Annotated in this window: 52 protein-coding genes, 1 pseudogene and 1 riboswitch (2 of these 54 cut by a window edge); of the genes and pseudogenes, 32 read left to right on the top strand and 21 right to left on the bottom strand. The window is 71.3% G+C overall.

Translation table 11 applies throughout. The annotated features are described in order from the left end of the window. The 3 genes in view from CRP55_RS29435 to CRP55_RS29425 are tightly spaced (at most 54 nt apart) and all read left to right on the top strand, a layout consistent with a single transcriptional unit that may run on beyond the window. Positions 1-939, top strand: partial view of a FecCD family ABC transporter permease gene (locus CRP55_RS29435; protein ID WP_245923457.1) — the 3' portion only. The gene continues 27 nt to the left of window position 1, outside the view; 939 of the gene's 966 nt are visible here — the last part of the coding sequence; the start codon falls outside the window, past its left edge; the stop codon is at positions 937-939. Between the two features lie 8 nt (positions 940-947). Beyond that, positions 948-1,946 carry a FecCD family ABC transporter permease gene (locus tag CRP55_RS29430; protein ID WP_097323512.1) on the top strand — a complete coding sequence of 333 codons (999 nt, stop codon included), beginning with the start codon at positions 948-950 and terminating at the stop codon, positions 1,944-1,946. A 54-nt stretch (positions 1,947-2,000) separates the two neighbouring features. Beyond that, positions 2,001-2,792 carry an ABC transporter ATP-binding protein gene (locus tag CRP55_RS29425; protein WP_097323509.1) on the top strand — a complete coding sequence of 264 codons (792 nt, stop codon included), beginning with the start codon at positions 2,001-2,003 and terminating at the stop codon, positions 2,790-2,792. On the opposite strand, the gene CRP55_RS29420 is transcribed toward CRP55_RS29425, so the two are convergent. Both CRP55_RS29420 and CRP55_RS29415 read right to left on the bottom strand, forming a co-directional pair. Then, complete coding sequence (locus CRP55_RS29420; protein WP_097323507.1) at positions 2,770-3,765, bottom strand: ribonucleotide-diphosphate reductase subunit beta; 996 nt, start codon at positions 3,763-3,765, stop codon at positions 2,770-2,772. The two genes, CRP55_RS29425 and CRP55_RS29420, sit on opposite strands and share 23 nt — an antisense overlap. Next, a complete protein-coding gene (locus tag CRP55_RS29415) occupies positions 3,765-6,059 on the bottom strand; it encodes a ribonucleoside-diphosphate reductase subunit alpha (RefSeq protein WP_097323757.1) in 2,295 nt (764 codons plus the stop codon). Before CRP55_RS29415 ends, CRP55_RS29420 begins: the two co-directional genes overlap by 1 nt. 107 nt (positions 6,060-6,166) lie before the next feature. Further along, positions 6,167-6,381, bottom strand: a riboswitch (cobalamin riboswitch). A gap of 81 nt (positions 6,382-6,462) precedes the next feature. Here CRP55_RS29415 and CRP55_RS29410 point away from each other — a divergent pair. Next, positions 6,463-6,930, top strand: coding sequence for an NUDIX hydrolase (locus CRP55_RS29410; protein ID WP_097323504.1), 468 nt, complete (start codon positions 6,463-6,465; stop codon positions 6,928-6,930). A gap of 456 nt (positions 6,931-7,386) precedes the next feature. Here CRP55_RS29410 and CRP55_RS29405 read toward each other — a convergent pair whose 3' ends face one another. Further along, positions 7,387-7,614, bottom strand: coding sequence for a hypothetical protein (locus tag CRP55_RS29405; protein ID WP_097323501.1), 228 nt, complete (start codon positions 7,612-7,614; stop codon positions 7,387-7,389). A gap of 185 nt (positions 7,615-7,799) precedes the next feature. On the opposite strand from CRP55_RS29405, the gene CRP55_RS29400 reads away from it, so the two are divergent. Genes CRP55_RS29400 through CRP55_RS53305 form a run of 4 tightly spaced genes read left to right on the top strand, consistent with a single transcriptional unit; the run spans position 7,800 to position 11,281 of the window. After that, the gene (locus CRP55_RS29400) at positions 7,800-8,861 is read left to right on the top strand and encodes a FecCD family ABC transporter permease (RefSeq protein WP_245923455.1); all 1,062 of its coding nucleotides are present in this window, start codon (positions 7,800-7,802) and stop codon (positions 8,859-8,861) included. A gap of 1 nt (position 8,862) precedes the next feature. Then, entirely contained in the window at positions 8,863-9,789 is a 927-nt protein-coding gene (locus CRP55_RS29395; protein ID WP_097323494.1) for an ABC transporter substrate-binding protein, read from the top strand. After that, positions 9,786-10,550: an ABC transporter ATP-binding protein gene (locus CRP55_RS29390; protein ID WP_097323491.1), complete on the top strand. Its 765-nt coding sequence runs from the start codon at positions 9,786-9,788 to the stop codon at positions 10,548-10,550. Before CRP55_RS29395 ends, CRP55_RS29390 begins: the two co-directional genes overlap by 4 nt. After that, complete coding sequence (locus CRP55_RS53305) at positions 10,547-11,281, top strand: class I SAM-dependent methyltransferase (protein WP_097323488.1); 735 nt, start codon at positions 10,547-10,549, stop codon at positions 11,279-11,281. The genes CRP55_RS29390 and CRP55_RS53305 overlap by 4 nt, the downstream gene beginning before the upstream one ends. Here the strand turns inward: CRP55_RS53305 and pseI are convergent. Continuing rightward, the gene (gene pseI / locus CRP55_RS29380) at positions 11,232-12,281 is read right to left on the bottom strand and encodes a pseudaminic acid synthase (RefSeq protein WP_097323485.1); all 1,050 of its coding nucleotides are present in this window, start codon (positions 12,279-12,281) and stop codon (positions 11,232-11,234) included. The genes CRP55_RS53305 and pseI overlap by 50 nt on opposite strands. Positions 12,282-12,351: 70 nt before the next feature. Here pseI and CRP55_RS29375 point away from each other — a divergent pair, with 70 nt between their 5' ends. Then, on the top strand, positions 12,352-13,263 hold the full coding sequence (locus CRP55_RS29375; protein WP_097323482.1) for a LysR family transcriptional regulator: 912 nt from the start codon (positions 12,352-12,354) through the stop codon (positions 13,261-13,263). Here CRP55_RS29375 and CRP55_RS29370 read toward each other — a convergent pair. Beyond that, entirely contained in the window at positions 13,258-13,701 is a 444-nt protein-coding gene (locus tag CRP55_RS29370) for an acyl-CoA thioesterase (RefSeq protein WP_097323754.1), read from the bottom strand. The two genes, CRP55_RS29375 and CRP55_RS29370, sit on opposite strands and share 6 nt — an antisense overlap. 103 nt (positions 13,702-13,804) lie before the next feature. Here CRP55_RS29370 and CRP55_RS29365 point away from each other — a divergent pair, with 103 nt between their 5' ends. From CRP55_RS29365 to CRP55_RS29345, 5 genes are all read left to right on the top strand, one after another. Continuing rightward, entirely contained in the window at positions 13,805-14,503 is a 699-nt protein-coding gene (locus CRP55_RS29365) for a (2Fe-2S)-binding protein (RefSeq protein ID WP_245923454.1), read from the top strand. A gap of 11 nt (positions 14,504-14,514) precedes the next feature. After that, positions 14,515-14,817, top strand: coding sequence for a GNAT family N-acetyltransferase (locus CRP55_RS29360; RefSeq protein WP_097323480.1), 303 nt, complete (start codon positions 14,515-14,517; stop codon positions 14,815-14,817). Between the two features lie 53 nt (positions 14,818-14,870). Next, positions 14,871-15,830 carry a S1 family peptidase gene (locus CRP55_RS29355; RefSeq protein ID WP_097323478.1) on the top strand — a complete coding sequence of 320 codons (960 nt, stop codon included), beginning with the start codon at positions 14,871-14,873 and terminating at the stop codon, positions 15,828-15,830. Between the two features lie 81 nt (positions 15,831-15,911). Next, the gene (locus CRP55_RS29350; RefSeq protein ID WP_097323475.1) at positions 15,912-18,608 is read left to right on the top strand and encodes a helix-turn-helix transcriptional regulator; all 2,697 of its coding nucleotides are present in this window, start codon (positions 15,912-15,914) and stop codon (positions 18,606-18,608) included. 15 nt (positions 18,609-18,623) lie between these two features. Then, complete coding sequence (locus CRP55_RS29345; protein ID WP_097323472.1) at positions 18,624-19,415, top strand: SAM-dependent methyltransferase; 792 nt, start codon at positions 18,624-18,626, stop codon at positions 19,413-19,415. Here CRP55_RS29345 and CRP55_RS29340 read toward each other — a convergent pair. Together CRP55_RS29340 and CRP55_RS29335 are read right to left on the bottom strand one after the other, a co-directional pair. Then, positions 19,388-19,594: a hypothetical protein gene (locus tag CRP55_RS29340; RefSeq protein WP_143234971.1), complete on the bottom strand. Its 207-nt coding sequence runs from the start codon at positions 19,592-19,594 to the stop codon at positions 19,388-19,390. The genes CRP55_RS29345 and CRP55_RS29340 overlap by 28 nt on opposite strands. 576 nt (positions 19,595-20,170) lie before the next feature. Then, the gene (locus tag CRP55_RS29335) at positions 20,171-21,718 is read right to left on the bottom strand and encodes a 2-isopropylmalate synthase (protein ID WP_245923453.1); all 1,548 of its coding nucleotides are present in this window, start codon (positions 21,716-21,718) and stop codon (positions 20,171-20,173) included. Positions 21,719-21,767: 49 nt separating this feature from the next. Here CRP55_RS29335 and CRP55_RS29330 point away from each other — a divergent pair, with 49 nt between their 5' ends. After that, entirely contained in the window at positions 21,768-22,451 is a 684-nt protein-coding gene (locus tag CRP55_RS29330; RefSeq protein WP_097323463.1) for a FadR/GntR family transcriptional regulator, read from the top strand. Positions 22,452-22,479: 28 nt separating this feature from the next. After that, a complete protein-coding gene (locus CRP55_RS29325) occupies positions 22,480-23,868 on the top strand; it encodes a M20/M25/M40 family metallo-hydrolase (RefSeq protein ID WP_097323459.1) in 1,389 nt (462 codons plus the stop codon). 209 nt (positions 23,869-24,077) lie between these two features. Here the strand turns inward: CRP55_RS29325 and CRP55_RS29320 are convergent, their stop codons facing one another. From CRP55_RS29320 to CRP55_RS29290, 6 genes are all read right to left on the bottom strand, one after another. Continuing rightward, complete coding sequence (locus CRP55_RS29320; protein WP_498368171.1) at positions 24,078-25,658, bottom strand: YehQ family protein; 1,581 nt, start codon at positions 25,656-25,658, stop codon at positions 24,078-24,080. 1,115 nt (positions 25,659-26,773) lie between these two features. Continuing rightward, positions 26,774-27,883: a VWA domain-containing protein gene (locus CRP55_RS29310; protein ID WP_097323453.1), complete on the bottom strand. Its 1,110-nt coding sequence runs from the start codon at positions 27,881-27,883 to the stop codon at positions 26,774-26,776. Beyond that, positions 27,880-30,174 carry a DUF5682 family protein gene (locus tag CRP55_RS29305; RefSeq protein WP_097323451.1) on the bottom strand — a complete coding sequence of 765 codons (2,295 nt, stop codon included), beginning with the start codon at positions 30,172-30,174 and terminating at the stop codon, positions 27,880-27,882. The genes CRP55_RS29310 and CRP55_RS29305 overlap by 4 nt, the downstream gene beginning before the upstream one ends. A 3-nt stretch (positions 30,175-30,177) precedes the next feature. After that, complete coding sequence (locus CRP55_RS29300; protein ID WP_245923452.1) at positions 30,178-31,293, bottom strand: ATP-binding protein; 1,116 nt, start codon at positions 31,291-31,293, stop codon at positions 30,178-30,180. Continuing rightward, positions 31,290-34,625: a DUF4132 domain-containing protein gene (locus CRP55_RS29295; protein ID WP_097323449.1), complete on the bottom strand. Its 3,336-nt coding sequence runs from the start codon at positions 34,623-34,625 to the stop codon at positions 31,290-31,292. The genes CRP55_RS29300 and CRP55_RS29295 overlap by 4 nt, the downstream gene beginning before the upstream one ends. Before the next feature lie 71 nt (positions 34,626-34,696). After that, a complete protein-coding gene (locus CRP55_RS29290) occupies positions 34,697-35,104 on the bottom strand; it encodes a PLD nuclease N-terminal domain-containing protein (protein ID WP_097323447.1) in 408 nt (135 codons plus the stop codon). A 163-nt stretch (positions 35,105-35,267) separates the two neighbouring features. On the opposite strand from CRP55_RS29290, the gene CRP55_RS29285 reads away from it, so the two are divergent. From CRP55_RS29285 to CRP55_RS29275, 3 genes are all read left to right on the top strand, one after another. Further along, positions 35,268-35,615: a hypothetical protein gene (locus tag CRP55_RS29285; RefSeq protein WP_097323445.1), complete on the top strand. Its 348-nt coding sequence runs from the start codon at positions 35,268-35,270 to the stop codon at positions 35,613-35,615. 74 nt (positions 35,616-35,689) lie between these two features. Next, the gene (locus CRP55_RS29280; RefSeq protein WP_097323443.1) at positions 35,690-36,622 is read left to right on the top strand and encodes a glycosyltransferase family 2 protein; all 933 of its coding nucleotides are present in this window, start codon (positions 35,690-35,692) and stop codon (positions 36,620-36,622) included. A 35-nt stretch (positions 36,623-36,657) separates the two neighbouring features. Continuing rightward, positions 36,658-37,854 carry an esterase-like activity of phytase family protein gene (locus CRP55_RS29275; RefSeq protein WP_097323440.1) on the top strand — a complete coding sequence of 399 codons (1,197 nt, stop codon included), beginning with the start codon at positions 36,658-36,660 and terminating at the stop codon, positions 37,852-37,854. 21 nt (positions 37,855-37,875) lie between these two features. On the opposite strand, the gene CRP55_RS29270 is transcribed toward CRP55_RS29275, so the two are convergent. The 4 genes and pseudogenes from CRP55_RS29270 to CRP55_RS29255 all read right to left on the bottom strand — a co-directional run bounded on the left by CRP55_RS29270 (position 37,876) and on the right by CRP55_RS29255 (position 39,458). Then, positions 37,876-38,295: a VOC family protein gene (locus CRP55_RS29270; RefSeq protein ID WP_097323743.1), complete on the bottom strand. Its 420-nt coding sequence runs from the start codon at positions 38,293-38,295 to the stop codon at positions 37,876-37,878. Positions 38,296-38,300: 5 nt separating this feature from the next. Further along, on the bottom strand, positions 38,301-38,723 hold the full coding sequence (locus tag CRP55_RS29265) for a helix-turn-helix transcriptional regulator (RefSeq protein ID WP_179855378.1): 423 nt from the start codon (positions 38,721-38,723) through the stop codon (positions 38,301-38,303). Positions 38,724-38,799: 76 nt separating this feature from the next. Further along, positions 38,800-39,117: a helix-turn-helix domain-containing protein gene (locus CRP55_RS29260; protein ID WP_097323437.1), complete on the bottom strand. Its 318-nt coding sequence runs from the start codon at positions 39,115-39,117 to the stop codon at positions 38,800-38,802. After that, a pseudogene (locus tag CRP55_RS29255) lies at positions 39,114-39,458 on the bottom strand (type II toxin-antitoxin system RelE/ParE family toxin). Before CRP55_RS29255 ends, CRP55_RS29260 begins: the two are co-directional and overlap by 4 nt. 90 nt (positions 39,459-39,548) lie before the next feature. Here CRP55_RS29255 and CRP55_RS29250 point away from each other — a divergent pair. From CRP55_RS29250 to CRP55_RS29240, 3 genes are read left to right on the top strand one after another with little or no spacing between them, the layout of a single operon-like run. Beyond that, complete coding sequence (locus CRP55_RS29250; RefSeq protein ID WP_097323434.1) at positions 39,549-40,109, top strand: hypothetical protein; 561 nt, start codon at positions 39,549-39,551, stop codon at positions 40,107-40,109. A gap of 1 nt (position 40,110) precedes the next feature. Then, positions 40,111-41,460, top strand: a complete 1,350-nt coding sequence (locus CRP55_RS29245) for an acyl-CoA synthetase (RefSeq protein WP_218854728.1) — start codon at positions 40,111-40,113, stop codon at positions 41,458-41,460. Next, positions 41,453-42,136: an alpha/beta fold hydrolase gene (locus tag CRP55_RS29240; RefSeq protein WP_097323432.1), complete on the top strand. Its 684-nt coding sequence runs from the start codon at positions 41,453-41,455 to the stop codon at positions 42,134-42,136. The genes CRP55_RS29245 and CRP55_RS29240 overlap by 8 nt, the downstream gene beginning before the upstream one ends. Positions 42,137-42,142: 6 nt before the next feature. On the opposite strand, the gene CRP55_RS55030 is transcribed toward CRP55_RS29240, so the two are convergent. The 3 genes from CRP55_RS55030 to CRP55_RS55020 are packed head-to-tail and all read right to left on the bottom strand — an operon-like array spanning position 42,143 to position 43,376. Next, complete coding sequence (locus CRP55_RS55030) at positions 42,143-42,604, bottom strand: autotransporter-associated beta strand repeat-containing protein (RefSeq protein ID WP_245923451.1); 462 nt, start codon at positions 42,602-42,604, stop codon at positions 42,143-42,145. Next, entirely contained in the window at positions 42,517-43,008 is a 492-nt protein-coding gene (locus CRP55_RS55025) for a phosphatase PAP2 family protein (RefSeq protein ID WP_245923450.1), read from the bottom strand. The genes CRP55_RS55030 and CRP55_RS55025 overlap by 88 nt, the downstream gene beginning before the upstream one ends. Next, a complete protein-coding gene (locus tag CRP55_RS55020) occupies positions 43,005-43,376 on the bottom strand; it encodes a hypothetical protein (RefSeq protein WP_245923449.1) in 372 nt (123 codons plus the stop codon). Before CRP55_RS55020 ends, CRP55_RS55025 begins: the two co-directional genes overlap by 4 nt. Positions 43,377-43,469: 93 nt before the next feature. Here CRP55_RS55020 and CRP55_RS29230 point away from each other — a divergent pair, with 93 nt between their 5' ends. The 8 genes from CRP55_RS29230 to CRP55_RS29195 are packed head-to-tail and all read left to right on the top strand — an operon-like array spanning position 43,470 to position 51,676. Continuing rightward, positions 43,470-44,345 (top strand): FAD binding domain-containing protein, encoded by an 876-nt coding sequence (locus CRP55_RS29230; protein WP_097323430.1) that lies wholly within the window; start codon positions 43,470-43,472, stop codon positions 44,343-44,345. 1 nt (position 44,346) lies between these two features. Beyond that, complete coding sequence (locus tag CRP55_RS29225) at positions 44,347-44,844, top strand: (2Fe-2S)-binding protein (RefSeq protein WP_097323428.1); 498 nt, start codon at positions 44,347-44,349, stop codon at positions 44,842-44,844. Then, positions 44,841-47,234, top strand: a complete 2,394-nt coding sequence (locus CRP55_RS29220) for an aerobic carbon-monoxide dehydrogenase large subunit (RefSeq protein WP_097323426.1) — start codon at positions 44,841-44,843, stop codon at positions 47,232-47,234. Before CRP55_RS29225 ends, CRP55_RS29220 begins: the two co-directional genes overlap by 4 nt. Positions 47,235-47,244: 10 nt before the next feature. Beyond that, positions 47,245-48,126, top strand: coding sequence for an XdhC family protein (locus tag CRP55_RS29215; RefSeq protein WP_245923448.1), 882 nt, complete (start codon positions 47,245-47,247; stop codon positions 48,124-48,126). Continuing rightward, positions 48,123-48,728 carry a nucleotidyltransferase family protein gene (locus tag CRP55_RS29210; RefSeq protein WP_245923447.1) on the top strand — a complete coding sequence of 202 codons (606 nt, stop codon included), beginning with the start codon at positions 48,123-48,125 and terminating at the stop codon, positions 48,726-48,728. The genes CRP55_RS29215 and CRP55_RS29210 overlap by 4 nt, the downstream gene beginning before the upstream one ends. Beyond that, a complete protein-coding gene (locus CRP55_RS29205; RefSeq protein ID WP_179855377.1) occupies positions 48,725-49,585 on the top strand; it encodes an AAA family ATPase in 861 nt (286 codons plus the stop codon). The genes CRP55_RS29210 and CRP55_RS29205 overlap by 4 nt, the downstream gene beginning before the upstream one ends. Continuing rightward, positions 49,582-50,487 (top strand): SRPBCC family protein, encoded by a 906-nt coding sequence (locus CRP55_RS55760; RefSeq protein WP_097323421.1) that lies wholly within the window; start codon positions 49,582-49,584, stop codon positions 50,485-50,487. The genes CRP55_RS29205 and CRP55_RS55760 overlap by 4 nt, the downstream gene beginning before the upstream one ends. Continuing rightward, on the top strand, positions 50,474-51,676 hold the full coding sequence (locus CRP55_RS29195; protein ID WP_179855376.1) for a vWA domain-containing protein: 1,203 nt from the start codon (positions 50,474-50,476) through the stop codon (positions 51,674-51,676). The genes CRP55_RS55760 and CRP55_RS29195 overlap by 14 nt, the downstream gene beginning before the upstream one ends. Here the strand turns inward: CRP55_RS29195 and CRP55_RS29190 are convergent. Beyond that, complete coding sequence (locus tag CRP55_RS29190) at positions 51,673-52,629, bottom strand: LysR family transcriptional regulator (protein ID WP_097323419.1); 957 nt, start codon at positions 52,627-52,629, stop codon at positions 51,673-51,675. The two genes, CRP55_RS29195 and CRP55_RS29190, sit on opposite strands and share 4 nt — an antisense overlap. 372 nt (positions 52,630-53,001) lie before the next feature. Here CRP55_RS29190 and CRP55_RS29185 point away from each other — a divergent pair, with 372 nt between their 5' ends. Continuing rightward, a complete protein-coding gene (locus CRP55_RS29185) occupies positions 53,002-54,618 on the top strand; it encodes a hypothetical protein (protein ID WP_143234969.1) in 1,617 nt (538 codons plus the stop codon). Positions 54,619-54,791: 173 nt separating this feature from the next. Next, on the top strand, positions 54,792-56,820 hold the 5' portion of the coding sequence (locus CRP55_RS29180) for a penicillin acylase family protein (RefSeq protein ID WP_097323415.1). 1,133 nt of this gene lie beyond the right edge of the window; the window shows 2,029 of its 3,162 coding nt (coding positions 1-2,029); its start codon is at positions 54,792-54,794; its stop codon lies beyond the right edge, outside the window.

The raw sequence follows: 56,820 nt of genomic DNA, 5'->3' as shown, positions 1-56,820 counted from the left end.
ACGGCCGGTTCCGTGCTGCTGGGAAATCAGGCCATCGGCGTACGGACGGCGCTCGGCACCTGGCTTCACCCGGACGGCTCGGACGTGCAGCGGATCGTCGAGTACCTGCGGGTGCCGCGTACCCTGGCCGGCCTCCTGGCGGGGGCCGCGCTCGGCGTCTCCGGCGTGCTGCTGCAAGGGCTGACCCGCAACGCGCTGGCCGGTCCCGAGGTGCTGGGCGTGAACGCCGGGGCGGCGCTGACCGTGGTCCTCGGCATCACGGTCTTCGGCGTGCACGGCTTCGGCGGCTGGGTCTGGTTCTCCTTCGCCGGCGCCGCGCTGGCCGGCTTCGGGGTCTACGCCCTCGGCTCGTACGGACGGGGTGGCGCCACGCCGGTCAAACTGGCGCTCGCGGGAGCGGCCGCGACCGCGTTCCTGGGCGGCCTGACCACCGCGCTCACGCTGCTCGACATCAACACCTTCAACGCCTACCGCTATTGGTCGGTGGGCGCCCTGACCTCGGCCGACACCTCGGTGATCCGTACCGCGCTGCCGTTCCTGGCCGTGGGCGCGGTGCTGGCCGCCGTGTCGGCCCGGGCGCTCGACGCGCTGGCCCTGGGCGACGACATGGCGCGCGCGCTCGGGCAGGGCCTGATGGTGGGCCGGGCCACCGCCGCCCTGGCCGCCGTCGTGCTCACCGGCACGGCGGTGGCGCTGGCCGGGCCGATCGCTTTCGTCGGGCTGACCGTGCCGCACATGGCGCGGGCGCTGGTCGGTCCCGCCCATCGGTGGCTGCTGCCGTACGCGGCCGTCCTCGCCCCGATCGTCCTGCTCGCGGCCGACGTGCTCGGCCGTGTCGTGGCGAGACCTCAGGAGCTCCAGGCCGGCATCGTCACCGCGATCGCCGGGGCGCCGTTCTTCGTGGCCCTGGTACGCCGCCGCAAGCTGGCCGAGCTGTGAGGGGCCGCATGGACCGGCGGGCGGTCGCGGTCACCGTTGCCGCGCTGCTCGTGGCGCTGACCGCCCTGCTCGTCTCGCTGACCCGGGGCGACTATCCGATGCCGTTGTCCGACGTGCTCACCGTCCTCGCCGGTGGCGACGGCGCTACCCGGCGCAGTGCGTATGTGGTCCTCGACCTTCGCCTGCCCCGGGCGCTCGGCGCGATCGCCGTCGGCACCGCCTTCGGGCTCTCCGGGGCGATCGTGCAGCGGGTCGTCCGCAACCCGCTGGCCAGCCCGGACATCATCGGCATCAACGCCGGGGCGGCCGCGGTCGCCGTCTTTCTCATCGTCGTGCTGGCCGCCGGCCCGCAGACCGTGGCGTTCGGCGCGCTGGCCGGGGCCGCGGCCACCGCGGCCGCGATCTACCTGCTGTCGCGGCGCCGCGGCGTCACCGGATATCGGCTCGTCCTGGTCGGCATCGGCGTCACCGCCATGCTCACCTCGGTGACCGCCTATCTGCTCAACACCGCGAACATCTACACCGCCGAGCAGGCGTCCATCTGGCTGACCGGCAGCCTCGCCGGTCGTTCCTGGTCACAGGTCCTGCCGGTCGTGATCGCGGTGGTGGTGCTGCTTCCGGTGGCGCTGAGGCTGGCCGCGCCGCTCCGGGCCTTGGAGCTGGGCGACGACCTGGCCCTCGCGCTGGGCGTGCGCGTTGAGCGGGCGCGGGCGGCCTTGCTGCTGACGGCGGTCGCCCTGGCCGCGGTGGCGACGGCGGCGGCCGGGCCGATCGCGTTCGTCGCCCTGGCCGCACCGCAGATCGCCCGCCGGCTCGTCCGCGAGCGCGGGCTCGCCCTGGTCTCCTCGGCCGCCGTGGGCGCCGCCCTGCTGTCCCTGGCCGACCTGGCCGCCCGCCGGGTCCTCGCCCCAGCCGAGCTGCCGGTCGGCGTGCTGACGACCGTGCTCGGGGCGCCCTTCCTAGTCTGGCTGCTGGCGCGAGCCAACCGCATCGGGAGGACGGGATGACGGAGTCGGGCTGCCGGCCGGAGCCAACCGCATCGGGAGAGCCGGATGACCAGGATGACTGACTTGCGTGCGGCGGGACTCGGCCTGGGCTACGAGGGCCGTACGGTCGTGACCGGCCTCGACCTGGCCGTGGCGCCCGGCCGGATCACCGCGATCGTGGGGCCGAACGCCTGCGGCAAGTCCACGCTGCTGCGCGGCCTGGCCCGGCTGCTGCGCCCGGCCGCCGGAACGGTGCTGCTCGACGGCGCCGACATCCACCGCCTGTCCACGCGGGAGGTCGCGGCCCGCATCGGCGTGCTGCCGCAGCAGCCCATCGCCCCCGACGGCATCAGCGTCGGCGACCTGGTCGCCCGCGGCCGCCACCCGCACCAGCGCTGGCTGCGGCAGTGGTCCGCGGACGACGAGAAGGCGGTCGCGGCCGCGCTCGCCGCCACCGGCGTCGCCGACCTCGAACACCGCCCGGTCGACGAGCTTTCCGGCGGCCAGCGGCAGCGGGTGTGGATCGCCCTGGTGCTGGCCCAGGAGACCGGCCTGCTGCTGCTCGACGAGCCGACCACCTTCCTCGACCTGGCCCACCAGCTCGAGGTGCTCGACCTTCTGGCCGACCTCAACACCGCCGGCCGCACGGTCGTCGCCGTGCTGCACGACCTCAACATGGCCTGCCGCTACGCCCACGAGATCGTCGCCATGCGCGACGGCGCCCTGCTCGCACAGGGCCCGCCCGCCGAGATCGTCGACGCCGCGCTGGTCGACAAGGTCTTCGGCGTACGGGCCCGCGTCATCACCGACCCGACGACCGGAACCCCACTCGTGCTGCCCGAGCCTAGAAGTCGTCGTCGAAGCTGACGGTTCCGGTCACGCCGACCTGGTAGGCCGAGACGCGGCGCTCGAAGAAGTTCGACAGCTCCTGGACGTCCTGCAACTCCATGAAAGCGAACGGATTCCCGCTGCCGTATCGGGGTGCGATGCCCAATGCGGCCAGGCGCCGGTCGGCGACGTGCTGGAGATATTCGCGCATGTCGCTCAGGGACATGCCGGAGACACCCTGTTCGAGCAGGTCCTCGGCGAACTGCACCTCGCACTCGACGGCCTCTTCGAGCATCGCGGTGACCTGTTTCTCCATCTCGGCGTCGAACAGGCCGGGTTCCTCGGCGCGGACCTGGTCGACCACGTCGAACGCGAAGGCCATGTGCATCGACTCGTCGCGGAAGACCCAGTTCGTGCCGGAGGCGAGGCCTTGCAGGACCCCACGGGAGCGCAGGAAGTAGACGTACGCGAAAGCGCCGTAGAAGAACAGCCCTTCGATGCACGCCGCGAAACAGATGACGTTGAGCAGGAACGCGCGCCGATCCTCCTTCGACTTCAGCTCACGAAGCTCGTAGACCGAGTCGATCCATTTGAAGCAGAACTCGGCCTTGCGGGCGATCGACGGGATGTTCTCCACCGCCGCGAACGCCGCCGTGCGCTCACCGAGATCGGGCACATACGTGTCGAGCAGGTTCAGATAGAACTGGACGTGCACGGCCTCCTCGAACAGCTGCCGCGACAGATAAAGGCGGCCTTCCGGCGAGTTGACGTGCTGGTAGAGGTTGAGCACGAGATTGTTGGCCACGATCGTGTCGCCGGTGGCGAAGAAAGCCACGAGCCGCGACACCAGGTGCTGCTCGGCGGGCGACAATTTCGCGAGGTCGGCGAGGTCGCCGTGCAGGTCGACCTCCTCGACGGTCCACGTGTTCTTGATGGCGTCCTTGAACCGGTCGAAGAAGTGCGGGTACTTCATCGGCCGCAGGGTCAGGTCCATTCCGGGGTCGAGCAGCATTACTGGCAGGCCTCACATGACTCGGGGTTTTCCAGGGAGCAGGCCTCGGCCGGTGACAGCACGGACACCGTGGCCTGCTGAATGCGTGTCGCCGGACGCGAACGCAGGTAGTACGTGGTCTTCAGCCCGGCTTTCCAGGCGTAGAGGTACATCGACGAGAGCTTGCCGATGGTCGGCGCGCTCAGGAACAAATTCAAGGACTGCGACTGATCGATGTACGGGGCCCGCGCGGCGGCCAGCTCGATCAGCGCCTTCTGCGGCAACTCCCACGCCGTACGGAACAGCTCGCGCACCTCGGCCGGCAGCTCGGCGATGCCCTGCACCGACCCTTCGGCCCGCTTGATCTGCTCCCGGATCGGTGCCGTCCACAGACCGCGGGCCTTCAATTCCCGTACAAGATAGGAATTGATCTGAAGGAACTCGCCGGACATGGTCTCGCGCTTGAACAGGTTGGACACCTGCGGCTCGATGCATTCGTAGCAGCCGGCGATCGACGCGATGGTCGCGGTCGGCGCAATCGCGATCATGAGCGAGTTGCGCAGGCCGTGCTCGGCGATCCGGCTTTTCACAGCGGCCCAGCGCTCGCTCTGCGCCGGCGTCGCGCCCCACAATTCGTGGTGCAGATCGCCGTTCGCGGCGCGTGTCTCCGCGTACGACGGATGCGGCCCGAACTGCTCGGCCAGCGCGGCCGACGATTCCAGAGCGGTCAGGAAAACCTCTTCCTGTACGCGGGTGGACAGCTCCTTGGCCTCCGGCGAGTCGAACGGCATTCGCAGCTGAAAGAACGCGTCCTGCAAGCCCATCAGGCCCAGGCCGATCGGCCGCCAGCGCGGATTGGACGCGGCCGCCTGCGGCGACGGGTAGTAATTGATGTCGATGACCCGGTCGAGGAAGACCACGGCCGTCCGCACGGTCTCGCGCAGTTTCGCCCAGTCGACGGCGCCGTCGGTGAGGTGCGCGCCCAGATTGATCGAGCCGAGATTGCAGACGGCGGTCTCGTCGTCGTTGTTGACCTCGAGGATCTCGGTGCACAGATTCGACAGGTGGATGGTGTTGCCGGGCGCGCCGGTCTGGTTCGACAGCGCGTTCGAGCGGTCCTTGAACGTCATCCAGCCATTGCCGGTCTGTGCGAGGGTGCGCATCATCCGGCCGTACAAGTCGCGGGCCTTGACGGTCTTGACCGCCTTTTTCTCGGCCCTTCGGTACGCCTCGTCGAACGCCTCACCGAACAGGTCGGGCAGTTCCGGCGCGTCGGAGGGGTCGATCAGCGACCAGTCCTCGTCGGCCTCGACCCGGCGCATGAATTCGTCCGGGATCCAGTTGGCCAGATTCAAATTGTGTGTACGCCGGGACTCCTCGCCGGTGTTGTCGCGAAGCTCCAGAAACTCCTCGACGTCGGGATGCCACGGCTCCAGATAGACGCAGGCCGCACCCTTGCGCCGGCCACCCTGGTTGACCGCGGCGACTCCGGCGTCGAGCGTTTTGAGGAACGGCACGATGCCGTTCGACTTGCCGTTCGTACCGCGAATAAGCGCGCCCCGGCCGCGGATCCGCGACCAGGCGATGCCGATGCCGCCGGAGAACTTCGACAGTTTCGCGACCTGGTGGTACCGCTCGTAGATGGAGTCGAGCTCGTCGGAGGGGGAGTCGACCAGGAAACACGACGACATCTGGGTGTGCCGGGTACCGGAGTTGAAGAGAGTCGGCGAACTCGGCAGGTACGCCAGCGACGACATCAGCTTGTAGAAACCGATCGCCTCGGCCGGGGTCGCGCTCAACCCGCAGGCCACGCGCAGCAGCCAGTACTGCGGTGTCTCCACGACCAGCCGGCTCCGCGGATGCCGCAGCAGGTAGCGGTCGGCGACAGTGCGCAGGCCGAAGTATTCGAACCGCAGGTCCCCGTCGAGGTCGATCGCGTCGTCGAGCTTGCGGGCGTTGCGGCGGACGAACGTGGCCGTCTCGTCGCCGATCAGGCCCTGCTGATGGGCGTAGCGGATCGACTGGGAGAAGCTGGCCACTTCCTGGAGGCGGACCTCCTTGTCCACATAGGCCGCGAGAAGGCGCGCGGCCAGTTTCGAGTACTGCGGTTCCTCGCCGATGAGCTCGGCCGCCGTCTGAATGGAGAGCTTGTCGAGCTCGGCGGTGGTGGCTCCGTCGTACAACCCGCTGATCGTCTTTGTGGCCACCCGGAGCGGGTCGACCTCGTCGAGGTCGCTGACCCACCGCTCGACCGCCTTGACGATCTTGTTGACGTCGACCGTCTCCAGATCGCCGTTGCGCTTGCGGACCTGCATCGTCTCTCCCTCGCCCTGGTGAAGGCACGCGGGAGACGCCGACGGCCACGGCGGGGCCGACTGATGGCGTCGGCCGTCCCACGCGGCCTTCGACCGCCGCACACCGGTCGGCGTGCGGCGCGCTGGCAGGTCTTCGGACTCGTGGGCTTGATCTTTTTGAAAGATCGCCTACCGGCCGTCGCTTCCCAGGCTCGCGCCCAGTGCTCTGTGACGGCTTTCGTTCCCACTCACCGCTGCGGGGCAGTCCCGGACTCACACCGGGTTCCCTCTTGCCTCGGACACACCATGACGGCGCGGCCGAACCAGCTGCGTGAGACACCATATATGGGTGGGGCCCCGAAGTGGCAACCCCACATGCTGTGATCGGCGTGTCGCGTTTGCCCCGGCCCTCCATAGTGGCGGGATGCGAACCTCCGCCCGAGCGATCATCCTCGACGAGGACGACCACGTCCTGCTGTGCCGGTTCGTGCCTCCGCACCCGGCCGTCCCCGGCGGAGCCCCGGCCGTGTGGGCCGCTCCGGGCGGCGGCATCGAGCCGGGCGAGGACGGGCTGGCCGCGCTGCGCCGCGAGCTACGAGAGGAAACCGGACTGGTCACCGCCGGCGATCCACCGCACGTCTGGCATCAGGTGACCGACACCATTGTCAACGACTACTTCCTGGTCCGCACCACCCGCTTCGAGCCGCGCGGCGAGTTCACCGACGACCAGCTCGCCACCGACGAGCTCCTCGAGTCCTTCCGCTGGTGGCACCTCGCCGAGATCACGAATCACGCCGGCCCCGACTTGTTCTCACCCCGCGACCTGGCCACACCACTGACGGCCTTGCTCAGATGCGGAATCCCCTCCGCCCCACTCGTCCTAGGCCTGTGAAGACCGCCAATTCGTTGCGCCGTCGGCTGTTTCGACGGCACGACGTTCGACCGGCGCCGGCTCGCCCGGTCCGCGCTCATCGGCGGCCCGGCGTGGCTGCCGATGCTCGCCACCCTACGACGGAAGCGTCGCCCTCCGCCGCCACAACCCGCACGACGCCCGCCGGAGCCGGCCCGACGCGCCGCCGTTCGAGTGCCATCCCCAGGCCGCTGCTCACCACACCGGCAATCGCGGCGGCTCGAACGCCGCGGAGCTTGGCCAGATTCCAGTCGTCACCGCCTTGGAGCTTCAGCACCACCTCGTGCGGTGGACCCGCGGCCCCATCGTTACGTCGATGACCGGTTGCATGCGCCGATCTTCAAGCGGGGGAGGGGGCGCGCCCGGATCGGCATCCGCTTCGCGGTGCGAGCGGCCGGACGAGTGCGGATCGCGATCGTGGCTGAAGGCTGTGGTGAGTCAAGGCGTGTGGGCTATGCGGCCCACCGCCTCGTCCATGGCGAAGTGGCCCAGATACTCGTCGGGCCGGTCGGCTCGGCGGCGGTAGGCGTGCCACTCGTCGCCGACGCCCGCGTGGACGTAGCCGATGTCGGTGCCGTCGAGGCTGACGCTGTAGCCGCCCATCGTGCTCACGGTCAAGGTTGCTCCGGCGATTTTGCGGTTGCCCAGAGGGACCCGGCGCTCCACCTGTCCACCTCCACACTCCGGAGTCGCGTGGCTCCAGATGGTGGCCCGGTTACGGGGTGGAAAACAACAGCCGAACGGCCCATTCGGTAACCACGCTGCGGGGGCCCGCCCCTTCACCGCGCGCTGATCATGCTGTTAGGTTGTTGCACATCTTTGGCAACAACCAGTCTATGGGGGTTAGACGCGTGTCCGCCGATGTGCTGGGGCTGACCGCCCGCCGGCGCCGCACGACCCTGTGGGTGCTGGGTTTGGTCGCCGGGCTGATCGCCACGGGGGTGATCGCGGTCGGCACGGGGGCGATCGCGATCGGCCCGGCGACCGTGGCCCGGATCCTCGCCCACCAGATGTTCGGGCTCGGCGACGTCACCTGGACCCCGCCGCAGGAGGCGATCGTCTGGCAGGTGCGCCTGCCGCGGATCCTGCTCGGGATGCTGGTCGGTGCCGGCCTCGCCACCTGTGGAGTGGCGTTGCAGGCGATGGTGCGCAACGTTCTCGCCGACCCCTATCTGCTGGGGATCAACTCGGGCGCCTCCAGCGGCGCCGCGGCGGCCATCCTCTTCGGGGTCGGAGCGGGCTTCGGCCAGTACGCCCTGTCGACCTCAGCCTTCCTCGGCGCGCTCGCCGCCTCGCTGCTCGTCTTCCTGATCGCGCGCAGCGGCGGCCGGGTCACCTCGATGCGCCTGCTGCTGTCCGGCGTCGCCGTCGGCTATGCGCTGTACGCGCTCACCAGCTTCCTCATTTTCGCGTCGGGTTCGGCCGAAGGCTCCCGCTCGGTGATGTTCTGGCTGCTCGGCTCGCTCGGCCTGGCCCGCTGGGACGCGCTGCTGGCGGTGGCCGCGATCGTCATCGGCGGCACCATCGCCTATCTGACCGTCAATGGCCGCCGGCTCGACGCCCTCGCCGTCGGTGACGAGACCGCGCACACGCTCGGTGTCTCGCCCGACCGGTTCCGGATGCGGTTGCTGGTCGTGGTGTCGCTCGGCGTCGGCGTGCTGGTCTCGGCCTCCGGCAGCATCGGCTTCGTCGGGCTGGTCGTGCCGCACCTGGCCCGCCGCGTCGTCGGCGCCACCCACGCCCGGGTCGTGCCGGTGGCCGCCCTGCTCGGCGCGATCCTGCTGGTCTGGGCCGACGTGGTCGCCCGCGTGCTGCTCGCCCCGCAGGAGATCCCCATCGGCATCATCACCGCGCTGCTCGGCGCCCCTTTCCTGCTGATCCTGATCCGCCGCCTGCACGCCACCGGAGTCTGAGATGAAGAAACTGGCCGCCGCCCTCCTCGTCCTCACCCTGGCCGGCTGTGGTTCGGCCGGCGCCGCCGGCTCCGCGGAAGCCGTCGTCGTCACCAATTGCGGGGTCGACGTCACCTTAGCCAAGGCGCCCGAACGGGTCGTGCTGCTCAAGAGTGCCGCCGTGCCCTACCTGCATGATCTGGGCGTGCTCGACCGGGTCACCGCCCGCGCCGGCGCGTATCCGAAGGAGTACTACGACGCGGCGACGCAAGCTGAACTCGACAAGATCCCGCTGCTGACCGACAGGACCGACACCAGCGGCCATCTTCAGATCTCCAAGGAGGTGGTGATCAGCCAGCAGCCCGATCTGGTCCTGGGCGAGGTCGACAACCTGTCCCGCGACACGCTGTCCGCCGTGGACATCCCGCTGCTCGAAGAGCCGGCGATGTGCCCGGACAGTACCGTCGTGCCGACCTTCGACGACGTCTACAAGCAGCTGGAGACGTACGGCAAGGTCTTCGGCCGTGCCGAGCGGGCCGTCACGGCGACCGCGGCGCTCAAGGACCGCGTGGGCAAGATCGAAAAAGTCGGGAAGGGCCGTACCGCGGCGGTTCTCTACCCGACGGCCGGCGGGGGAGTGACCTACGCGTACGGCAGCGCCAGCATGGCACACCCGCAGTTGGAGGCGGCCGGCTTCACGAACGTCTTCGGCGACAGCAAGGAGCGGGTCTTCGAGGTGACCTTGGAAGAGATCCTCGGGCGCGACCCGGACGTGCTCATCCTGCTCTACACGGACGGCGAGCCGCCGACGCTGACTCATCTGCCCGGATCCGGCCAGCTGAAAGCGGTGCGTAGCGGCAGTGTGATGACCCAGCTGTTCAACTTCACCGAGCCGCCGTCGCCGCTGTCCGTGGACGGACTCGAGAAGATCGTGCAGCGCTTCAAATGATCACCGCATCGGAGGTGTCGTGGCGCTACGGCGCCACGCCCGTCATCGACGGCGTCGACGTGATCGCCCGGCCCGGGCGCGTGCTCGGCCTGATCGGTCCCAACGGCAGCGGCAAAACCACACTTCTTCGTTTGCTGTACGGGGCATTGCGCAGCCCCACCGGCACGGTGACGGTCGACGGCACGGCGCTGAAGGGCCTGTCGCCGCGCGAGACCGCCCGCCGCCTCGCCGTCGTGGTCCAGGAGTCCGGCGGCGAGACCGCCCTGACCGTGGCCGAGATGGTGCTGCTGGGCCGCGGCCCGCACCTGTCCACGTTCCAGCGGGCCGGCGCCGCCGACCACGACATCGCGGCGCGGTGCCTGGCCCGGGTCGGCGCCACCCACCTGGCCGCCCGCGCGTTCGGCGGGCTCTCCGGCGGCGAACGGCAGCGGGTGCTGATCGCCCGTGCCCTGGCCCAGCGGGCCACCCACCTGCTGCTGGACGAGCCGACCAACCACCTCGACATCCGCTACCAGCACGAGATCCTGCACCTGGTCCGCGACCTGGGCACCTGCGCGATCGTCGTCCTGCACGACCTGAACCTGGCCGCCCGCTACTGCGACGACCTGGTCCTGCTCGGGCGCGGCGACGTGGTCGCGGCCGGCCCGGCCGGCGAGGTGCTGGATCCGGCGATCCTCGAACCGGTCTACGGCATCGGCATCAGGCGCCTCGATCTCGACGGAAACCTGCACCTGCTCTTCGAACTGGAGGCCCGCACATGACCACGCAGGACCGCATCAACGACTACTGGACCGGCCGCGCCCCCGCGTACGACGCCTATCAGCAGCGCCCGTCCCGGCTGGCCGCCGACAACGCGGCCTGGATGTCGATCTGGGCCGGCGCGCTGCCCTTCACCGAGGGCGACGTGCTCGACGTCGGCACCGGCAGCGGACATGTCGCCCTGACCGTGGCCGCCCTCGGTCACCGCGTCACCGGCATCGACCTCTCCGAGGGCATGCTGGCCGAGGCCCGCCGGCACAGGTCCCCGCATCCGCCGTCGTTCCGGCGGGGCGACGCGGTGGCGCCGGACTTCGCCCCGGGCAGCTTCGACGCGGTCGTCGGCCGCTACGTGATGTGGACCCTGCGTTCCCCGGTCACCGCTGTCCAGAACTGGATGCGCCTGCTGCGCCCCGGCGGGGTGGTCGCCGTCGTGGACAGCACCTGGTTCCCCGAGGGCTTGGACAACGCCTCGGAGAGCTTCACCGGCTTCTACGACGCCGAGGTGCGGGCCGAGCTGCCTCTGGCCGCCGCCACGTCGATCGACCAGACCGCGGCCGTCCTGCGCGAGGCCGGCCTGACCGCGGTGACCGTGACCCCGCTGACCACGATCTACGAGCTGGATCAGCAGTACGGCGTGGCGCCCGGCCACGAGGTGCGAACCCAATACCTGATCACCGGCCGGCTCAGATCAGGTCCCAGCTCAGAGCCGTCCCCTTGGCCACGTCGCGGGTGAAGCTCCGGCCCAGCACCCGGCCGATCTCGGCCGGGGGCAGGCCGCCGGCCGGGCGGATCGAGCGCACGTTCGCCGCGGTGACCTCGTCGCCGGCCTCGACGTCGGCGACGACGTAGAGGGAACGGCGGAACCGCAGGCCCTCCCTCTCCGATTCCGTCGGGCCGATCCGGGTGGTGCCCAGCGCCCGCCAGGCCCGTTCGCTCTCGTCGACCAGCATCCGGGTCTCGGCCGGGGTCATGGAGAACGACGAGTCGACGCCGCCGTCGTCGCGGGCCAGTGTCATGTGCTTCTCGATCAGGGTGGCGCCGAAGGCCACGCTCGCGAGGGGTACGCCGATGCCCAGGGTGTGGTCCGACAGGCCGACCTGCACGCCGAACGTCTCGGCCAGGACCGGAATGCGCCGCAGGTTGGACTCCTCGGGCGCCGCCGGGTAGGAGGCCGTGCACGCCAACAGGATGATCTGCTCCGCGCCGGCTTCGCGGGCCGCCTTCAGCGCGTTGGCGATGTCGCCGACGTCGGCCATGCCGGTCGACAGGATCAGCGGCTTGCCGGTGCGCGCCGCCAGCTGGATCAGGGGCAGGTCGACGAGCTCGGACGAGGCGATTTTGTACGCCGGCGCGCCCAGCGACTCCAGCAGCTCGATCGCGGTGGCGTCGAACGGGGCCGAGAACACGGTCAGACCGCGGGCGGCGGCGCGCTCGAAGATCGGCTCGTGCCAGTCGTACGGCGTATGGGCCTTTTGATAGAGCGCGTAGAGCGTCTGACCGCCCCACAGGTCGTGACCGTCGGAGAGACGGAAATCGGGGCCGTCGTCGTCGATCGTGATGGTGTCGGGGGTGTAGGTCTGGATCTTCAGGGCGTGCGCGCCCGCGTCGGCGGCGGCGTCGACGATCTGGAGCGCGCGGTCGAGGGATCCGTTGTGGTTGCCCGACATCTCCGCGACGATGTACGGCCGGTGGCCCGGGCCGATCAGATGGTTGCCGATCTTGATCGTGGTCATGAGGTCAGTCTTGCGGCGGCGGGTGGTCCCGGTCCAAGACACAGAACCGGTCCGGTGACAGGATCCGGTTATGAATCCAGGTGAGGGCAGGGCCGACGGCATCGATCTGCGGCTGCTGCGGTACTTCCTGACGCTGGCCGAGGAGCTGCACTTCACCCGGGCCGCGCAACGCCTGTTCGTCTCGCAACCGGCCCTGAGCAACCAGATCCAGCGCCTCGAGCGGGCGGTCGGGGTGCCGCTGTTCGCCCGCTCCGCTCGCGGGGTCGCTCTCACCGCCGCCGGTCACGGCTTCTTGCCGTACGCCCAACAAGCCCTCGCGGCCCTGAAGGCCGGCCTCGCCGCCGCGGCCCCGCAACCGCCGGCCCTGCGCGTGGACGTCCTCGACGCCGAGCTGTCGCTGCCCCGCGAGGTGCTGAAACGGCTCCGCGCGGCCCACCACGGCCTCCAGCTCACCGTGACCGCCGAGGGCAGCGTCAGCCAGCGCCGCCGCATCCTGGCCGGCGACCTCGACGCCGGCTTCTGCGGTCTCGGCGCCCCGGCCGGCGAGGCCCTGACCGTCCAGCCCATCGCCACCGAGCCGGTCGACCTCATCGTCGCGACCGGCCACCGGCTGGCCCGGGATGGTGGCGTCGCCTTGTCCGAGGCCGCGAACGAAGTCTTCTATCTGCCGCACGACGCGCTCGCCCCCGAATGGCGGGAGTTCGTGCTGAACGAATGCCGGCGAGCCGGGTTCGAGCCCGCCCTCTACCCGATGACCACCGCCAGCGCGGCCTCGGCGCTCGACCTGGTCGCCGAGGGAGAGTGCGTCACGCTGAGCCTGCGCTCGACGGCGCTGCCCGAAGGCACCGAGCGCCTGCGGCTCGTGCCCGGGCTCACCTATCCCTGGGCGATGGTCCGGCACCGTGACCGCGGCGGCGACGCGGCCCTCGGCTGGCTGATCGAGGCGGCCTCGACCGTGGGCCCGGCCTACGCCGGGTCATGACGAGCCGTCGGTGGCGAGGGCGGAGCGCAGGGTCAGCCGGTGCTTGCGGCGGATCTCGGCCTCGTGGAAGGCGCGGTGGTCGTCGTCGGTCTGCGGCAGCAGCGGAGGCACCTCGCGGGGCTTGCCGTCGTCGTCGACCGCGACCATCACCAGGTGGGAGGTGGCGACGGTCGTGGGTGGCACCGCCCTGTCCCAGCGGTCGGCGGTCACCTTCACCGCCACCTCCATGGAGCTGCGGCCGGCCCACGTGATGCGGGCGGCCACGTGGACGACGTCGCCCACGCGGACGGCCTGAAGGAACAACGTCTCGTCCATGGCGGCGGTGACCGCGGGCCCGTCCGAGTGCCGGGCGGCGACCACGCCGGCGACCGAGTCGATGAGGTTGAGGATGCGGCCGCCGTGGACCGTGCCCATCAAGTTGGTGTGGTGCTGATCCATGATCTGCGACACGGTCAGTTCGGAAGCTGAGGGAGAACGGCCGGGCTGTGACACGAAAAACGAGGCTAGCCAGGGCCACGGGGTGGGTCCGTAGGGTGGGGGCGTGCCAGAGGTCGACGCCACACCCGCGCTGAGCGCGGCCGCCCGGTTCGGGCCCTACTTCGTGTGGGAGCCGTACGACGGTGGGAACTCGTGGCGGCCGTACACCGACCTGGTGAAACCCGAGGTGGTCGCGGAGCGCGTGGAGGTCGCGCGCGGGGTGCTGGTACGGATGTCGGGTCTGCGCCGCGACGACATCGAGGAGCGGGTCGTCGCGTCGATCACGTTCCTGGGGCTGGCCTCGCGGCTGCTGTCACCCGTGCTCGGCGCGGCCGTGGCCGGTGGGGCCGTGCCCGTGCCCGACCCGGCGAAGCTCTGGTGGCGGCCGGTCGAGGGCGGCCCGATCCCGTTCGCGCAGCGTGGACTGACCGCCGTCGAGGGTGCGGGCGCCCTGACGCTGGCGCTGGTCGAGCCGGTGCTCGAGGTGTTCCGCCGCCGGTTCGCGCTCTCGCCGAAGGTGCTGTGGGGCAACGTCGCCTCAGCGCTGGGCGGGGCGGCCGCAATGACGGGCCGGCCCGAGTCGGCTGCCATCGTCGGGGAGACGCTCGGCCTGCCGCAGCTGCGGGGGATGGCCACCTGGGACGGGCGCCGGCTGGTCCGCCGCAACTGCTGCCTGTACTACCGCATCCCGGGCGGCGGCACCTGCGGCGATTGCGTCCTGCGAGGCGGTTCACGCCGCGGTACCAGCTCGGGCGCCCTGTGATTGGATGAGGCATGACGTTCGTGATCACTGACGTGCCCGACAAGCAGCGGTTCGAGGCGCGGGACGAGCAGGGCGAGCTCGCGGGCCTCGTCACCTATCAGATCAGCGGCACCATCATCGCCTACACCCACACCGAGGTGGAGCCGCGGTACGAGGGGCACGGCCTGGGCTCGCAGCTGGCCCGCGCGGTCATGGACGACGCCCGCGACAAGGGCCGTACGGTCGTGCCGATCTGCCCCTTCATCAGCGGCTGGCTGGAGACCCACCACGACTACGACGCGATCCTGGCCCGGCAGGGACGGCGGATCAAGTAGTGATCGACTGACGCCCGTCCGTGATTGGCGGGCCGCGCCTAGGCTCGACGCCGATGAAGACGCTATCGAGGGTCGTCGTCGCGCTCGCCGCGGCAGTGCTCGGAGCCGGCGCCGCCGGCACGCCCGCGCACGCGATCGCCGACGGCGAGACCGTCGCCAACGGGCAGTACCGGTTCGCGGTGAAGCTGACCGATCTCGGCATCCCCACCGCCGACGGCGGCCGCCGGGACAGCTCGTGCTCGGGCGGCCTGATCTCGCCGCACTGGGTGCTCACGGCCGGCCACTGCTTCAAGGATGCGAGCGGCCGGCGGGTCTCCCGGCCGGTCGCCGACCGCACGATCGCCACCGTCGGCCGGGCCGACCTGAAGAGCAAGGTGGGCCTGAGCGCCAACGTCATCCAGGTCCGCCAGCACGGCAGCGCCGACGTGGCGCTGGCCCGGCTCGACCGCCCGATCACCGGCATCGCCCCGCTCAAGCTGAGCCGGGTCAAACCCGCCAACGGCCAGCGGGTACGCCTCGTCGGCTTCGGCCTGACCGACGGCGACGCCGAGCAGACCAGCCCCACCCTGCAGACCGGGCAGTTCCGGGTGACGAACGTCGACAAGATCGAGCTCGGCGTGGCCGGTGTCGCGCCGAGCAAGAGCACCAGCGCCTGCCCGCACGACTCGGGCGGTCCCTATTTCACCGGCGGCCCGACCGGGGTGGCCACCGTGGTCGCCGTGGTCAGCCGCGGCCCGACCTGCCCGCACACCGGCGCCGACACGGCGACGCGGGTCGACGCGGTCGCCCCGTGGATTCTCGGCGTCATCAAGGCCGACCTCCAGCCGACGGCGGCACCGCCCGCTCCTCCGACAAATCGGACAAAGTCGCCGGCCAGTAGTGTCGCCCAGCAGGCGGTTCGACCCGCCGAGGAGACCAACTATCTCTGGCTCGCCGTGATCCCGGTCGCCCTGCTGGCCGTCGCCGGTGCCCTCTGGCTGCGCAAACCGCGCCGCGGCACACATCGCAGATGAGAGATCGCATGGATGTGTGATGTGCCGGACGGCCGCGTCGGCCAGATTCGAACGCATGAGATCTTCGAGTAGCCTCGCTGGGTGGAGCCGGACACCCCTGTACGCGGGCGCGACCGTGAACTGGGAGCGCTCCAGCACGCCCTCGGCCGTGTCGTCGGCGGGCAGGGCTCGGTCACGCTCGTCACGGGCCCCGCGGGCAGCGGCAAGTCACGCCTGCTGCGCGAGGCGGCACTCGCTGCAGGACTGAAAGGCGTCCGCCGGGTCGCGATCGCCGCCGACCCGGACAGCGCCCTGATCCCGGGCGACAGCCTGATGCGCGGTCTGCTCGGCGGCGCCGACCCGATCCTGGGCTCCGAGCGCATGCGGGAGCTGGTCGCCGAGCCCGAGCGCCGTTACTGGGTGCTGGCCGAGGTGCAGGACGCCATCGAGAGCGCGGCCCTGCGGCAGCCCCTGCTGATCACCGTCGACGACCTCCAGTGGTGCGACGACCTCACCCTGCTGGCCATGCGGGCCCTGCCCGAGCGGCTGTCGGCCGACGCCGTCATGTGGCTGTTCGCGGGCCGGCGGGCCGACGGGCCGCCCGGCTATCTGAGCACCCTGGGCCGGCTCACCGACGGCGGGGCCGAGACCCTCGACCTCGACCGGCTCGACGACGACGCGGCGGCCGCGATGACGGCCGACCTGCTCGGCGCCACCCCGTCGCCCGATCTGCTGGCGGCGGTGCACGGGACCGGCAACCGGCCGATGCTGATCAGCGCGCTGGTGCGGGGCGCCCGCGAGGACGGCCCGCCCGTACGGCTGCGGGCGCTGATCCGGCGGCAACTGTCCCGGCTCGGCGAGGACGCCCGGACCGTGCTCGAGGTCGCCTCGGTGCTGTCCCGGCTGCTGTCGCTGCCGCTGATCGCCGAGCTGATGCACCGGCCGCCGGCCGCGCTGCTCGCGCCGGTGCGCGAGGCACACGACTTCCTGCGCGAGGACGACGACGGCCATCTGGTCTTCCAGCACGACCTGATCCGCGAGGCGGTGCGGGCGACGGTGCCCGGGGCTCTGGCCCGCACGTTGCGCCGCCAGGCCGCGCGGGTCGCCGTACGGGAAAACGCTCCTGCCGTTGAAGTCGCCTCTCTGCTGTCCGACAGCGCGGAGCCCGGTGACGCCGAGGCGATCGCGGCGTTGCGACTGGCCGCGGCCGAGCTGGCGCCGGTGGCGCCGTCGAGCGCGGCCGACGTGAGCCGGCGGGCCCTCGAGCTCACGCCGGCCGGTTCGCCTCTGCGAGGCGAGATCATTGCCGAGGGTGTACGGCTTCTGTGGCTGGCCGGACGGGCGCACGAGGCCACGAAGCTCGGCCACAGCCTGCTCTCCGAATCGCTGGACCCGGGCACCGAGGCCGCCATCCGGCTCGGCATCGCCGCCGTGTCCAGCCAGTACTCCTTCGCCGAGGCCGTGCGCCAATGCGAGCGGGCGGTCGCGCTGCCCGGCCTGCCGATCACGTTGCGGGCGTCGCTGCTGGCCCTGGAGGCCGTCAACCTCACCCTGGTGGGCGACATGCCGCGCGCCGAGAGTGTCCTCGAGGAGGGGATGGACGCGGCGATCCGGGCCGGCGACGACGGGGCCCGCGCGATCTGTGTCGCCTCGCAGTCGGTGAACGCCTTCTACGAGCAGCGGTGGGGCGCGGCGTTCGACCTGGCCGACGAGGCGGTGGAGTTCTCGGCCCGGGTCGGCGCCGACGCGGCGCTGTGGGGATCGACGCAGTGGCGCGGCTGGCTCGACACCGTCGCCGGCCGGCCCGACCTCGCCCTCGAGCACGCCGAGCGGGGGATGAAGGCCGCACAGCGCGACGGGCAGGCCTGGCTGCTGCGGCAGTGGAGCATGGACCGGTGCAGCATCCTCTACAAGGCGGGCCGGCTCTCCGACGCCCGGGCCGAGGCCGAGGGCGTCCGGGCCATGAGCGACGAGCTCGGCGCGGGCAACTACGCCGACGTCACCGCCCTGATGACCGTCGGCCGGGTCGCCCTGCACACCGGTGACCTGGCCGCCGCCCGCCGCTACGACGCCGAGGCCGAGCGCATGCGTGCCGACGAGGCGCCGCTCGTGCGCCACTCCGGGCTCTGGCTCGGCGCCCTGGTGGCGGTCGCGCTCGGGCGCGAGCCGGCGCACCTGCGCGCCCTGCTGGCCGAGGCGGCCGAGTGCCTCGGCGACCGCATCCCGCCGCTGGGCACACCGCTCGACCCGGCCGACGAGGTGCTGTTCATCCGGATCGCCCGCGACATCGGCGAGACCTCATGGGCCGACCGCGCGGTGGCCGCGCTGGAGCGGCGTGCCGCGGCGAACCCGTCGTTCCGCTTCCTCGCCGCCACCGCGGCCCACGCCCGGGGCGACATGACCGAGGCGGTGGCGCTCTACCGCTCGTTCCCCCGGCCGCTGCCGCTGGCGGTCGCCCTGGAGGACGTGGGAACGGTCGAGGCGCTGGAGGAGGCCTGCCTCATCTACGACGAGGCCGGCGCCACCCACGACAGCTCGCGGGTGCGGGCCGCGCTGCGCAAACTGGGCGTGCGCCGCCGCCCGCGCGCCGCCGCCCGGCCCGGCTGGTCCGCGCTGACGGCCACCGAACAGGACGTGGCCCGCCGCGTCGCCGACGGCGCCACGAACCGCCAGGTGGCGGCCGCGATGTTCCTTTCCCCGCACACGGTCAGCACGCATCTGCGGCACGCCTTTACCAAACTGGGTATCAACTCCCGGGTGGAACTGGCCCGTCTGGTACACCAGCACAGCGATCTCTGACGATATCCTGACCCGGTGACGGACGCCTTCGACACCGGCCGCCCCCATCCCGCGCGGGTGTACGACTTCCTGCTGGGCGGCAAGGACAACTTCGCCGCCGACCGGGCCGCCGCCGAACAGGGCCTGAAAGCCAACCCGAACGCGGCCACCGCCCCACGGCAGAACAGGGCGTTCCTCCAGCGCACGGTCCACTACCTGGCCGCCGAGGCCGGCATCACCCAGTTCCTCGACATCGGCACCGGCCTGCCGACAAAGCCGAACGTGCACGAGGTGGCCCAGGAGGTCACCCCGTCCGCCCGCATCGTCTACGCCGACAACGACCCGATAGTCCTCAGCCACGCCCGGGCTCTTCTGACGAGCAACCCTTCCGGCCGTACGGCGTATGTCGGCGCCCGCCTGCAGGAGGCGGGCGCCCTCCTCGACACCACCGAGGTGCGCGACACGCTGGACCTCAACGAGCCGGTGGCGCTGCTGCTCTTCGCCATCCTGCACTTCATCGAGGACGACGAGGACCCGTACGCCATCGTCGAGGGTCTGATGTCCCGTCTGCCGAGCGGCAGCTATCTGGTGCTCTCCCACATCACCGCCGACCACGACCCGGAGTCGTGGGCCCGCTTCACCGCCATCATGCGCGAACAGGGCATCCCCAGCCGCCTGCGCTCCCGGTCCGAGGTGACCCGCTTCTTCACCGGCCTCGACCTGATCGACCCCGGGGTGGTCCCGATCCTGAAGTGGCGCCCCACCACCGAGACCGACCTGACCGACGCCCAGGTGGCCCTTTACGGCGGGGTGGCCCGCAAGCCCTGATCCGAGCGTGTCTTCAGCCGGTTGCGCATCCGGCCCAGCATGATGCCGTATACCGGCAGCGCGGCGTAGAAGAGCGGATGCGGCGCCATGTCGAACAAAAAGATGGCGGCGAACAACGCGACCGCACCGGCGAACGCCACACCGGCCAGCACCCACCACAACGCCCACCCTCGCCCCATGACGTGAGTGTAGGTCGCCCGGTCCAACCTGTACTCAGCCACAAGTGGCACCCGGCGGCGTTCCCCTTCGACGGCCCGCAGCTCCGCCAGGGTTCGGGCCGATCACGCGGAGCAGAGCGATCGCCTCCATCGCACCGCTCCACACCCGATCCAGGGCCGATGATTCATCGCCGGTCAGCCACCGGACCACTCGATCATTCGGGCCGGATTTCCCCGAGCCGCACCAGGCCTGCCCCCAAGAGCGCAGGTCTCCGCCCGCAAGGCCGCGAGGGCTGCCGCCGGATCGGCCTCCCCGTCCCCACGGTGCATCGCCGGCAGGGCGGCCGAGCCCACGCCTTTGTCGGCGGACAGCCATTGCGTGTTCCTCCATCGTGGTTGGTTGTGCAGCAGGTGCCCGGCCAGCGTGACGAGATCGATTCGCGCCGCTTGGTCGTTCTCATGATCCCGCTGCCGAACTGCCTGCCACACTGCCTCGGCCTGTTCGGCGACCTGGGCCGGCGGAGAGGCACGCCGGCGGTCGTCGTCCAGGCGTCGGCCCACGCGGGACGATCTTGCCCCTCCGGTCACATGGGTGGTTTACGGGCGTCGATTCCTGTCAGGGGACCTCCGGTTGGCCGCGGCCCGGAGGGCGTGCTCCTCGTCGGGTCCGGCGCCCCACGTTGTGCGCCCGTTGACCGCGCATTGTGCGTACACCCAAGAACTGTCTTTGTGGATGGCCAGCACCTCGCCCGGCTCGGGTGAAGGGGTGGCGCCGGGCGTGACGTAGGTGTCGTGGAAGAGCTGCCACAGCTCGGCGGGGCGCAGCTCGCGGCCCGTGCTGTCGGTGACGGACTGGACCGTGCGGGAGAAGTCGGGGCGCATCGCCGGTGGCAGGTTCAGGCCTTGGTGGGTCTGGAGGATGTGCGCTATGCCGCCCTTCCCGGACTGTGAATTGATCCGGATGACCTCTTCGTAATCGCGGCCCAGGTCGCCCGGGTCGATCGGGAGGTACGGGACCGACCACGGCGCCTCGTTCTCGGGCACGCCCAGCTCGGCCGCCTGCTTGGCGTGCCGGGCCAGACCCTTGGCGATCGCGTCCTGGTGGGTGCCGGAGAACGCCGTGTGGGTGAGGCTTCCCGCGTACGGGTGGCGCGGGTGCAGCGGCAGGCGCGTGCAGTGTTCGACGGTTTCCACGACCGCGTCGATGTCCGAGAAGTCGATCATCGGGTCGATGCCCTGCGCGTACAGGTTGAGGGCCAGCGTGGCCAGGTCGACGTTGCCGGTGCGCTCGCCGTTGCCGAAGACGCAGCCCTCGACGCGCTGGGCGCCGGCCAGCACCGCCAGTTCCGCGCAGGCGATGCCGGTGCCGCGGTCGTTGTGCGGGTGCACGGACAGGATGACCGCGTCGCGGCGGGCGAGGTTCTTGTGCATGTATTCGATCTGATCGGCGTACACATTGGGTGTCGCGACCTCGACCGTCGCCGGCAGATTGAGCACGACGGGGTGGTCCGGGCTCGCGTCCCACAGGGCGGTGAGCGCGTCGCCGATCTCCAGGATGAAGTCGGGCTCGGTCAGGTTGAAGACCTCGGGCGAGAACTGCAGGCGGCGTCCGGGCGCACGCCGGGCCACGTGGGCGGCGGCGTCGAGGATCAAAGACTTGACTTCTTTCCTCGTACGCCCGAGCACGACGTCCCGCCATACCGGGGCGGTGGCGGTGTAGAGGTGGACCATCGCTTGGTCGATGCCGTCGATCGACTCCACCGTGCGGTCGATGAGCTCCTCGCGGGCCGGCGTGAAGACCACGACGGTGACGTCGCCGGGGAGGCCGGTCGCGGCCAGATGGCGTACGAAATCGAAGTCGGTCTGACTGGCCGACGGGTAACCGATCTCGATCTCCTTGTAGCCCATGGCGACGAGCTGGTCGAAGAAACGGCGCTTGCGGTCGGTGTCCATGGGCTCGGCCAGGGCCTGGTTGCCGTCGCGCAGGTCGACCGGCACCCACAGCGGGGCCTCGGTGATCCGGTTGGTGGGCCAGTCCCGCTCGGTCAGGGGCAGGGCGACGCGGTCGTGGACGGGGCGGTAGCGGTGGAAGGGCATGCCGCTGGGTCGTTGAGGATTCATCGTGGTCTCCAGGTCGGACGCCATGCGCCCACGATAGGACTTGTCAGGTTGTATGACAAGTTAGTCTGGTGCGATGGATCCGGTCAGCCCGTCACCCCTCGTCGCTCAGGTCGCCGAGCGGGTGCGCGGCCGGATCAGCTCCGGCGAGTGGGGCGTCGGCACGAAACTCCCCGGCGAGCACACACTCGCGCCGCTGCTCGGCGTCAGCCGTCCCACGCTGCGCGAGGCCATGCGCATCCTGGCCGGCGCCGGCCTGGTCGAGTCCCGGCAGGGCGCCGGCGTCTTCGTGGTGGCCACCGAGCCCCGCGTCAACTGGTCGGTCCAGTTGCGCCGGGCCGCGCTGACCGACGTGTACGAGGTACGCGTGGCCCTGGAGGTGGAGGCCGCCCGCCTGGCCGCCGCCCGCCGCACCGACGGCGACATGACCGCCATCACCGCCGCCATGGACCGCCGCGTCGCGGCCGCCGGGGAGAACGACGCCGCCTTCGTCGACGCCGACATCGCCCTGCACGCGGCGATCGTCGCCGCCGCCCACAACCCGATCCTGGCCAACCTGTTCACCGAGTTCCTCCCCGCGCTCCGGGCGGGCCTGATCAACCTGGTCGAGCTCCTGGACCTGCGGGCCAAGCTCCCCAACCCGGGCCAGGACACCCACGCCGCCCTGGTGGCCGCGGTCGCCGCCCAGGACCCGGAGGCGGCCGAGCGGACCCTGCGCCAGGAGCTGCGAAACACCCTCGCCCTGTTGCGGCGCGACTGAACCCAAGATCCGGGGGTAGTCGGCGGCCATGCCCGACAACCTGGCCTTTCTGGCCGCGCACCGCGCCGAGCTGATCCAGCAACTCGCCGAATGGCTGCGGGTGCCGTCCGTGGCCGGCCTGCCCGAGCATGAGATCGACGTGCTGCGCTCGGCCAACTGGCTCGCCGGCACGCTGCGCCGCACCGGTTTCCCCACGGTCGAGGTGTGGGGCACGGCCGTGTACGCCGAGTGGCGCGCCGCTCCCGGCGCGCCGACGGTGCTCGTCTACAGCCATCACGACGTGCGGGCGGCCAAGGACGAGGAGTGGAAGGAGACGGCGCCGTTCGAGCCGGTGGAGCGCGACGGCCACGTCTACGGGCGGGGCGCCTCCGACGCCAAGGGCCAGGTGCTGGCGCACGTGTGGGGTCTGCGCGCCCACGTGGCGGAGGCGGGCGCGCCCGCGGTGACCATCAAGCTGCTGGTCGAGGGGGAGGAGGAGACCGGTTCGGCCGGCCTGTCCGCCCTGATCGAGGCCAACCGGGACCGCCTCGGCGCCGACCTGGTCGTCTTCTCGGACACGCTGCTCTGGCATCGCGACCACCCGGCGGTGTGCACGAGCATGCGGGGCATGATTCTGGCCCGATTGGAGGTACGGGGCCCGCTGCGCGACATGCACAGCGGCGCGGTGTCCGGGCCCGCGCCCAACCCTCTGATCGAGCTCGGCCGCCTGCTGGGTTCCCTGCACGACGAGAAGGGCCGGATCACCCTGCCCGGCTTCTACGACGACGTGGCCGAGCCGACGGCACGCCGCCGGGCCGAGCTGGCGGCGCTGCCGTACTCCGACGAGGACTGGCTTTCACGTTCCGCCACGCGCACGATCGGCGGCGAGCACGGCTGGACGACCCTCGAACGCCTGTGGCTGCGCCCCCAGGCCGAGGTGATCAGCATGATCGGCGGCGACCCGGTGGGCCCGTCCCGGGGCGCCGTCCCGTCCCAGGCCGAGGCGACGCTGAGCATCCGCATCGTCCCCGACCAGACCCCGTCGGCGGTCGCCGACCAGTTGCACCGCTGGGTAGCGCAGACCCTCAGCGACCGCGTCGACTACCAGCTCACCATCTCCGAGGAGACGGGCCAGAAGCCGTACGCGACCCCGCCCGGCCATCCGGCGGTGGACGCCCTGGCCGCCGCGATGGAGGACGGCTTCGGCACGCCGGCCGGCCGCATGAGCGACGCCGGCGGCGGCCCCGCCGAGCTGTTGGCCCGCCTGATCGAGGCCTCGGTCCTGTATTTCGGCACAGGCTTGCCCGAGGACCGCTGGCACGACAGCGACGAGCGCACCTCAGTCGACGTGCTCCTGGCCGGCGCCGCCACCCTGGCCTCTTTCTGGTCTCGTTTGGCCAAGCTCCCACCCGAATCCCTGAAGGGCCCAGCCCAGTAGAGCGGCCGCCACCTCCGGTCCAGCCGTGCCGGTCCAGCCGTGCCGGTCCAGCCGTGCCGGTCCAGCCGTGCCGGCCGAGCCTGCCTGCCTGCCTGCCCAGCCTGCCGGTCCAGCCTGCCGGTCCAGCCTGCCGGTCCAGCCCGCTGGTCGAGCCCGGCCGGTTGGCCCTCGCCGACCGCGCTTTGTCCGGTGGCCCGGCCGCCGGGCGCCTACGGCAGCAGCTCCGCGCAGAGGCCCAGCCTCAAGTAGGCGTCGGCCCAGGCCTCGACCGCGTCGTCGCCCGGGTCGGGGCCGAGCCGGGCGGCCAGGGCGTTGATCGCCGCGCCGGCCAGGCGCAGACCCACCGCGTCCAGGCGCTTGGCCGCGTCGCGCAGCCGCCCGGTCATCGGCGCCGGCAGGTGCAGCAGGCCGCGGTGCGCCACCTCGGCCAGCAGCCCGAGCGCGTCCATCACGGCCCGCCCCAGCGGATCGGTGAGCTCGCCCGGCCGGTCGCGGGGGTCGGTCGCGCTGCCGGCCGCCGCGAGGTCGGGCACGACGACGCCGTCGTCCGACGCGAAGCCGATCGGGTCGATCACAACAGTGCCTCCGCTGCGCCGGACGCTGCCGGCCACGAACCGGGCCCCGCCCTCCAGCGCCGCCACCACCGCGTCGAGCCGCCCCGGCGCGCACGCCGCGTGGACCGCGCTCACCCGGGCGGTCACCCCGTTCACGTCCGCGATCTCGGCGTCGACGCGTTGCGCCCCCGGCGCGTACGTCACGGACCGCACCTCCGCGATCGGCACCACCCGCACCAGCTCGGCTTCCACCCGCGCCCGGATCGGCCGCGGCGGCAGGGCATCAAGCTCCACCGCCAGCCCGGCCAGGTCCGGCACGAGCAGCGTCCGCGGTAAATGCTGCCACGAGTCCCGAGTGGTCATCGCCTCGGTGCGGCTCAGCCTCCGCGTGCCCAGCCGCACCGCCCGGCTGGCACTGCGCGACGCCGACTCGGTGATCACCGCCCCACCGGCCAGCGCCTGCACGCTCACCCCGGCCACCCGCCGCCGCCCCAGCGCCGGCCCGCTCTCCTCCGTCGCGTACTGCCGCCGCAACACGAGCACCGCCGAACTGTCCGCATGGGCCAGGAACACGTCGACCGTACGTTCGTCCCCCGCCGCCGACACCCGCGCCCCGAGCCCGTCCAGCCGCGCCCGCCGCAGCGCCGTCTCCGGCGCCTCGTCCGTCCCGAGCACCCGCGACGCCAGCGCCGCCCCACCGCGGGTCACACTGCGATGCCGCGCCACCAGTTCGGCCACATGATCAGCCAGCGCTTCCGGCCGATAACGGGCACTGCGTTCCCCGTACGCCGCCAATTGCCCAACAAGATCATCAACCGCGCCCAGAGGCCACCGCATCCGCGCCGCCTCGAGCCCCGCCCGCACCGCCGCGATCTCCCCGTCCATCCCCGCCCCGAGATGGACGGCCCCTTCCCGCAGCACAGTCCCGGCCAGCGCAACCGCCCGCCCAAGCCCTTCGGCACTCGTTCCCGCAGCCGGCGCCCCACCGACCTGCACCTGAACATCGGCCCCACCGAGCCCCTGCTCATCGGCCGCCCGAAATGCCCAGACCGCCAGCGCCAGCACGTCATCCCGGCTCCCGGCAACGGCATCACTGCGAGCAAACCCCAGATCATGCGGCACGAGAAACCGCACAGTCGCCGCAGGTAATTCCACAGTGGGAACCGGATCCGCCACCCGCCCCCGATGCACCCGAGCCACATACCCCACCCGCAACACCCGCCGAGCCGCCGCCATCATCCGCGCCCCCACCCGAGCCGTCAGCTGCTCATCAGTGAAGTCCCCCGGCGACCACCCACCCGCAGCCCCCGCCGCGCCGCCAGCCCTCCCGACGCCGTCCTCACCCGCCGCCGCTCGCGCGGCTGCGCCGCCGTTCTGGCCCGTCGCTCGCGTTGGGGTGTCGCCGTTGTGGTCCGCTGCTCGCGTTGGGGTGTCGCCGTTGTGGTCCGCTGCTCGCGTTGGGGTGTCGCCGTTGTGGCCCGCCGCTCGCGTTGGGGTGCCGCCATTCTGGCCCGCCTTCCGCGTTGGCGTGCCGCCATTCCCACCCGCAGCCTCCATGCGGGATGTGCCTTCGATTCGGGGCGGCCGCTCGGCCGAGGCGCTCGCACCTCCAGCCGTGTCTGCTCCGCTGCGGCTCCCTGAAGCGCCGCCCCCTCCGGTCCCGCCGTGGTTATCGCCGGCACCTTCAGCGCTGTCTGCTTTGCTGTGGCTGCCGCCTGTGCCGTGACCTTCTGCCGTGCCCGCGCCGTCCCCTCCGGTCCCGCCGGTCCCGCTGTGGCTATCGTCCGCGCCGGCACCTTCAGCGCTGCCCGCTTCGCTGTGGCTGCCGCCCGTGCCGTCACCTTCTGCCTTGCCCGCGCCGCCGCGGCTCTCAGCCGTTCCACTTCCGTCGTCGCCGGCGCCTCCACTCGCCCCGGGCCTGGCCGCGGTACCGTCGCCAACCGGCCCGGCGTCGCCAACCGGCCCGGCGTCGCCAACCGGCCCGGCGTCGCCAACCGGCCCGGCCGCGCCCGCTTCGATGTCCGGTGCGGCCGGCGCTGAGGGGGAGCCAGACCGATGGCCGAACGGAGCTTCAGGGCTGTCGGCCATGGCCGACCACTCCTGATAGGCCAGGACGAGGCCGACGACGTGGCGGCAGACGCCTGTGGCGCCGCAACTGCACGTGCCCGCGTCCAAGCCGCCCGGCGGCAGGTCGGTGGCCGTGCCGTCCGGCAGGACCGCGTGGACCGTGCCGTCGGCGTCCTCCGACAGCTTGGGTTTCTCGCGTTCCAGCTCGCGCGTCGCCCTTTTGACCAGGCCGCGGTTGGTCAGCTCGGCCAGGGTGGTGGGCGTGAGCGCCCTCAGGTCGGCTCTCATCGGCCCACCTGCTCGGCGATGAACTGGGCGAGCCGGCCGGGCGTCATCGCGCCGACCGGGGCGCCGACGTTGGCGAGCTTCTGGGCGGTCGCCCGGTCGTACGCCGGATTGGCCTGGTCGTCCAGGGCCGCCAGGCCGAGCACCTTGGTGCCCTGTTCGACCAGGTCGCGGACGGCGCGGACCAGCGTCTGCTCGGAGCCTCCCTCATAGAAGTCGCTGATCAGCGCGACGATCGCCCGCCGCGGCTGCTCGATGAGGCCGGCGCCGTAGAGGACCGCCTTCGCGATGTCCGTGCCGCCGCCCAACTGGACCTTCATGAGCAGCTCGACCGGGTCGTCCACGTCGCTGGTCAGGTCGACCACCTCCGTGTCGAACGCGACCAGGTGCGTGCGCACCCCGGGCAACCCCCACAGGCACGCCGCGGTGACGGCCGAGTGGATGACGGAATCGGTCATCGAGCCCGACTGGTCGACGAGCAGGATCACCTGCCATTGGTCGACCTGCTTACGCGTACGGGAAAAGAAGTGTGGTGTTTCGATGTAAAGCCGCCGCTCGTCGGGCCGGTAATGGCCCAGGTTGGCGCGCAACGTCCGGGTGACGTCGAAGTCGCGCGCCTGTCTCCAGCGGCTCGGCTTGCGCGCCCGGGTCCCGGTGAAGGCGGCCCGCACCTCCGTCGCCATCTTTGCCATGAGGTCGCGGACGACGGCTTCGACGATCCGCCGGGCCAGCCGCAGCACCTCGGGATTCATCAAATGCTTGGTTTGGAGTACGGCTCGGAGCAGCCCCGGATTCGGCTCGATCGTCCGTAGTACCTCGGGGTCGGTGACCACGTCGGTGATCTCGTAGATCTCCACGGCGTCCCGTTGCAGCCGTTCGACCGTCTCCTTGGGGAAGAGCCGCGTGATGTCGCCGAGCCAGTCCACAGTGGTCAGCGCCGACGCGCCGTCCCCGCCACTGCGCACATCGCGCTTGGCGTGCTCGTCGTCCCGCCCGTAGAGCCACCGCAACGCCGCGTCCCGCCGGATCGCCTCCGGACCCAGATCGCCCATGGCGGCCGCCGGATCGCCCAGCACAAGCCGCCACCGCTCGAGATCAGAATCGGTCACGGCACGTCTCCGATGATCAGCGCCTCGCGGCGGAGGACGGTGTCGACGCGGCTGTCCAGGAGCATGCCGGCGGCCACCACCTCGGGGGCGGGGCCGGCCGTGCGGAGCAGGGCGCGGCCGGTGCCGGCCAGGCCGCGCCGGGCCAGGACCTGGCCGGCGATGGTCTCGCGTTCGCGGGGCGGGAAGTATTCGAAGGCCTGGCGCAGGGCGGGCAGCGAGACGAGGAAGTCGTCCGGTGACAGGCCGGAGAGCAGCTCGTCGAGCAACCCGATCACGTCGGGGGAGTGCAGCACCTCCTCGCGGGCCACCGCGAACAAGCCGGCCAGCCAGTCGCCGGCCGAGCGGGGCACGAAAGCGCCGCGCACTCCGCGCAGCGGCTCGACCGCGGCCGGGTCGTCGTGCAGCGCCCAGCGGAAACCGAAGGCGGCGCCGCGCAGGTCGGGCGGCGCTTCCCGGTCGGTGGAGATGCGGGTGGCGACCTCGATCGCGGCTTCCCGGTCCAGCCCGAGTGCCCGGCCCGCGTGCCGCAGGCCGTCACGGCAGGCGGCCAGCGCGCCGATGCGTCCCGGGTCGGCCGGGGCCTCACCGCCGCGTACGCCCTCGGCCAGCCACAGCACACGACGGACCGCCGCCGCGATGACAGTGGCGAGGGTGGCGCTGCGCGCGGTACCGAACAGCCCGTCGTGCCGCCACATCGTCAGCACCACGGCCAGCATCCGGCCGAGAGGCCCGAGATCGGGCGCGCCGCCGACCGCGGCCTCGATGTCGGTCAGGGTGCGGTCGGAGACGTCGGCGGTACCGGACAGCGCCGCGTCGAACAGGACCAGAGCGAGCGCGTCCACGTCCCGCCCGGCCCCGGCCGCCCGCTCGGCGAGCACGGCCGCGCAGGCGTCGGCGAGCGTCGCCCCGTACGCCCCCGCCTCGATCACCGCGGTCAGCCGCTCCGGCCCCGGCCGCAGAGTCCAGCGCTCGCGGAGCACCGGGCTGAGCCCCGTCGTGGGGCCGCTGTCCCGCTGAAAGCCCGGCACCCCCAGCAGCCGCACCCGATGGAGCAGCCGACTGCGCTCCCGGTCGCCCTCGAGCGTGAGATCGAGCTCCAGCTCGGCCGCCCCGTCGAGCCCCGCGCGCTCCAGTTCCGCGTCGAGGTCGTGCACCAGCGGCGGCGCCGGCGTCTCCGGATGCAGCCGCCCGACACGGGTGCCACTGAGCGCGGCCACCATCTCGACCACGACCGGATGGCTGCCGGCTTCGAGGGTTCCCCTTCGCGCCCACGGCAACGGCACGTCAAGGGCTTCCTTGACCAACGCCGACGCGAGCCCGTCCAGCACATCGGTGCGCCCGGGCCGATGATGACCGCGTACGGTCGCAAGCCCTTCCGCCGTCGCCCGCGCCGCGATGAGATCGGCCGTGGACACGGGTTGCCGCTTTTTCCGGAGCCGCTCCGCCACCGCCTCGACGAGATGCCGAGCCGCCCCGTCCGCCCCCGACTCCCACAGCTCCTGGTAATACCCGGGCGACGGCATCCCCGACTGATACCCGTCGAAGGAGTCCAGCCGCCGAAAGGAGTAGGGAACAAGAAAGCTCCCACCCATCGCTCCGTCCGGCATTTCGGGAATGTCCGGCCAGGGAATCGTCGATGATGCGGGCTCGGAGAGGGCGAGCGCCCGCACCAACGCCGGCCGGTGGAAGCCGCCGGTCACGACCACCACGTGCCGGTCGCCGGCGGCGGCCGCGGCCGCCGTTACCCCGGAAGCCATGTACGCCTCGCGGGCCGTGTCGGAGTCGCCGGCCGCGGACTCGCCCCGTACGAGATCGAAGTAGGTCTCCAGCCTTTCCGCGAGGCCCTCCGTGGGCGCTATCTCGAACAGGTGGTCCCACAGCGCGTCGACGTTGTCGACCTCGAACGCCCGGCACAACCGCTCCATCACGTCGGCGTAGCGGAGCTCCGCGTCCGCGTACCGGTTGCTGCGGCCCTCGAACGCCGGATGCCACGCCGGCAGGTCGATGAAGCGCAGCTCGGCCCCGACCGCCCGCCCGTGCGTCAGCGCCGACCACTCCGGCGAGTACTCGCAGAACGGCGCCCACGACGCGTGCCGCCGCGACTCGTCGCGATAGCTGCTGAACACCGCGACCGGCAGCTGATGGCCCAGCAGCAGCTCGCCGACCCGGCCGTTGACGTCGGCCGGGCCCTCGACCAGCACGTACGCGGGCCTCAGGCGGGTGATCGTGTCGGCCACCAGGCGGGCGCAGGCGGGGCTGTGGTGGCGGACCCCGATGAACGTGACCGGCACGGCTCAGCCCGGCAGCAGGTGGCGGGCCTGGTGCAGCGCCCGCCATTGGTGGCCGTCGCGCCAGGTGATCTGCTGGGCCAGGTAGCGGCGCAGCTTGGCCAGGTCTTCCGCGTTGTCCTTGGCCGCCGTCCCGGCCAGGCAGGCCACGATGTCCTCGGCGTTGCCGGCCTCACCGCGCAGGAACCAGCCCCGCAGCCCGACCGCGTGGGCCACCGACACCGCCTCGGCCGTGCTCATCACCGCCGACAGCTTGTCCATCGAGTCGCCCCGGGCCGTCTCGCCGGTGCGCAGCTCGCGGAACGTCGTCACCAGCACCTCGAGCACGTCACGACGAGGCTCGGCCGTCACGCCGGAGCGGGCCAGCAGCCGGGCCGCCTCGTCGGCGACCAGGGTCAGCTCGGTCGCGAAGTCGGCGATCGGGAAGACCGTCTCGAAGTTGAAGCGGCGCTTAAGGGCCGAGCTCATGTCGTTGACGCCCCGGTCGCGGGTGTTCGCGGTCGCGATGATGTTGAAGCCGTCGCGGGCGAACACCATCGACTCGGTGCCGGTCAGCTCGGGAATGGCCAGCACCCGGTCGGACAGCGGGGACAGCAGGCAGTCCTGCACCTCCAGCGGGCAGCGGGTGATCTCCTCGAAACGGACCGTGCGCCCCTCGGCCATGCCGCGCAGCAGTGGCGCCGGCACCAGCGACCGGGTGGACGGCCCCTCGGCGACCAGCAGCGCGTAGTTCCACGAGTAGCGGATCTGGTCTTCCGTCGTCGCCGCCCCGCCCTGGATGGTCAGGGTCGAGTCGCCGCTGACCGCCGCCGCGATCAGCTCGGACAGCAGCGACTTGGCCGTGCCCGGCTCGCCCACCAGCATCAGCCCGCGGCTGGTGGCCAGCGTGATCAGCGCCCGGTCGATCAGCGACGGGTCGCCCACGAACTTGCGGCTCACCTTCAGCGCCGGGTCGCCGACCACGAACCGGCGGGCCGCCTGGACGCTCAGCGCCCAGCCCGGCGGCCGGGCCGCGCTGTCGGCCGCCCGCAGCCGGGCCAGCTCGCCGGCGAAGCGCGCCTCGGCCGGCGGTCGCTGCACACTCTCCGCGGGCTCGGTCACCTCGATCTCGGTGCGGCTCACGCGGTCACCTCCGTGAGGTCGCGGATGATCTCGGACGCGACGACCGGGTCGAGCTCGCGCAGCGCGATCTGGCCGCGCGGGTCGCTGTGCCACCGGCTGCCGGTGCCGTTGTGCAGCATCACCATTGTGATCTTCTGGTCTTCGAACTCGCCGACGTACCCGACCGCGATGCCGGGCTCGAACTCGACGGCCACCTCGACACCGTCCGCGACGGCCAGCTCGATGCGGCTCTGCATGCCCCCGTCCTGCGGCGCCTCACGCCGCCAGCCGCGCCGCTCCAGCCCGAGCAGCTTGGTGGTGGGCACGGTGACCGACTCGAAGCGGGTGAGCCGGCTGCTCGCCGCCTCCTCGGCGCTCAGCGCGAACGTCTGCCGGCTCAGCTGCGGGAACGGCTGGAGGATCTCGTAGTCGGCGAACAGCTCCGACCACGCGGCCAGATCGCCGCCCAGGTGCAGCGGGTGGGCGACGCCCACGGTCGCGTCGTCCGGCAGGGTCGTCTCGTCGTCATCCACGGTGGAGAACGTACGGTCCTCGGCCACCCGGATCGCGCCGAGCGGCTCAGCATCGGCGTCCCACACCGCCCACACGAGCCGCCGCACGATGTGCCACAGCAGCGGATGGTCGACGAACAGCTGCTGGAACTCCCCGGCGCTCCACCGGCGCCCGGTGACCATCGCCCGCTCCAGCCGCCGGACCTGGTCGGTGGCGACCGTCCGCACGTCCTTTTTCAAGGCGGAGAATTGTTTGTACGCCTGCGGCGCCAGCTCCGCGTCGTCGCGCGCGCCCGGCTTGGGCAGCGCCTTGAGGCGTTTGCCGGCCCCGTCGGCCACGTACGGCCGCAGCTGCTCGTCGAAGCCGACCGTGAACTCGCGCCCGCCGTAGTCGAGCCGCAGGCTGCCCGCCGCGTCGAGCCCGAAGTCGGGCACCAGCCGGTCGGCGAGCTGCTCGGCGCTGAGCCCGAGCCCGGCCGCGACCTCGGCCATCTTCTCGTTCGCGGTGTTCTTGAGGCCCTTGAACTTGGCCCGCTGGGCGATGCCGTGCAGCCGCATGAGGGCCACGTCGCTGCCGATCGCGGCCAGGATGTTGACGCCGGTGACCGCCTTGGCGTGCCCGCCGTCGCCCGGCCAGGCCAGGATCAGCGGGGTCAGCCGCCGGACCGTCTCGTCGTCGCCGATCAGGCCGAGCGCCGACAGCGCCCAGTTCTCCTTGCTGTTGGCCCCGGCCGTCTGCCAGCGCTGGAACAGCCCCCACCCGAACTCGGCCAGGCTCGAGGGATCGCAGGACTCACGGACCAGGGCCAGGCCGGCGTACGGGTCGTCGAGCCGCGAGATGGCCAGAATGCTCACCAGACTCGTCACGGCCTCGGGCGGCAGGGCCCCCGAGCCGTCACGCAGCCGCACCGGCGGCAGCAGGCCGGGCACGGCCCACGACGGCACCGGCGGCATCTTCGCCGGCAGCACGCTCAGCGGGTCGGTGCCGAGCAGCACGCCGATCGCGGCGGCGGCCTGCGCCCCGTACGTCTCGGCGGCGGCCCGCACGGCGTCGCCGTGACCGTTGACGGCAAGGGCGAGCAGCGCCTGCTCGGCCTCGCGCCGGGCCGCGCCGGGCTTCTGCAGGGCCGGCGGCACGAGCGCCCGGGCGGCCGCGGCCGGGTGACGCAGGAGCCACTGCGACGCGTGCTGCCGGGTGGTCTTGAGCCGGGCCAGCCAGCCCGCCATCAGCACGGCCACCTCGGGCGACGTGAACGGCGCCAGCAGCGGCGCGTACTCACCCGGGGACTGACGGGCCAGCGAGACGACGACGGGCAGGAAAGCGGTCTCGAACCGGTCGGTGGCGACCCGCATCCACGAGTCGGCGTCATACGCGTACGTGGGCCGCCAATGGTGCAGCACCCGCCGGGCGACGTCGTCGGGCCCGTCGATGAACAGCCGGACCGGATCGTTCCACTGCGATTTACCCGACGCCATCCGGTGGGCGAGCTCCTCCCAGCTCTCCTTCGGCTCGTCGTAGTGCCGGATCGGGGTGGCCCTCCAGGCCTCGCGCTCACCCGGCAGCCACTCCGTCGCCGGGACGTCGTCACAGGTGAGGCCGGCGATGACGACCGGCTTGGCCGCCTTGACCCGGCGCTCCCACGGCGGGTCGGCCAGGACCGGCGGCACGGCCTCGATCGGCGCCGTCACCAGCGACGCGGCCTCGGCGGTGATCGCCTCGACCCGGGCCGCGGCCGCCGCGCTCAGCTCGGGAAGCACCTCGCCGGCCAGGCCGGGGTGGTTGAGCAGATGGGCCCTCAGCAGGTCGTCGTGCCGGCCCGACTCGGCCAGCAGGCGCAGCCCGCGGCGCGGGTAGCGATCGGCCGCCTCGAGCAGATAAGGCGTGACATATTTGCGGCCGGCCCGCTCGACCAGGCCGGCCATCACGTCGTCGCCGGGGAGCACGGCCAGCACACTCAACAGGCGGCGCATGGCATCGGCGTCGCCGGAGTCGGCGTCGAACCAGCCGAACAGCGCGGGCGCGGCGGCCGCACCGACCCCGTCGGCGATGGTGGACAGCATCGCGATCGAGCCCCAGATCGTCCAGCCGCCGGCCAGCGGTGCCAGCTCACCGAACTGCCGGCCGTCGCCGGCGGCGGCGGTCAGCAGGTTGGCCAGATAGGTGTCCTGGGCGGCGACCGTGTCGGCGATGGCCTGCTCGACCCACGCGGTCTCGGTCGGCACGAGCGTGGCCACGGCGGCCCGGGCGTAGAGGTGGCCCTGTCGGTGGCCGGCCAAGGCGGCGACGGCTTCCCGGTACTGCTCGCCGGAGGCGGCCGCGAGCGCCGTGCGTACACGAAGAAGAATCTGCATTTGAACGTCGGCCTGCCAGCTGTGCCGCTGGTGGCCGGGGAGCATGCGCCGCACGCCGTAACGCTGGGCGACTCCGGGCAGAACCGGGCCGTGACTGTGCATGGTCTCCAGCGACATGAGCTCGACGGCCGCCCGCGCGGCGAAGACCGGACCCTGCTCGGCGAGCCAGACATCGGCGAACGCGACCAGCTTGTCACCGGCCTGCCAGTTGCCGAGAGTCACGGCCAGGGCCACCGCGGCGGCGCCGGCCGGCGACACCCCGGGCTGGCCGTCGAGCCAGGCCAGCCCGTCCGCACGCAGGTCGCCGGGCGTCGCCGGCGCTTCGAGGACCGGCCGCACGACCTCGGCCCGCCGGGTGAGCTCCGCGTCGACGAACGCGCGCGCCTTTTTGTCGGGCGTGAACGTCGCCGGCCCGGAGCCGCCCCGGCGGGCGAAGCGGTGCCTGAGCCAACCGGCGGGGAAGTCGAAGGTGTCCTCGGGAGTCTGCATGCGCCAACCTTTGGTTCCGGCCCATCACGAACTTGGTGCCGGGAAGGCTAGCGGTGGGGTCCGACAAAAACTCAGGCGGCGCTCTTGGCCAGGGCGGACGCCTTCAACCGGTCGTACTCCTCGGCCGTGATCGCGCCCGAGTCGAGCAGGCCCTTGGCCGAGGAGATCTCGTCGGTCACGCTGCGCGCCCCGCCGTTGGAGCCGGCGACCGACCGGATGTACGCGTCCTGCTGCTGCCGCAACGCGGTCTGGCTGGCGGCGGTCCGCTCGGCCATGCCGCCACCGCGGGCGATGAGGTAAACGAGCGTCCCGATCAGCGGCAGGATGATGATGAACAGGGTCCAGAACGTCTTGGCCCAGCCGCCCAGGTCCTTGCTGCGGAACAGGTCGCCGAAGATCCAGAACAAGCACATGAACCAGGCGATGAACAGAAAGAACTCGAACGTCGCCAGGAGGAAGGAACCGTTGTCGTCGAACATCGGGGTGCCCTTCGCCAGGGGTGAGGAGATGTGGCACCCAGTGCACGCCCTCCGCCGCCTCCCGACCTCCTCCGCCACGGATTAAATCCACCGGTCATCCTGCCGGCCGCCCCTCCGGACCCGGGTGTGGCTGGTGGGACGGGGTTTGGCAAGCTCTTAGCCCGTGGAAGCACTTCGGCTCATCCTGCTCTTCATCCACCTGATCGGGTTCGCGCTGCTGCTCGGTGGGGCGGTCGCGCAATTCGTGTCGGGCAAGTTCCGGATCAATCCGGCGATCCTGTGGGGGTCGATCATCCAGCTGGTCAGCGGGATCGGTCTCGCCGCGCCGCTGCGCGGGGGTGGCGACGACGAGCCGAGCCCGGTCAAGCTGGGTGTGAAGCTGGTCATCGCGATCCTGATCTTCATCATGGTCTTCATCCCGCGTAAGCGTGCGGCCGTGAACAAGGGTCACTTCATCGGCATCATCACGCTGACGCTGGTCAACGCCGCCGTCGCAGTCTTCTGGCGGTGAATTCTCATGTGATTCATAGGGTCGCGCTCTAGGGTTCCCATTCCCCCCAAAGCGCCACCCTCCGGAGTGCCGTCATGACCGGTATCGACGTCAGCATTGTCATCCCCACGCACTCCGAGCGCCGTTGGGAGTCGCTGAGGCGTACGGTCAAGTCCGCCCTGGCCCAGGAAAAGCCGCCCACCGAAGTCATCGTGGTGGTCGACCACAACGCCGCCCTTTTCGAGCGCGCCCGAACGGAACTCTCCGGCGTCACTGTGCTGGAGAACACTTCCGTTCGCGGCGCCTCCGGAAATCGCAACACCGGCGCCTTTCACGCGCGGTCGGAACTGATCGCCTTCCTCGACGACGACACCGTGGCCCACCCGGGCTGGCTCGGCCATCTCGCCTCGCAGTTCACCGACCGCGCGGTGGCCGGCGCCGGCGGCAGCATCCGGCCCGCCTGGGAGCACCACCGGCCGGCCTGGATGCCGGACGAGCTGCTCTGGACCGTCGGTGTCTCGTACGAGGGAATGCCCACCGCCGTCGCCGAGATCCGCAATGTGTGGTCGGCCGGCATGATGGTGCGCCGCGAGGCCTTCGCCGCGGTCGGCGGTTTCCGGGCCGGTTTCGGGAAGCTGGGCGATGAGAACCGGCCCGAGGACACCGAATTGTGCCTGCGGATCAGCGCCGAGACCGGCGGCCGCTGGATGTACGTGCCGGAATCGGTCATCGAGCACGACGTTCCGGTCGACCGCAGCACGTTCCGTTTCTTCCTGCGCCGCTGCTATGCCGAGGGGCGCGGAAAGGTGCAGATGTCGGCTCTGCTGCCACGCGATCAGAAACTCGGAACGGAACAGGACTATCTGCGCCGTGTCCTTCCCCGCGCCGTCGTCCGCAATCTGGCCGCCGCCACCATGGGCCGCGGTGGCTTTCACGCGCTGCGGGCCGTCACTGTCATCGCGGCGGTCGCGGCGGCCGGTTTCGGCGGGGGAGTGGAGACATTGGCGCAGACTCCACCAAGAGGTTGATCACGCGTAACCCCGGATCCTTAGCGTCCAGCCTCATGCGAAAGACGGTCGCTAATGTTCTCGCCGCCTCTGGCGCGCTTGCCCTGACTCTCACCCTTACCGGCACCGCCAACGCCGGCGGCCACTCCATCGCCAAGCCCACCCTCACCGGTTTCGCCTCGCTTCCGGCCGCCACCTTCGTGCCCGGCAGCGAGCCGTCCGGCGCGCAGGCGTCCGGCAACACCAACGGCTTCACGCTGCCCTTCGCCGACCAGCCCGTCCAGGGCTTCTCCGGCATCGCCGACAACGGCGACGGCACCTTCGACGTGCTCTCCGACAACGGCTACGGCACGCAGGCCAGCTCGGCCGACTTCCTGCTCCGCATCCAGCGGCTGGCGCCCGTCTTCACGACGAACAAGGTCGACGTGCTCGGCGGCATCAACCTCACGGACCCCAGTGGGTACGTCCCCTGGAAGCTCACCCGCGAGGACCGGGTGCTCACCGGCGCCGACTTCGACGTCGAGTCCATCGTGAAGGGCGGCGACGGCTCGTACTGGATCGGCGACGAGTTCGGCCCGTACCTGCTGAACTTCGACCGCGCCGGCCGCCTGCTGCGCGCGCCGATCGCCCTCGACGGCGTGGTGGCTCCGGAGACCGCCGCCCGCACCGGGGTCACCGCGACGGCCCGCAGCAGCAAGGGTTTCGAGGGCATGGCCGCCTCGCCCGACGGCCGCTACCTCTACCCGCTGCTGGAGGGCACCGTCACCGGTGACCCGGCCGGCCGGCTGCGCCTCAACGAGTTCGACCGCCGCGCCGCCAAGTACACCGGCAAGCGTTTCGTATACCAGCTCGAGAGCCCCGACAACGCGATCGGCGACGCCATCGCCGTCGACAAGGACCGCTTCCTGGTCATCGAGCGCGACAACGGCCAGGGCGCCACCGCGGTCTTCAAGCGCGTCTATGTGGCCGACAAGCGCGACCGCAACCGTGACGGCCTGCTCGACAAGACCCTGCTGGTCGACCTGATGAACGTCGCGAACCCGCGCAAGCTCGCCGGTTTCGGCACCACGTTCACCTTCCCGTTCCAGACCATCGAGGACGTCGTCATCCTGGACGACAAGACCATCGCGGTGCTGAACGACAACAACTTCCCGTTCTCGAGCGGTCGTACGGCGGGTGTCGCCGACGACAATGAGTGGATCACCATCGCCCTGCCGAAGCCCCTGAACGCCGACAAGCGCGTCCTCAGGTAGCCCCCGGGTGCCGGGCGGGCCTCATGCCTGCCCGGCACGCTGGTTGATCCGCAGCATGTTGCCGGCCGGATCGCGGAAGGCGCAGTCCCTCACCCCGTACGGCTGATCGATCGGCTCCTGCAGCACCTCGCCCCCGCCCGCCCGGACCCGCTCGAAGGCCGCGTCGACGTCGTCCGTGCTCAGCACCACCCCTTTGAGCAGCCCCTTGGCCAGCAGCTCGGCCATGGCCCGCCGATCCTCACCGGAGGCGTTCGGGTCGGCGATGAGAGGTTCGAGGACGATGCTCACCTCAGGCTGCGAGGGCGACCCGAGGCTCACCCACCGCATCCCCTCGAACGCGACGTCGCTGCGCACCTCGAGCCCGAGCGCGTCCCGATAGAAGGTCAGCGCCCGCTCATGGTCGTCGACCGCGATGAAACAGCTGGAAAGCGCGATACTCATGCCCGTCACGCTAGGCCGCGGCCACGTACTCCGGCTTCTCCGTTCCTGACCGGCCTGGTGTAGATCTTCGCGATGCACGCCGGAATGCCCTGGTCCCGGTGGTCGCGGGCGCGGTAGGCGCTGGGGCTCTCCCCGACGAGCTCGGTGAACCGGGAACTGAACGACCCCAGCGACGTACAGCCCACCGCGAAGCACACCTCGGTCACCGACAGGTCCCCGCGCCGCAGAAGCGCCTTGGCCCGTTCGATCCGCCGGGTCATGAGATAGCTGTACGGGGTCTCCCCGAACGCGCTGCGAAAGCTCCGCGAGAAATGCCCGGGCGACATCAGCGCCACCCGAGCAAGAGCAGGCACATCAAGCGGCTCCGCATAGTCCCGATCCATCACATCCCGGGCCCGCCGCAGCCGCCGCAGATCCTCCAGCTCCATCAGCCCACCATCTCATGGGCGAACCTGCCTAGGATGATGTAACGATGGTGCTCTCCTGAATCCGCTTACGTCGACGTCATGCGATCGCCGAGATGTTCCCATCGTCGAAGTAAATCGCCTGGTGGAGTCGTCCGCCCAGCGCGGACGCATAGCGGGCGACCACGTCCTGTCCCGAAAGTTTGCCTTTCTCGATCTGCGAGATGCGTCCCTTGGTGACTCCCATGCGCTCCGCGACCTGCTGTTGAGTCAAGCCGCGGGCCCGTCGGATCTCGGCGAGGCGATGTCCGACAACGGCGGCGAGCAACTCTTGCTTGCCGGCTTCAACCGCCTCTTCGCCCCCCGCCCGTTCGACGTGTTCGGCGCGGATGTCGCTCCAGCGCGTGTACTTGCTCACGACTCGTGAACCTCCTCCTCGGCGCGTTCCTTCAAGTAGATGTCATAGCGTTGTTCGGCCAGGGGGATGGCTTTGGTGTACCAGCGGGTCCAGTGCCCGGCCTTGTCGCCGGCGACAAGCAGGATGGTGGATCGCTACGGATCGAAAGCAAACAAGATCCGGACGCTGCCGGAGCGTAACTCCTTCAAGTTGGCGATCGTCGAGCCGCGGATGGTGTCGACCGGAGGTCGCCCAAGTCCGGGACCGATTTCGGCCAAGAGGTCGAGGGCTTCGACGATGCGTTTATGGCTGGCGGAGTCCAGGCTGTCGATCCAGTCTCGAACCTCGTCCACGAGATAGATCGCCCATTCCTCGGCTGCCGTCGTGCGAGTATAGCAAACGCTAAACCATGGAAACGCTCTTCGCGGTCGGCTGAGGGCTAGGGTGAGTCGGTGAGCCCAGTCGCTGTTGCTTGGATCGACCGCCAGTACGACCGGGAGAACGGTGGGCGGTTCGCGGAGCATGTGCTGGCCGGGGCCAAGGAGTTCGCGGGCTGCTGGGGTGACATCTCGCCGGTCGGGTTCGCCTGTGTGGCCTGGGGACTGGCCACGGCTCCCCGGCTTGATCCCGGATACGTGCGGCTTCACCGGCGGGTGCTGGCGGCCGACTGTGTGCGCAACGAGTGGGACGGGTCGCTGACCGTCCAGGTGCGACTCGTCGCCCCGTGGCCGGAGGCGCTCGCGGGGGACCAGGTCTGGCAGCAGGACCGTGGGTGGCGGGGGTGGCCCGAGACGTTCGGGCAGTTCCTTCAGCCGTCGCAGGAGGAGCTGAGCCGGGTTCCGCATGTGCGTTCCGCCCTTCTGGTCGACGCTCCCGTTCAGCTCGGCGCGCTGCCGCCTGTTCCGGACGGGCCGGGCCCGGCCATGGTGGACCTCGCCGAGCGGGCCGTCACCGTTCTGGTCCGTGAGGTCAATGACCTGCTCGGGCCGATGCTGACCCGATTGGAGGCCTGACGTGCGACGGCTGCTGGACGCGCTGCACGATCCCGCCGATCTCGCCGATGCCGTTCGCGATCCGCGGGTGAGCCTTTCGCGGCACGAGCTTCTGGGGCGGGCCGCCGCGCTCGCGCGGGAGCTGGACGGCGCTCGAACCGTTGCCGTGCATGCCACTCCGGGCGTCGAGACCGTTGTCGCGATCACGGCCGCCCTGCTCGCCGGCGTCAAAGCCGTTCCGGTGCCGCCGGACGCGGGGGAACTGGAGCGGGCGCATCTGCTGCGTGACTCCGGCGCCGAACTCATGCTCTCCGACGATCCGGGCGCCGGCGGGACCATCGTTCCCATCACGCGGAAACGGCCGCCCGGCGATGTGCCGGCGGAACCCGGGCCCGACACCGCCGCCCTCGTCCTCTACACCAGCGGCACCACCGGGCCACCCAAGGGCGTCGTCCTCTCCCGCGCCGCGCTCGCCGCCGATCTCGACGCGCTCGCCGAGGTGTGGCAGTGGACCGCCGACGACACGCTTGTGCACGGGCTGCCGCTCTTCCACGTCCACGGGCTCGTCCTGGGTGTGCTCGGCCCGCTGAGGCTCGGCTCGCGCCTCGCCCATACAGGCAGACCAACCCCGCAGATGTACGCCGCCACGCGCGGCACGATGTATTTCGGCGTTCCCACCGTCTGGTCCCGCATCTGCGCCGCCCCGGCGCAAGCCCGCGAGCTGAGAAGCGCCCGCCTTCTCGTCTCCGGCAGCGCCCCGCTTCCCGTTCCCGTCTTCGACGACCTCAGGGCGCTCACCGGGCAGGCCCCGATCGAGCGTTACGGCATGACCGAAACCCTCATCACCGTCAGCACCCGCGCCGACGGCGAACGCCGGCCGGGCCACGTCGGCCTCCCGGTGCCGGGCGTCGAGACCCGCCTCATAGACGAGGCCGGCGGCATCGGCCATCTTCAGGTGCGCGGCCCGACCCTCTTCGACGGCTACCTCAACCAGCCGCCGCGCGAGGACGGCTGGTACACGACCGGCGACGTCGCCACGATCGGCCCGGACGGCTGGCACCGCATCGTCGGCCGCGCCTCCACCGATCTCATCAAGACCGGCGGCTACCGGGTCGGCGCCGGTGAGGTCGAGGACGCGCTTCTGCTGCACCCGGCGGTCCGCGAGGCCGCCGTCGTCGGCATCCCCCATCCGGACCTTGGGGAGCAGATCACCGCGTACGTCGTCGCGGACTCTGTGAGGGGCGAGGAGCTGACGGCGTTCGTGGCCGAGCGCCTGGCCGTCCACAAGCGGCCCCGGGTCGTCCATCTCGTCGGCGAGCTGCCCCGCAACGCGATGGGCAAGGTGCAGAAGGCGGTGCTGAAGCATGGCTGACACCGTCGTCTTCATCGCCTACCTGGGTGGCGAGGGCAGCGTCTGGCAGCCCGTCCTCGACGTGCTCCCGGACGGGATCCGCGCCTTCACCTACGACCGGCCGGGTCTCGGCGACGCCCCGCCGCGCCCGGCGCCGAACCCGCCGCTGTCCTACCACGCGTTCGCCGACGAGCTGGCCGCGGAGCTTCCGCCCGGCAGGGTCGTCCTCGTCGGGCATTCGTTCGGTGCGCTCATCGCGCGGGCGTTCGCGAGCCGCTACCCCGAGCGGGTGGCCGGCTTCGTCTGCGTGGACGGCTCGCTCCCGCAGCTGACGCTGCTTCCCGACGGGAAGCCGTTGGACGACGGCGGCACCGAGCTCGACCTCATCACCGGCCAGGTCGAGATGCTCACCGCCGTGATCCCGGACGTTCCCACCGTGGTTCTGGTCCGGCAGCGCGGCTGGTGGTCGACCGGCAAGCCGCCGCATCCGGCCATCGACGACCTGTGGCATGTCAGCCAGCGCCTGCTCGCCGAGCAGTGGCACGCTCCGGTGATCGTCGCCGAGCGCTCCGGCCACATGATCCCGGCCCATCAGCCCGCCCTGGTCGTCTACGCGATCGAGCTGGTCCTGAGCGGGCGCCCCGTGCCCGACGAGGCCCGCTTGGCCGAGCTGGGGGCCACGAGAGGGCCGCGGTGACCACCGTCAGGCGGGGCGGATGGTTACCGCCACGGTGGTCCGGGTGTAGGTCACGTGGGCCCGGCAGCCGGGCTTGACGACGACGCGGGCGAACCGGCCGCTGACCCGGCGCGCCGAGATGACAACGGGTCCCGCGACCTCGAGTGTCGTGTCGCGCCCGATGGTGAGGCCGCCCGACACCTTGACGGCACTGCCGGCCTGAACGCTGAGGGTGCCCGCGCTGTGCTTGTAGGAGCCGCGCACGCGTACGGCCGAAGCCGCCCGTAGCGTGCCCCCGGCGACCAGCAGCGACCCCGTGCCGAGCGCGCACGGCGACGCCGCCACAAGGGTGCCCGCGGTCGGCGTGGTGCCGCCCCGGTAGCTGTTCGCCCCGATCAGGGTCAGCGAGCCGGAGCCTGACTTGACCAGCCGGCCCGGGCCGTCGATGTCATTGCGCCAGGTGCCGGCGCCGTCGAGCGAGACCGCCACGTCGCGGGCGAACGAGCCGTAGCCGTCGGCCGCCGCCCACAGGTCCAGCTGCCCCCAGTGCTCGGGCCCGTCCAGCAGCGGGCAGCCGCCGCCGCGAGCGCCGTGGCCAGGATGCGGCCGCCGATGACGTCGACCGGCGAGTGCATGCCGGCGACGATGCGCGTTTCGCTCAGGTCGAACGCGGCCGTGACCAGTTCCTGGAAGCGCGGAGGGATCGCGTAGGCGAAGGCGAGCGCGGCCAGATGGAAGGCGTTGGTGTGCCCGCTGGGGAAGCCGCCGTCGCCGGCCGGGTTGAGGCTGCGCTGACGGAGCAGCTGCGGGACGACGCTGACCGGCGAGGCGTAGACCGGGTAGCCCAGCTCCTCGATCGTGCCGGTGTCGGCAACCTCGCTGCCGAAATTCATCCGCCACGGACGAGGAAATTGATAGGCGGCCTTCGACGGGTTGCCCGAGGAGTAGGTGCCGCGGACTGGCCGAGGGCCGAGGTGGGCGAGCCGGCCCCGAGCGCGGAGTCGGCCGGCGAGCTGTCGCTGACCGTGGTCGGTGGGGTGGTGGTGATGCCGGTGACGGCGAGCGAGCCGGCCTTGTACGCGCCGGCGAGCGGCCCGAGACCGGCGATGACCGCGTAGCTCTGGTGCTGCCGGTCCTGCACGTAGGCGCGGGCGACGACGGGAAACAGGCACAGTCCGCCGAGACCGTTGGGGGCGGTCGCGGCCGGGGGAGCGAACTTGCGCAGGTCAGCGGATGAATGCTGCGCGAACGCGGCCGTCATCGTTACGCAGGGAGACTTAAGAGATCCCTTAGGTAGCTGTTGACATTGGAACGGACGCGAGGAAGTCTCACCCGCGATTGCGGGAGGTGCATCGTGCAGGTGCCGGCTCCGTTCGAATACGAACGCGCCACCACTGTGGACCATGCCATCGGGCTGTTGGAACGTTTGGGCAGCTCAGCGCGGCTCGTGGCGGGTGGGCACAGCCTCCTGCCGATGATGAAGCTGCGGTTGGCCAACTTCGAGTATCTGATCGACATCAATCCGCTCCACGAGGAGCTGGGTTACATAAAGACCAGTTCTGATGAGGTACGCATCGGGGCCCTGACCCGGCATCGTGAGCTGCTCGAGTCCGATGCGCTGGCCGCCGCGTTCCCGATCTTCCGGGACGCCGAGCGGGTGATCGCCGACCCGATCGTGCGCAACCGTGGCACGCTGGGCGGCTCGCTCTGCCAGGCCGACCCGTCCGAAGACCTGTCCGCCGTGTGCACCACGCTCGACGCCAGCTGCGTCATCCGCGGCCCCGGTGGGGCCGAGCGGGTCGTGAGCATGGAGGACTTCCACGTCGGGCCCTACGAGACGGCCGTCGGCGACGACGAGATGCTCACCGAGATCCGGATTCCGCTGCGCCCGGGTGGCGGCAGCGCGTACGAGAAGGTCGAGCGCCGCGCCGGCGACTGGGCCGTGGTCTCGGCCGGTGCGGCGGTCTGGCTGGCCGCCGACGGCACCATCGACGACGCCCGGGTGGGCCTGGCCGCGGCGGGGCCGAACACGACCGGCATCCCGGAGATCTCGGCCGCGCTCACCGGCCACGCTCCCGCCGAGGAGTTGTACGAGCAGGCCGGGGCGATCGCGGCGCGCAGCTGCGATCCGGCCACCGACCAGCGGGGCAGCGCCGAGTACAAGCGGCACCTCGCCAACGAGCTGACCAGGCGGACGCTGAGGCGGGCCGTCGAGCGGGCGAGGAGCTGACATGCAGGTCACGATGACCGTCAACGACGTCGAGGTCACCCGGGAGATCGAGGGGCGCCTGCTGCTCGTGCACTTCCTGCGCGACACCCTCGGCCTGACCGGCACCCACTGGGGCTGCGACACCAGCAACTGCGGCACCTGCGTGGTCTGGCTGGACGGCGAGCCCGTCAAGTCGTGCACCGTGCTCGCCGCGATGGCCGGGGGCCACGAGGTGCGTACCGTCGAAGGCCTGGCCAAGGGCGCCGAGCTCGACCCGATCCAGGAGGGCTTCCGGCAGTGCCACGGCCTGCAGTGCGGTTTCTGCACGCCGGGCATGATGATGACCTGCCGGGCCCTGCTCGACAAAAATCCCGACCCGACCGACGCCGAGATCCGCGAGGCCATCTCCGGCCAGATCTGCCGGTGTACGGGGTATTCGACCATCATCCGCTCGGTCCGCTGGGCGTCGGTGCACGAGGCCGCCGCTGCGGAGAAGCAGGAGGAGGTGGCGCAGGCATGACGGCTGTCCAGGAACCGAAGCTCACCACCTTCGACGACAACGACCAGAAGCCGGTCGGCTACGGCCGGATGCTGCGTAAGGAGGACCCGCGGCTGCTGCGCGGCCGGGGCCGCTTCACCGACGACGTGCAGCTGCCGGGCATGCTGCACCTGGCCATCCTGCGCTCGCCGTTCGCCCACGCCAGGATCGTCGGCATCGACACCAGCGCCGCCGAGGCCGCGCCGGGCGTCCGCGCGGTCGTCACCGGCGCCGCGCTGGCCGAGCAGGGCCTGGCCTGGATGCCGACGCTCTCCAACGACGTGCAGGCCGTGCTGGCCACCGACAAGGTGCGCTTCCAGGGCCAGGAGGTCGCGTTCGTCGTGGCCGACGACCGCTACCAGGCCCGCGACGCGCTCGAGCTCATCGACGTCGAGTACGACGTGCTCGACCCGGTCATCGACGTCCGCAAGGCGCTCGCGCCGGATGCCCCGCTGATCCGCGACGACCTCGAGGGCAAGGCCGACAACCACTGCTTCGACTGGGAGACCGGCGACGAGGAGGCCACCGCGGCCGTCTTCGCCAAGGCCGACGTGGTGGTCGAGACCGACGTGGTCTACCCGCGCGTGCACCCGGCGCCGATGGAGACCTGCGGCGCGGTCGCCGACTTCGACCCGATCGAGGGCAAGCTGCGGCTCTGGTCGACCACGCAGGCCCCGCACGCCCACCGCACCCTCTACGCGATCGTGGCCGGGCTGCCCGAGCACAAGATCCAGGTGATCGCCCCGGACATCGGCGGCGGCTTCGGCAACAAGGTGCCGATCTACCCGGGCTACGTCTGCGCGATCGTCGCCTCCATCGTCACCGGCAAGCCGGTCAAGTGGATGGAGGACCGATCGGAAAACCTTATTAGTACGGGATTCGCGCGCGACTACATCATGCGCGGCGAGATCGCGGCGACGCGAGACGGCAAGATCCTTGCCATCCGTACGAACGTGCTGGCCGACCACGGCGCCTTCAACGGCACCGCGGCGCCGGTCAAATACCCGGCCGGCTTCTTCGGCGTCTTCACCGGCAGCTACGACATCGAGGCCGCGTACTGCAAGATGACCGCGGTCTACACCAACAAGGCGCCGGGCGGCGTGGCGTACGCCTGCAGCTTCCGCATCACCGAGGCCGTGTACCTGGTCGAGCGGATCGTCGACACGCTCGCCTACGAGCTGGGCATGGACCCGGCCGAGCTGCGCCTGAAGAACTTCATCCAGCCCGAGCAGTTCCCGTACGAGACGAAGACCGGCTGGGTGTACGACTCGGGCAACTACGAGCCGACGATGCGCCTGGCCATGGACATCGCCGGCTACGCCGAGCTCCGCAAGGAGCAGGAGGAGAAGCGGGCCCGGGGCGAGCTGATGGGCATCGGCATCGCCTTCTTCACCGAGGCGGTCGGCGCCGGCCCGCGCAAGAACATGGACATCCTCGGCCTGGGCATGGCCGACGGCTGCGAGCTGCGGGTGCACCCGACCGGCAAGGCGGTCGTGCGGCTGTCGGTCAAGACGCAGGGCCAGGGCCACGAGACCACGTTCGCGCAGATCGTGGCCGAGGAGATCGGCATCCCGCCGGCCGACATCGAGGTCGTGCACGGCGACACCGACCAGACCCCGTTCGGCCTGGGCACGTACGGCAGCCGTTCGACCCCGGTCTCCGGCGCCGCGGCCGCGCTGGTCGCCCGCAAGGTCCGCGACAAGGCCCAGATCATCGCCTCGGCGATGCTCGAGGTCACGGTGGCCGACCTGGAGTGGGAGAAGGGCAAGTTCCAGGTCAAGGGCGACCCGGGCAAGTCCGTCACCATCCAGCAGATCGCCATGCGCGCCCACGGGGCGGGTGACCTGCCGGACGGCATCGAGGGCGGCCTGGAAGCGCAGATCTGTTACAACCCGTCCAATCTCACGTACCCCCACGGGGCGTACATCTGCGTGGTCGACATCGATCCGGGAACGGCGCAGGTCAAGGTGCGCCGTTTCATCGCGGTCGACGACTGCGGCACCCGGATCAACCCGATGATCATCGAGGGCCAGGTGCACGGCGGTCTCACCGACGGCGTCGGCATGGCCCTGATGGAGATGATCGCCTTCGACGAGGACGGCAACTGCCTCGGCGCCTCGCTGATGGACTACCTCATCCCGACGTCGCTCGAGGTGCCCGACTGGGAGACCGGATATACGGTCACCCCGTCACCGCACCACCCGATCGGCGCCAAGGGTGTGGGGGAGTCGGCCACTGTCGGCTCGCCGCCGGCCATCGTGAACGCGGTCGTGGACGCGCTCAAGCCCTTCGGCGTCCGCCACGCGGACATGCCGCTGACCCCGTCGCGCGTCTGGGACGCCATGCGGGGCCAAGCAACGCCTCCGATCTAAGGAACCAGCTGTGCTGATCGCGGAACGCGCGAAAGAACTGACGAACGAGCGCCGCCCGTTCGTGCACGCCACCGTCGTCCGCGCCCAGGAGCCCACCTCGGCGCGGCCCGGTGACGACGCGGTCATCCTCGCCGACGGCTCCATCGAAGGGTTCGTCGGCGGGGTGTGCGCGGAGGGCTCGGTGCGGCAGGCCGCGCTCGACTCGCTGCGCGACGGCAACACCGTGCTGCTGCGGGTGCTGCCGGAGGAGTCGGCGCCGTTCCCGGAGACGCCGGGGGCGCTCGTGGTGGTCAACCCGTGCCACTCGGGCGGGGCGCTCGAGATCTTCCTGCGGCCGATGCTGCCCAAGCCCCTGGTCGGGGTCGCCGGCACCACTCCCATCGGCACGGCCATCCGGGAACTGGCCGCGTTCCTCGACTTCGAGGTCGCGCCCACGGGTTTCTACGCGGGTGCCTCGGCGGTCGTGGTCGCGGGTCTGGGTCGTGACGAGGAGCAGCAGATCCACGCGGCGATCGAGGCCCGGGTGCCCTACATCGGGCTGGTCTCGAGTCACAAGCGCGGCGAGGCTGTCCTCGACGCGATGCGGCTGACCCCGGCCGAGCGGGAGCGCGTCCACGCGCACGCCGGGATCGACATCGGCGCCCGTACGCCCAAGGAGATCGCCTTGTCGATCTTGGCGGAAGTAGTGCGGGGCGTCCGCAAGGGCGGCATCGTCGCCGCGCCGCTCAGCGGGGTCTCGCTGCCGCTGATGGAAGCCGCGGCCCCGCGCCAGGCCGTCGATCCGGTGTGCGGGATGACGGTCCTGATCGGTGAGAACACCCCGCACGCCGTCGTCGACGGGCAGGACCACTGGTTCTGCTGCACGGGATGCCGGGACAGGTACACGGCTTGAGTCCACGGTCTGGCATCGGTTTTCCGCCGCGGGAAGGCACTGTCACCGGGCTGGTCCTCGCGGCCGGTGGCTCGCTGCGGCTCGGCGAGGCCAAGCAGCTGCTGCCGTACCGCGGCCGGACCCTGCTCGACGCCACCCTGGACATGGCGCGTGCCTGCGGCTTCGACGAGCTGCTGGTGACCCTCGGCGGATCCGCCGCCGAGGTGCGCGCCCGCGTTGACCTCACCGGATGCACGGTGATCGACAACGCCGCGTTCTCGTCCGGCTGCGGCTCCTCAATCCGCTCTGGAGCCGCAGCCGTGACGACCGACGCCCTCGTCCTGCTGCTGGGTGACCAACCCGGCGTGCAGCCGTCCTCAGTGGACGCGTTGCTGGCGGCGCCGACACCTCTCGCCGTCTGCCGCTACGACGACGGGCTCGGGCACCCGTTCCTGTTCCGCCGCCCCGTTTTCGCCGGCCTGCTCGGCCTGCACGGCGACAAGGCGGTGTGGAAACTGCTCCACTCCGGCCGCTATCCGGTCACCGAGGTGCCGGTCGTGGGGCGGGTGCCGATCGACGTGGACACGGCCGCCGACTATCAGAGACTGCTGGAGTCACAGTGAACTCGCCCGACGACGTGCGGCAGCAGCTCGACGCGGTGGACTACCTCGTCGACGACGGCCTGGCCATGGCCGTGTTCCTGGCCCTGCGCCTGGGAAAGCCGCTGCTGCTCGAAGGCGAGCCCGGCGTCGGCAAGACGGCCGCGGCCAAGGCCCTGGCGGCCGCGCTGAACACCGACTTCATCCGGTTGCAGTGCTACGAGGGGCTCACCGCCGGCGAGGCCCTCTACGAGTGGAACTATCAGCGCCAACTCCTGGCCATCCGGCTCGCCGAGGCCCGCCAGGAGAAAATCGGCGACGCCGACCTGTTCACGGCCGAATTCCTGCAGGAAAGACCCATTCTTCGCGCCGTACGCTATGAGGGCCGCACCCCGCCGGTGCTGCTGATCGACGAGATCGACCGCGCCGACGACGAGTTCGAGGCGCTGCTCTTCGAATTCCTGGGCGAAGCCGCCATCACCGTTCCCGAACTGGGCACCTTCACCGCCGTACGGCCGCCGATCGTCGTCCTCACCTCCAACCGCAGCCGCGAGTTGCACGACGCGCTGCGCCGCCGCTGCCTCTACCACTGGATCGAGTTCCCGCCGCCGTCGTTCGCGGCCGAGATCGTCCGGCGCACGGTGCCCGGCGCGGCGGCGCCGCTGATCCGCAGCGCCACCGAGTTCATCGGCCGCGCCCGGCGCCTCGAGCTCGACAAGGCGCCCGGCCTGGCCGAGACCATCGACTGGGTGTCGGCCCTGACCGCCCTGGGCGTCACCGACCTGGTCGCGGCCGACGTCGTCAGCACGATCGGCACGATCGCCAAGACCCCCGACGACCGGCTCGCCGTCGCCCGCCTTGCCACTGAGGAGCCCTCATGAAAATCACCAACGAGTTCACGGTCCACACCCCGATCGACCGCGCCTGGGAGGCGCTGACGGACCTCGAGGGCATCGCACCCTGCATGCCCGGCGCGCAGCTGACCGGTGTGGACGGCGACGTCTACAGGGGCAAGGTGAAGGTGAAGGTGGGCCCGGTCATCTCGGAGTTCGCGGGTACGGCCCAGTTCACCGAGAAGGACGAGTCGGCCTACCGGGCCGTCATCGACGCCAAGGGCCGCGACGCCCGCTCCGCCGGCAACGCGGCCGCCCTGGTCACCGCGGTCCTCTCCCCGTCGGGCGACGACAGCACCTTGGTCAGCGTCGACACCGACCTGAAGATCAGCGGCAAACTGGCCCAGTTCGGCAGCGGCATGATCAAGGAAGTCTCCAGCAAGCTCCTGACCCAGTTCGTCACCAACCTGGAAGCCAAACTAGCCACCGACGCCGCAGCCGCTTCTTCTCCGCCCCCTTCCGCAGCCTCCGCCTCGGCCGCCTCCGCCGTGCCCGGCGCCGCCGGTGCCTCCGCCGCCTCCGCTGAGACGACCGATTCGCCGGCCGAATCCGCCACCACCACTGCCTCGGCCGCTGCGGTCGAGACCGCCCCCGATACCAGCGTCTCCCCGGCCGCCGTCGATCCCACCCCGAGCCCGGCCGCCTCCGACGTGCCGATCGGCCACGCCCTGAACGGAAGGGCCCCGACCTCGGCCGCGGCAGCCGTGGCCACGCCCGCGGCCGTCGACAGCGGGGTGGCGCCCGCCTCCTCTTCCGCCGCGACGGCTGAGGCCGAGCCGCTCGACCTCCTCGAACTGGCCGGAGGCTCCATCTACAAGCGCCTCATCCCGGTCGCGGTCGGTGCGGTCGTCGTCGGCGCCGTCATCGCCTGGGTCGTTGCCCGCCGCTGAGCCCCGCCCCGCCGCCCCGCCGACTCTGCTGAGGGGCACGGATCGGGCGGCGTTCGCGGTGGCGTTCGTGGGGCGGCTGCGGCGGGCGGGGCTGGCGGCCGGGGTCACCGAGACGGGTGACCTCGTGCACGCGCTCGAGGTCAGTCCGCCCGTGTCCGTGGAGGCTCTCTATTGGACGGCGCGAGTTGCCCTCGTACGGCGTCAAGCGGATCTGGAAGCCTTTGACCGGGTCTTCCGGGCGGTCTTCGATGAGGCGCCGCCGCTGCCGTTGACGCGTGGTGCCGTACCACCGAGCAAGCGTGACGATGCGCACCTGGCCGTGCCGCACGGGGTTGACGAGACGACGGCCGGAGGTGGGCTGCCGTGGGCGACGCTGCCGCCGGCCGTCGCCGCGGCCGAGCCCACGGATTCGCCGCTGCAGACTCCCGAGCGGCGGCCCAGCGCCCTCGCCGCGCTGGCCGAGCTTCCGTTCGAGGAGTTGGACCCGCTTTCGCTTGCAGCCTTGGGCGATGCGTTGCGGGCGAGCCTCACCGACTGGCCGACCCGCCGGACCCGCCGCCACGCCGTCGATGCCGCCGGGCGCCGGATCGCGTTGCGGCCCACCATCGCCCGCGCCCGCCGGACGGCCTGGGAGCCGGTGACGGTGGTCCGCCAGCGCCCGGTCCGCCGGCCGCGCCGCGCCGTGCTGATCTGCGACGTCAGCGAGTCGATGCGCGCGCAGGCCGCCGCCTACCTGCACATGATGCGGGCCTTCACCCTGGTGGCCGACGCCGAGGTCTTCGCCTTCGCCACGACCCTGACCCGGCTGACCCCGGCCCTGCGCCGCACCTCGGCCGACGAGGCCATGGCCCACGCCACCGATGCGGTGGGCGACCGCTTCGGCGGCACCCGGATCGCCACCAACCTGACCGCGCTGCTCGACTCCCACCACGGCAACACCCTGCGCGGCGCCCTGGTCATCGTCGCCTCCGACGGCTGGGACAGCGACCCGCCGGCCCGCATGACCGCCGCGATGGCCCGCCTGCGCCGCCGAGCCCACCAGATCGTGTGGCTGAACCCCCGCGCGGGCGCGCCCGGCTTCGCCCCGAAGGTCGCCGGAATGGCCGCCGCCCTCCCGTTCTGCGACCACCTGCTACCGGCCGCGACCTTCGCCGACCTGGCGGCGGCCGTGCGCGTCCTGACTCGTTAGCTCCACAAAGTCACGTGGACCGACGGGCGGAAGTGGCCGACGTTGACGCCGGTGCCGCGCATCATGGCCTGGATGGCCCGTGGGGTCGAGGCGAAGCGGGCCAACTCGCGGGCCGCCTGCGGGGCGTTGCGCTCGTCGAGCATCAGGGCGTGCCAGCCGGCTTCGAGTACGGCGTGCGGGCCGGCCACCCGTGCGAGATGGCCTTTGCGAACGTCCGGAGCGACAGCGAAGGACAGCGCCGGCGCCAATCCCTTGCCCCGCTTGGCCTCCTCGACCGCGGCCGCGTTGCTCTGGTAGATCTGCTGCTTCTCCTCCGGGATGCCGAGGCGCCGCAGCAGGTCGGGGACCGCGCCGATGTCGGTGGCGGCGGACGGGCCGAGCAGCCACGTCTGGTCGCGCAGCTGGCCGGGGGAGGGGCGCACCACCGCGAGCGGGTGCTCGGGGCCGACGACGACCTCGATGCGGTAGTTCATGACCGGGCGCGTGCTCAGCTCGGGTGCGAGCGCCGGCGGCGGCGGACCGATCGCGATGTCGACCGTCCGGCTGATCAGCGCCGCCGCGATCGACGCCGGGTCGCGAACGCTCAGCTCCACGTCGAGGTCGGCCGCCCGCCCGGCGAACAGCTCGAGCAGGCCGGGCGCGGCATGCTCGGCGAAGAGGCTGGAGGCGCCGACCCGCAGCAGCCGCCGCCCGCGACCGGCCGCGCTGACCTCGAGCACGGTGATGTCTTGCAGCCCCAGCATCTCCTGGGCCCGGCTGGCCAGCCTGAGGCCGCCGGGGGTGAAGGCCAGACCCGATGACGTACGGGAGAAGAGCTGATCACCGAGCTCACGGCGCAACTGCCCGATGTGCAGCGACACCGCCGACTCGGACACGGACAGCTGAGCGGCCGCCAACTTGACCGACCCGAACCGGACCACAGCGGAATAGGCGCGCAGTTGCGTCGGCGTCATCACCGGCGTCCACCACGTCGAGCCATGATCCGTCCCTCCGGGTAGTGGTGCGCGTCTCACTCGCAATCTATCGCGCCACTACCGCCCTGGTCCGGCCCGCTATCCACAATGTGGATCATTCGTACGCAGCTCATTCGTGTTGGTGGATATCTTGCCGTAGGGCATCTGACCGTCCGTCACACGAACACCTGTCGCGCCGAACAAGGTGTCGTCATGCGTGATCCTTCGTTGAAGCTAGGGACCCGTGTCAGACATGCCGGATTTGCCGGAACATGCGGACTGTGGATATCAACTCTCTCGTCCGTACCTTCAAGAACGGCTTCTCGATGGTCAACCCGGACACCGTCGTCGACCGCTCTTGCGAGGACCTTCATGCCGATCACGCGCCCTTCCCGCTCACCGCGAACGCATCCTGCATTCTCCGCCGCCGCCGCGGTGGCCGTGATCGCCGTGGTCGCCGCGCCCTTGACGCCCGCCGCCGCGCGGGAGAGCCGGGACGCCTCCGGGAAGTGCGCCGGCGCCCGCTCTGCTGCTCAGGGTGCCGCGACCGGTCAGGGCGGCACGCGCCCGGCCGAGGGTGGCTCAGTCGACCGGGGCCGCGCTCGGTCCGCCGGAGCCGCCTCGGCCGAGCGTGACCGGCCGGTCGGCGCTGCCGAGGGCGAGCTGACCGAAAAGGATCGCCCCCGCTTTACCGCGACCGCTCAGGCTGACCTTGCGAAGATCTCGGTGCTCGACGCCGGGGTGCTGCGGCCCGACCTTCCCTCGCTGGTCGACGTGCGCCTCGCGGCGGCGCATGGCAGCGCCGACAGTGCCGCGCGCCGGGCCAGGACGACCGCGAGCGGGCGGTACGCCGACGCCAAGCTGCTCGGCATGCAACTTCCCGGTCTTCCGTCGCCGGGCAGTGTCGCCGAGCGGCAGGCCCCGCCCAACCGGCAGGCGGCCACCGCCGAGCTCGCGAGCCTTCAGGCCGCCGGCCTGGCGACGGTCCAACTCGGGCGCTCGACGGCGGAGGCGCGCTGGCTGGACACGTACAACTGCGGCGCGACCGGACCGCTCACCCGCACCGCGACGATGGTCGCCGGCGTCCAGCTGCTCAGCGGCGGCGGCCGGACCCCGGCTTTGCAGGCGCTTCGCCGCCCGGGCGACACCGCCCGCAAGACCAGCCTGCTCCGGCTCGGCCCGACGGGTTCGACCCAGAGCGCCACCGATCTCGTACGCCTCGGCGACGGCCGCCGCGGCGTCAGCGCCGCCGCCGGTGTCGCCCTGTCGGACCTGACCCTCTTCGGCGGCACCCCACAGGAGGTGTCGATCAAGGTGGTGACCCAGCCGACCTTGACCGTCGTCGCCACCGGTGACCGCAAACGTTCATCCGTCGAATACCGCCCGGCCCTCCTCAAGGTGACCGCCGCCGGCAAGCCGATCGCCACCCTGGACACCGCCGACGCCGGCATCGGCGTCGACCTCTTCGGCGGCCTCACACCCAAGTCGGCAACCGGGGCTGAGGCCGGGGCCGCGGTTGAGCCCGCCCTCCTCTCGACCCGCATCTCCCTCGGCAGTCCCCGGCAGGCGATCGGCGACCGCGACGTCCGCGCCGAGGTTGCCGCCCTTCGCGTCGAGGTCCTCCTCGGAAAGGCGCATCTTCTCGACGTCGCCCTGGGTTATCTGTACGCACAGGCCTCCACCGCCCCGGCGATGGTGGCCGGCGCCCCGGCACCCCACGCGACGAAGCCCGGCAAGACCATCGAGGCGCCCGAAGAAGAGGTCGAGGAACTGCCGCAGGTAGTGGCGAAGCCTTCGAAGGCCGCGGCCGCGGCCAAGGCCGTCGGCGAGCCCCAGGCCACGCAGACGGCCGAGGGAACCGACCCGGCCGAGGTAAGCGCCCTGGCCCGCACCGGGAACAACGTCTTCGCCGTGGTGACCGGCGGCGCCGTCCTGCTGATCCTCGGCATCGCGGCTCTGACCTTCGCCCGCCACCGCAGGCAAGGCTGAGCGCGGCGCCGCTGAAAGCTTCACCGAGGGGGAACGCGGGCGGCAGGTGGGGAGTGGAGCCCCACCTGCCGCCCCTTCTTGCTGCTCGCGCCCAGGTCTAGCCCCAGCAGACATCGACGTCTTAATATCTATGAAATCTTTTCGCGTTCGAGCGTTCCCCGAAGGGACACCTCATGCGCCGACTCTTCTCCGCCCTCGCGGCCTCCGTCCTGCTGGCCACCCTCCTCGTGCAGGCCGACAGCCCGGCCCAGGCCGCCCCTGTCGAGAACACCGACTACTGCCTCGGCGAATGCTCCGACATCCTGCCGCCGGGCCAGAACGGCGACGCCGACCTGCTGCAGATCCTCGCCTCGCAGGCCTTCGGCACCAAGCCGCCGCACTCCGACGATCAGCTCGCGCCCTACGACGCGCTCGTGCACAGCTACACCGGCCTCACCGGACAGCAGATCAACACCTTCTTCAACGACAGCTCGTACGGAGCGGCCGACGTCGCCACGACGATCTCCCCGCGAGCGGACGTCACCATCGTGCGCGACAAGAAACTCGGCATCCCCCACATCACCGGCACCACCCGGGCCGGGACCATGTACGGCGCCGGTTACGCCGGCGCGCAGGACCGCCTCTTCCTCATGGACCTGCTCCGCCATGTCGCCCGGGGCAAGCTGACCCCGTTCGCCGGCGGTGCCGCGGGAAACCGTGATCTCGAGCAGAGTGTGTGGCGCAATTCCCCGTACACCGAAGCCGATCTTCAGACCCAGATCGAGACCCTGCGCACCTCGGGCGCGCGCGGCCAGCAGCTCTACACCGACGTCCAGTCGTACATCGCCGGCATCAACAAATACATCGCCGACTGCATGGCCGCCCGCGACTGCCCCGGCGAGTACGTCCTGACCGGTCACCTCGACGCCGTCACCAACGCCGGCGGCCCCGAGCCCTTCGTGCTCACCGATCTGGTCGCCGTGGCCGGTGTCATCGGCGGCCTGTTCGGTGGTGGCGGCGGCACCGAGATGCGTTCCGCCCTCGTCCGGATCGCCGCCCGCGCCAAGTACGGCAACGCCGTCGGTGACCAGGTGTGGCAACAGTTCCGCTCGCAGAACGACCCCGAGGCCGTCCTGACGCTCCACAACGGACAAAGCTTCCCGTACGGCGCGGGCAACCCGAACGCGCCCGGTGTCGCGATGCCCGACGCCGGAACCACCGTCCCCGAACCGCTCGTGTACGACCGTACGGGCTCCGCCGCCACGGGCGTCTCGGGGAAGAGCTCCGTCGCCCTGGCCATGACGCCGAATCAGCGCGGCATGTCCAACGCCGCCGTCGTCAGCGCCGCCAACTCCTCCACCGGCCACCCGATCGCCGTCTTCGGCCCGCAGACCGGCTATTTCGCGCCGCAGCTGCTCATGCTCCAGGAGCTGCAGGGCCCGGGCATCTCCAGCCGCGGCATCGCCTTCGCCGGCCTCAACCTCTACACCCTGATCGGCCGCGGCCCCGACTACGCCTGGAGCGCCACCTCCAGCATCCAGGACATCACCGACACGTACGCCGTGACCCTCTGCAACCCGGGCGGCGGCACCCCGACCGTCGCGTCCACCGGCTACCTCTACCACGGCCAGTGCCTCGCCATGGAGGCTCTCTCCCAGTCGAACGCGTGGAATCCCACCACCGCCGACGCCACCCCGGCGGGCTCCTACCGCCTGACCTCGCTGCGCACCAACTACGGCCTGGTCCAGTGGCGCGGCCTGGTCGGCGGCGTGCCCACCGCGTTCACCGCCCTGCGCTCCACCTACCGGCACGAGGCCGACTCGGCCGTCGGCTTCCAGATGTTCAACGAGCCGGCCCAGATGGGCACCCCGGCCGCGTTCACCGCCTCCGCGTCCACGATCGTGTTCGCCTTCAACTGGTTCTACATCAACAGCAAAGACATCGCGTACGTCACCTCGGGCGCCGAACCGGTGCGCCCGGCCGGCGCCGACCCGAACCTGCCGACCAGGGCCGAACCGGCCTACGAGTGGGCCGGCTGGAATCCGGCCACCAACACGGCGACCTACCGGCCGCTCTCGTCGCGCCCGCAGGCCGTCAACCAGGATTACTTCGTCAGCTGGAACAACAAGCAGGCGGCCGGGTATTCGGCGGCCGACGGCAACTTCAGCTTCAGCGCCGTGCACCGGGCCGACCTGCTCGACCGCCCCATCAAGGCGGCCGTGG

The sequence above is a fragment of the Paractinoplanes atraurantiacus genome (assembly GCF_900215205.1).
Taxonomy (GTDB): Bacteria; Actinomycetota; Actinomycetes; order Mycobacteriales; family Micromonosporaceae; genus Actinoplanes; species Actinoplanes atraurantiacus.
Note: the sequence above shows the minus strand (reverse complement) of the source record. Positions and strands in the feature narration are given on the sequence as shown.

Coding starts and splice junctions, on each gene's coding strand:
- CRP55_RS29430 (WP_097323512.1), top strand. CDS start 948: ATGGACCGGCGGGCGGTCGCGGTCACCGTTGCCGCGCTGCTCGTGGCG.
- CRP55_RS29425 (WP_097323509.1), top strand. CDS start 2,001: ATGACTGACTTGCGTGCGGCGGGACTCGGCCTGGGCTACGAGGGCCGT.
- CRP55_RS29420 (WP_097323507.1), bottom strand. CDS start 3,765: ATGCTGCTCGACCCCGGAATGGACCTGACCCTGCGGCCGATGAAGTAC.
- CRP55_RS29415 (WP_097323757.1), bottom strand. CDS start 6,059: ATGCAGGTCCGCAAGCGCAACGGCGATCTGGAGACGGTCGACGTCAAC.
- CRP55_RS29410 (WP_097323504.1), top strand. CDS start 6,463: ATGCGAACCTCCGCCCGAGCGATCATCCTCGACGAGGACGACCACGTC.
- CRP55_RS29395 (WP_097323494.1), top strand. CDS start 8,863: ATGAAGAAACTGGCCGCCGCCCTCCTCGTCCTCACCCTGGCCGGCTGT.
- CRP55_RS29390 (WP_097323491.1), top strand. CDS start 9,786: ATGATCACCGCATCGGAGGTGTCGTGGCGCTACGGCGCCACGCCCGTC.
- CRP55_RS53305 (WP_097323488.1), top strand. CDS start 10,547: ATGACCACGCAGGACCGCATCAACGACTACTGGACCGGCCGCGCCCCC.
- pseI (WP_097323485.1), bottom strand. CDS start 12,281: ATGACCACGATCAAGATCGGCAACCATCTGATCGGCCCGGGCCACCGG.
- CRP55_RS29375 (WP_097323482.1), top strand. CDS start 12,352: ATGAATCCAGGTGAGGGCAGGGCCGACGGCATCGATCTGCGGCTGCTG.
- CRP55_RS29370 (WP_097323754.1), bottom strand. CDS start 13,701: ATGGATCAGCACCACACCAACTTGATGGGCACGGTCCACGGCGGCCGC.
- CRP55_RS29360 (WP_097323480.1), top strand. CDS start 14,515: ATGACGTTCGTGATCACTGACGTGCCCGACAAGCAGCGGTTCGAGGCG.
- CRP55_RS29355 (WP_097323478.1), top strand. CDS start 14,871: ATGAAGACGCTATCGAGGGTCGTCGTCGCGCTCGCCGCGGCAGTGCTC.
- CRP55_RS29340 (WP_143234971.1), bottom strand. CDS start 19,594: ATGGGGCGAGGGTGGGCGTTGTGGTGGGTGCTGGCCGGTGTGGCGTTC.
- CRP55_RS29335 (WP_245923453.1), bottom strand. CDS start 21,718: ATGGCGTCCGACCTGGAGACCACGATGAATCCTCAACGACCCAGCGGC.
- CRP55_RS29330 (WP_097323463.1), top strand. CDS start 21,768: ATGGATCCGGTCAGCCCGTCACCCCTCGTCGCTCAGGTCGCCGAGCGG.
- CRP55_RS29325 (WP_097323459.1), top strand. CDS start 22,480: ATGCCCGACAACCTGGCCTTTCTGGCCGCGCACCGCGCCGAGCTGATC.
- CRP55_RS29320 (WP_498368171.1), bottom strand. CDS start 25,658: ATGGCGGCGGCTCGGCGGGTGTTGCGGGTGGGGTATGTGGCTCGGGTG.
- CRP55_RS29295 (WP_097323449.1), bottom strand. CDS start 34,625: ATGCAGACTCCCGAGGACACCTTCGACTTCCCCGCCGGTTGGCTCAGG.
- CRP55_RS29290 (WP_097323447.1), bottom strand. CDS start 35,104: ATGTTCGACGACAACGGTTCCTTCCTCCTGGCGACGTTCGAGTTCTTT.
- CRP55_RS29280 (WP_097323443.1), top strand. CDS start 35,690: ATGACCGGTATCGACGTCAGCATTGTCATCCCCACGCACTCCGAGCGC.
- CRP55_RS29275 (WP_097323440.1), top strand. CDS start 36,658: ATGCGAAAGACGGTCGCTAATGTTCTCGCCGCCTCTGGCGCGCTTGCC.
- CRP55_RS29270 (WP_097323743.1), bottom strand. CDS start 38,295: ATGAGTATCGCGCTTTCCAGCTGTTTCATCGCGGTCGACGACCATGAG.
- CRP55_RS29265 (WP_179855378.1), bottom strand. CDS start 38,723: ATGGAGCTGGAGGATCTGCGGCGGCTGCGGCGGGCCCGGGATGTGATG.
- CRP55_RS29240 (WP_097323432.1), top strand. CDS start 41,453: ATGGCTGACACCGTCGTCTTCATCGCCTACCTGGGTGGCGAGGGCAGC.
- CRP55_RS55025 (WP_245923450.1), bottom strand. CDS start 43,008: ATGAATTTCGGCAGCGAGGTTGCCGACACCGGCACGATCGAGGAGCTG.
- CRP55_RS55020 (WP_245923449.1), bottom strand. CDS start 43,376: ATGACGGCCGCGTTCGCGCAGCATTCATCCGCTGACCTGCGCAAGTTC.
- CRP55_RS29225 (WP_097323428.1), top strand. CDS start 44,347: ATGCAGGTCACGATGACCGTCAACGACGTCGAGGTCACCCGGGAGATC.
- CRP55_RS29220 (WP_097323426.1), top strand. CDS start 44,841: ATGACGGCTGTCCAGGAACCGAAGCTCACCACCTTCGACGACAACGAC.
- CRP55_RS55760 (WP_097323421.1), top strand. CDS start 49,582: ATGAAAATCACCAACGAGTTCACGGTCCACACCCCGATCGACCGCGCC.
- CRP55_RS29190 (WP_097323419.1), bottom strand. CDS start 52,629: ATGACGCCGACGCAACTGCGCGCCTATTCCGCTGTGGTCCGGTTCGGG.
- CRP55_RS29185 (WP_143234969.1), top strand. CDS start 53,002: ATGCCGATCACGCGCCCTTCCCGCTCACCGCGAACGCATCCTGCATTC.